Annotated in this window: 53 protein-coding genes and 1 tRNA gene (2 of these 54 cut by a window edge); 21 read left to right on the forward strand and 33 right to left on the reverse strand. The window is 66.9% G+C overall.

Annotation, left to right across the window (positions count from 1 at the left end; all coding sequences use genetic code 11):
- The 6 genes from addB to D5084_RS14730 form a co-directional block, all read left to right on the forward strand.
- Positions 1–2,537, forward strand: partial view of a double-strand break repair protein AddB gene (gene addB / locus D5084_RS14705; RefSeq protein WP_128516258.1) — the 3' portion only. Its footprint begins 361 nt before the window's first position; only the last 2,537 of its 2,898 coding nucleotides appear in the window; the start codon falls outside the window, past its left edge; its stop codon occupies positions 2,535–2,537.
- A complete protein-coding gene (gene addA, locus D5084_RS14710; RefSeq protein WP_128516259.1) occupies positions 2,534–5,863 on the forward strand; it encodes a double-strand break repair helicase AddA in 3,330 nt (1,109 codons plus the stop codon). Before addB ends, addA begins: the two co-directional genes overlap by 4 nt.
- 57 nt (positions 5,864–5,920) lie before the next feature.
- Positions 5,921–6,247, forward strand: a complete 327-nt coding sequence (gene trxA, locus D5084_RS14715) for a thioredoxin (RefSeq protein ID WP_128516260.1) — start codon at positions 5,921–5,923, stop codon at positions 6,245–6,247.
- 67 nt (positions 6,248–6,314) lie between these two features.
- Positions 6,315–7,265 (forward strand): NAD(P)H-binding protein, encoded by a 951-nt coding sequence (locus tag D5084_RS14720; protein WP_128516261.1) that lies wholly within the window; start codon positions 6,315–6,317, stop codon positions 7,263–7,265.
- 173 nt (positions 7,266–7,438) lie between these two features.
- Entirely contained in the window at positions 7,439–9,580 is a 2,142-nt protein-coding gene (gene pnp, locus D5084_RS14725) for a polyribonucleotide nucleotidyltransferase (RefSeq protein ID WP_128516262.1), read from the forward strand.
- A 113-nt stretch (positions 9,581–9,693) separates the two neighbouring features.
- Positions 9,694–10,281 (forward strand): L,D-transpeptidase, encoded by a 588-nt coding sequence (locus D5084_RS14730; RefSeq protein WP_128516263.1) that lies wholly within the window; start codon positions 9,694–9,696, stop codon positions 10,279–10,281.
- Here the strand turns inward: D5084_RS14730 and ureG are convergent.
- From ureG to greA, 12 genes are all read right to left on the reverse strand, one after another.
- Positions 10,251–10,913 carry an urease accessory protein UreG gene (gene ureG / locus D5084_RS14735; protein WP_128516264.1) on the reverse strand — a complete coding sequence of 221 codons (663 nt, stop codon included), beginning with the start codon at positions 10,911–10,913 and terminating at the stop codon, positions 10,251–10,253. The genes D5084_RS14730 and ureG overlap by 31 nt on opposite strands.
- The gene (locus D5084_RS14740; RefSeq protein ID WP_162302447.1) at positions 10,910–11,536 is read right to left on the reverse strand and encodes an urease accessory protein UreF; all 627 of its coding nucleotides are present in this window, start codon (positions 11,534–11,536) and stop codon (positions 10,910–10,912) included. The genes ureG and D5084_RS14740 overlap by 4 nt, the downstream gene beginning before the upstream one ends.
- A complete protein-coding gene (locus tag D5084_RS14745; RefSeq protein WP_128516266.1) occupies positions 11,529–12,017 on the reverse strand; it encodes an urease accessory protein UreE in 489 nt (162 codons plus the stop codon). Before D5084_RS14745 ends, D5084_RS14740 begins: the two co-directional genes overlap by 8 nt.
- A 1-nt stretch (position 12,018) precedes the next feature.
- Entirely contained in the window at positions 12,019–13,728 is a 1,710-nt protein-coding gene (ureC, locus tag D5084_RS14750; RefSeq protein ID WP_128516267.1) for an urease subunit alpha, read from the reverse strand.
- 9 nt (positions 13,729–13,737) lie between these two features.
- Complete coding sequence (locus tag D5084_RS14755; protein WP_128516268.1) at positions 13,738–14,046, reverse strand: antifreeze protein; 309 nt, start codon at positions 14,044–14,046, stop codon at positions 13,738–13,740.
- 32 nt (positions 14,047–14,078) lie between these two features.
- The gene (locus D5084_RS14760) at positions 14,079–14,384 is read right to left on the reverse strand and encodes an urease subunit beta (RefSeq protein ID WP_128516269.1); all 306 of its coding nucleotides are present in this window, start codon (positions 14,382–14,384) and stop codon (positions 14,079–14,081) included.
- Positions 14,385–14,387: 3 nt separating this feature from the next.
- Positions 14,388–14,933 carry a HupE/UreJ family protein gene (locus D5084_RS14765; protein ID WP_128516270.1) on the reverse strand — a complete coding sequence of 182 codons (546 nt, stop codon included), beginning with the start codon at positions 14,931–14,933 and terminating at the stop codon, positions 14,388–14,390.
- Between the two features lie 12 nt (positions 14,934–14,945).
- Positions 14,946–15,248, reverse strand: a complete 303-nt coding sequence (locus tag D5084_RS14770; protein WP_128516271.1) for an urease subunit gamma — start codon at positions 15,246–15,248, stop codon at positions 14,946–14,948.
- Entirely contained in the window at positions 15,245–16,090 is an 846-nt protein-coding gene (locus D5084_RS14775) for an urease accessory protein UreD (protein ID WP_128516272.1), read from the reverse strand. The genes D5084_RS14770 and D5084_RS14775 overlap by 4 nt, the downstream gene beginning before the upstream one ends.
- Before the next feature lie 141 nt (positions 16,091–16,231).
- Positions 16,232–16,882 carry a peroxiredoxin gene (locus D5084_RS14780; RefSeq protein ID WP_128516273.1) on the reverse strand — a complete coding sequence of 217 codons (651 nt, stop codon included), beginning with the start codon at positions 16,880–16,882 and terminating at the stop codon, positions 16,232–16,234.
- A 149-nt stretch (positions 16,883–17,031) separates the two neighbouring features.
- Positions 17,032–18,045, reverse strand: coding sequence for a hypothetical protein (locus D5084_RS14785; RefSeq protein ID WP_435532680.1), 1,014 nt, complete (start codon positions 18,043–18,045; stop codon positions 17,032–17,034).
- Between the two features lie 30 nt (positions 18,046–18,075).
- Complete coding sequence (gene greA, locus D5084_RS14790) at positions 18,076–18,546, reverse strand: transcription elongation factor GreA (protein ID WP_128516370.1); 471 nt, start codon at positions 18,544–18,546, stop codon at positions 18,076–18,078.
- Positions 18,547–18,826: 280 nt separating this feature from the next.
- Between greA and D5084_RS14795 the strand changes: the two genes are divergently transcribed.
- The 3 genes from D5084_RS14795 to D5084_RS14805 all read left to right on the forward strand — a co-directional run bounded on the left by D5084_RS14795 (position 18,827) and on the right by D5084_RS14805 (position 23,170).
- On the forward strand, positions 18,827–20,473 hold the full coding sequence (locus D5084_RS14795; protein WP_128516275.1) for an electron transfer flavoprotein-ubiquinone oxidoreductase: 1,647 nt from the start codon (positions 18,827–18,829) through the stop codon (positions 20,471–20,473).
- Between the two features lie 128 nt (positions 20,474–20,601).
- Entirely contained in the window at positions 20,602–22,329 is a 1,728-nt protein-coding gene (locus D5084_RS14800; RefSeq protein ID WP_128516276.1) for a tetratricopeptide repeat protein, read from the forward strand.
- Positions 22,319–23,170 (forward strand): 4-(cytidine 5'-diphospho)-2-C-methyl-D-erythritol kinase, encoded by an 852-nt coding sequence (locus D5084_RS14805; protein WP_128516277.1) that lies wholly within the window; start codon positions 22,319–22,321, stop codon positions 23,168–23,170. Before D5084_RS14800 ends, D5084_RS14805 begins: the two co-directional genes overlap by 11 nt.
- Before the next feature lie 160 nt (positions 23,171–23,330).
- Here D5084_RS14805 and D5084_RS14810 read toward each other — a convergent pair whose 3' ends face one another.
- The 6 genes from D5084_RS14810 to D5084_RS14835 all read right to left on the reverse strand — a co-directional run bounded on the left by D5084_RS14810 (position 23,331) and on the right by D5084_RS14835 (position 30,146).
- Positions 23,331–23,558: a formate dehydrogenase subunit delta gene (locus D5084_RS14810; RefSeq protein WP_128516278.1), complete on the reverse strand. Its 228-nt coding sequence runs from the start codon at positions 23,556–23,558 to the stop codon at positions 23,331–23,333.
- A complete protein-coding gene (gene fdhD / locus D5084_RS14815; protein WP_128516279.1) occupies positions 23,548–24,345 on the reverse strand; it encodes a formate dehydrogenase accessory sulfurtransferase FdhD in 798 nt (265 codons plus the stop codon). The genes D5084_RS14810 and fdhD overlap by 11 nt, the downstream gene beginning before the upstream one ends.
- Positions 24,342–27,218 (reverse strand): formate dehydrogenase subunit alpha, encoded by a 2,877-nt coding sequence (gene fdhF, locus D5084_RS14820; protein ID WP_128516280.1) that lies wholly within the window; start codon positions 27,216–27,218, stop codon positions 24,342–24,344. Before fdhF ends, fdhD begins: the two co-directional genes overlap by 4 nt.
- Positions 27,215–28,720 (reverse strand): formate dehydrogenase beta subunit, encoded by a 1,506-nt coding sequence (locus tag D5084_RS14825; RefSeq protein ID WP_128516281.1) that lies wholly within the window; start codon positions 28,718–28,720, stop codon positions 27,215–27,217. The genes fdhF and D5084_RS14825 overlap by 4 nt, the downstream gene beginning before the upstream one ends.
- A complete protein-coding gene (locus tag D5084_RS14830; protein ID WP_128516282.1) occupies positions 28,717–29,175 on the reverse strand; it encodes a formate dehydrogenase subunit gamma in 459 nt (152 codons plus the stop codon). Before D5084_RS14830 ends, D5084_RS14825 begins: the two co-directional genes overlap by 4 nt.
- 89 nt (positions 29,176–29,264) lie before the next feature.
- Entirely contained in the window at positions 29,265–30,146 is an 882-nt protein-coding gene (locus D5084_RS14835) for a LysR family transcriptional regulator (protein ID WP_128516283.1), read from the reverse strand.
- A gap of 60 nt (positions 30,147–30,206) precedes the next feature.
- Between D5084_RS14835 and D5084_RS14840 the strand changes: the two genes are divergently transcribed.
- The 4 genes from D5084_RS14840 to uvrC all read left to right on the forward strand — a co-directional run bounded on the left by D5084_RS14840 (position 30,207) and on the right by uvrC (position 34,112).
- A complete protein-coding gene (locus tag D5084_RS14840) occupies positions 30,207–30,998 on the forward strand; it encodes a S49 family peptidase (RefSeq protein ID WP_128516284.1) in 792 nt (263 codons plus the stop codon).
- Entirely contained in the window at positions 30,999–31,184 is a 186-nt protein-coding gene (locus tag D5084_RS14845) for a hypothetical protein (RefSeq protein WP_128516285.1), read from the forward strand. It begins immediately after the preceding gene.
- Complete coding sequence (locus D5084_RS14850; RefSeq protein ID WP_128516286.1) at positions 31,181–31,954, forward strand: SDR family oxidoreductase; 774 nt, start codon at positions 31,181–31,183, stop codon at positions 31,952–31,954. Before D5084_RS14845 ends, D5084_RS14850 begins: the two co-directional genes overlap by 4 nt.
- A 301-nt stretch (positions 31,955–32,255) precedes the next feature.
- Positions 32,256–34,112, forward strand: coding sequence for an excinuclease ABC subunit UvrC (gene uvrC / locus D5084_RS14855; protein ID WP_128516287.1), 1,857 nt, complete (start codon positions 32,256–32,258; stop codon positions 34,110–34,112).
- 298 nt (positions 34,113–34,410) lie between these two features.
- Here the strand turns inward: uvrC and D5084_RS14860 are convergent, their stop codons facing one another.
- The 8 genes from D5084_RS14860 to tsaD form a co-directional block, all read right to left on the reverse strand.
- The gene (locus D5084_RS14860; RefSeq protein WP_128516288.1) at positions 34,411–35,412 is read right to left on the reverse strand and encodes a 4-hydroxyproline epimerase; all 1,002 of its coding nucleotides are present in this window, start codon (positions 35,410–35,412) and stop codon (positions 34,411–34,413) included.
- Between the two features lie 30 nt (positions 35,413–35,442).
- A complete protein-coding gene (locus D5084_RS14865; protein WP_128516289.1) occupies positions 35,443–36,675 on the reverse strand; it encodes an NAD(P)/FAD-dependent oxidoreductase in 1,233 nt (410 codons plus the stop codon).
- Position 36,676: 1 nt separating this feature from the next.
- On the reverse strand, positions 36,677–37,636 hold the full coding sequence (locus D5084_RS14870; RefSeq protein ID WP_128516290.1) for a dihydrodipicolinate synthase family protein: 960 nt from the start codon (positions 37,634–37,636) through the stop codon (positions 36,677–36,679).
- Between the two features lie 89 nt (positions 37,637–37,725).
- A complete protein-coding gene (locus D5084_RS14875) occupies positions 37,726–38,418 on the reverse strand; it encodes a GntR family transcriptional regulator (RefSeq protein ID WP_238382668.1) in 693 nt (230 codons plus the stop codon).
- 119 nt (positions 38,419–38,537) lie between these two features.
- Positions 38,538–38,957: an EVE domain-containing protein gene (locus D5084_RS14880; protein ID WP_128516292.1), complete on the reverse strand. Its 420-nt coding sequence runs from the start codon at positions 38,955–38,957 to the stop codon at positions 38,538–38,540.
- A complete protein-coding gene (locus tag D5084_RS14885; protein WP_128516371.1) occupies positions 38,954–39,226 on the reverse strand; it encodes a YciI family protein in 273 nt (90 codons plus the stop codon). Before D5084_RS14885 ends, D5084_RS14880 begins: the two co-directional genes overlap by 4 nt.
- Before the next feature lie 2 nt (positions 39,227–39,228).
- The gene (locus tag D5084_RS14890; RefSeq protein WP_128516293.1) at positions 39,229–40,185 is read right to left on the reverse strand and encodes an NAD(P)H-dependent glycerol-3-phosphate dehydrogenase; all 957 of its coding nucleotides are present in this window, start codon (positions 40,183–40,185) and stop codon (positions 39,229–39,231) included.
- Entirely contained in the window at positions 40,182–41,273 is a 1,092-nt protein-coding gene (gene tsaD / locus D5084_RS14895) for a tRNA (adenosine(37)-N6)-threonylcarbamoyltransferase complex transferase subunit TsaD (RefSeq protein ID WP_128516294.1), read from the reverse strand. Before tsaD ends, D5084_RS14890 begins: the two co-directional genes overlap by 4 nt.
- Positions 41,274–41,318: 45 nt before the next feature.
- Between tsaD and D5084_RS14900 the strand changes: the two genes are divergently transcribed.
- From D5084_RS14900 to D5084_RS14915, 4 genes are all read left to right on the forward strand, one after another.
- The gene (locus D5084_RS14900) at positions 41,319–42,071 is read left to right on the forward strand and encodes a uroporphyrinogen-III synthase (RefSeq protein WP_162302448.1); all 753 of its coding nucleotides are present in this window, start codon (positions 41,319–41,321) and stop codon (positions 42,069–42,071) included.
- 54 nt (positions 42,072–42,125) lie between these two features.
- On the forward strand, positions 42,126–43,280 hold the full coding sequence (locus tag D5084_RS14905) for a hypothetical protein (protein WP_128516296.1): 1,155 nt from the start codon (positions 42,126–42,128) through the stop codon (positions 43,278–43,280).
- Positions 43,280–44,728, forward strand: a complete 1,449-nt coding sequence (locus D5084_RS14910) for a heme biosynthesis protein HemY (protein WP_128516372.1) — start codon at positions 43,280–43,282, stop codon at positions 44,726–44,728. Before D5084_RS14905 ends, D5084_RS14910 begins: the two co-directional genes overlap by 1 nt.
- Before the next feature lie 49 nt (positions 44,729–44,777).
- Positions 44,778–44,853 (forward strand) — tRNA-Thr (locus D5084_RS14915).
- A 75-nt stretch (positions 44,854–44,928) separates the two neighbouring features.
- On the opposite strand, the gene D5084_RS14920 is transcribed toward D5084_RS14915, so the two are convergent.
- The 4 genes from D5084_RS14920 to D5084_RS14935 form a co-directional block, all read right to left on the reverse strand.
- The gene (locus tag D5084_RS14920) at positions 44,929–47,298 is read right to left on the reverse strand and encodes a DEAD/DEAH box helicase (RefSeq protein WP_128516297.1); all 2,370 of its coding nucleotides are present in this window, start codon (positions 47,296–47,298) and stop codon (positions 44,929–44,931) included.
- A 144-nt stretch (positions 47,299–47,442) separates the two neighbouring features.
- Complete coding sequence (locus tag D5084_RS14925; protein WP_128516298.1) at positions 47,443–48,222, reverse strand: inositol monophosphatase family protein; 780 nt, start codon at positions 48,220–48,222, stop codon at positions 47,443–47,445.
- Positions 48,209–49,552 carry a TldD/PmbA family protein gene (locus tag D5084_RS14930; RefSeq protein ID WP_128516299.1) on the reverse strand — a complete coding sequence of 448 codons (1,344 nt, stop codon included), beginning with the start codon at positions 49,550–49,552 and terminating at the stop codon, positions 48,209–48,211. The genes D5084_RS14925 and D5084_RS14930 overlap by 14 nt, the downstream gene beginning before the upstream one ends.
- 78 nt (positions 49,553–49,630) lie before the next feature.
- Positions 49,631–51,142, reverse strand: coding sequence for a DUF2125 domain-containing protein (locus D5084_RS14935; RefSeq protein WP_128516300.1), 1,512 nt, complete (start codon positions 51,140–51,142; stop codon positions 49,631–49,633).
- A 105-nt stretch (positions 51,143–51,247) separates the two neighbouring features.
- On the opposite strand from D5084_RS14935, the gene D5084_RS14940 reads away from it, so the two are divergent.
- The 4 genes from D5084_RS14940 to D5084_RS14955 are packed head-to-tail and all read left to right on the forward strand — an operon-like array spanning position 51,248 to position 55,261.
- On the forward strand, positions 51,248–51,865 hold the full coding sequence (locus D5084_RS14940; RefSeq protein WP_128516301.1) for an enoyl-CoA hydratase/isomerase family protein: 618 nt from the start codon (positions 51,248–51,250) through the stop codon (positions 51,863–51,865).
- On the forward strand, positions 51,862–52,806 hold the full coding sequence (gene speB, locus D5084_RS14945) for an agmatinase (protein ID WP_128516302.1): 945 nt from the start codon (positions 51,862–51,864) through the stop codon (positions 52,804–52,806). Before D5084_RS14940 ends, speB begins: the two co-directional genes overlap by 4 nt.
- 3 nt (positions 52,807–52,809) lie before the next feature.
- Entirely contained in the window at positions 52,810–54,102 is a 1,293-nt protein-coding gene (locus D5084_RS14950) for a mechanosensitive ion channel family protein (protein WP_238382669.1), read from the forward strand.
- A complete protein-coding gene (locus D5084_RS14955) occupies positions 54,086–55,261 on the forward strand; it encodes a BaiN/RdsA family NAD(P)/FAD-dependent oxidoreductase (RefSeq protein ID WP_128516303.1) in 1,176 nt (391 codons plus the stop codon). The genes D5084_RS14950 and D5084_RS14955 overlap by 17 nt, the downstream gene beginning before the upstream one ends.
- 33 nt (positions 55,262–55,294) lie before the next feature.
- On the opposite strand, the gene D5084_RS14960 is transcribed toward D5084_RS14955, so the two are convergent.
- The 3 genes from D5084_RS14960 to D5084_RS14970 form a co-directional block, all read right to left on the reverse strand.
- Positions 55,295–55,750, reverse strand: a complete 456-nt coding sequence (locus tag D5084_RS14960; protein ID WP_128516304.1) for a hypothetical protein — start codon at positions 55,748–55,750, stop codon at positions 55,295–55,297.
- Positions 55,751–56,824, reverse strand: coding sequence for a phenylalanine--tRNA ligase subunit alpha (gene pheS / locus D5084_RS14965; RefSeq protein WP_494337069.1), 1,074 nt, complete (start codon positions 56,822–56,824; stop codon positions 55,751–55,753).
- A 66-nt stretch (positions 56,825–56,890) separates the two neighbouring features.
- Positions 56,891–57,050: the final stretch of a class I SAM-dependent methyltransferase gene (locus D5084_RS14970; protein ID WP_128516306.1), read on the reverse strand. Its footprint extends 551 nt past the window's final position; the window shows 160 of its 711 coding nt (coding positions 552–711); its start codon lies beyond the right edge, outside the window; it ends in the stop codon at positions 56,891–56,893.

Raw genomic sequence — 57,050 nt, forward strand, 5'->3', positions numbered from 1 at the left:
TTGCCGGCCTGATCGAAGAGATGCAGGGCGAAGGCGTCACGCCCGACCGCATCGCCGCGCTGGACGTGGCCAACCACTCCGCGCATTGGGCCCGGACCCAGGCCTTTCTCGGCATCGTGACCGAGGCCCTGTCCGATGACGCCCCGGATGCCGAAACGATCCTGCGCCGCGCCGTCGCGGGCCTTGCCGAAAGCTGGGCCGCCACGCCTCCACCGGGGCCGGTGGTCCTTGCAGGCTCCACCGGGTCGCGGGGAACCACTGCCCTTCTGATGCAGGCTGTCGCTCAGTTGCCGCAGGGGCGCATCGTCCTGCCCGGCTACGACTTCGACCTGCCGCCCGAGGTCTGGGCGGGGATGGACGACGTCCTGCTTGCCGAAGACCACCCCCAGTTCCGCTTTCGCCGCCTGATGGACCTTCTGGGCTGCGGCCCGCAGGACGTGCGGCGCTGGACCCATACCCCTGCCCCCGACCCCCAGCGGAACAAGCTCGTGTCGCTCTCGCTGCGTCCCGCGCCGACCACGCATCAATGGCTGGCCGAGGGGCCGAACCTTCCCGATCTTCTTGCCGCGACCCAGGGCCTCAGCCTTCTGGAGGCTCCCAGCCCCCGGGCCGAGGCCCTGGCCATCGCACTGATCCTGCGCAGGGCGGCCGAGGATGGCACCCGCGCCGCGCTGATCTCGCCCGACCGCAACCTGACCCGCCGCGTCACCGCCGCGCTTGACCGCTGGGGCATCCGCCCCGACGATTCCGCCGGGCGACCGCTTGCCCTCTCCGCGCCCGGCCGGCTCATGCGGCAGATCGCGGCGCTTTTCGGCCAGAAGCTGACCGCCGACGCGCTGCTGGCGCTGCTCAAACACCCGCTCGCCTTCACCGGCGCCGGGCGAGGCCCCCACCTGATCCTCACGCGCGAGCTGGAGCTGCACATCCGCCGCAACGGTCCCGCCTTCCCGACGGCGCAAAGCCTGAAGGACTGGGCCGAGCGTTCCGACATCCCGCAGGCCGCAGATTGGGCCGCCATCGTCGCCGACACCCTCTGTGGCCACGAAACGCTGGGGCGGCAATCGCTGTCGGACTTCGTAGCCCTGCACCTGCGGCTGTCGGAACGGCTGGCCGCAGGCTTCGACACGGCAGGCAGCGGCGCGCTGTGGCTGAAGGCGGCGGGAGAAGAGGCCGCGAAGGCGCTGGCTGAATTGCAGCAGGAGGCCTCGGCGGCGGGCGACATGACGCCGATGGACTATGCCGGCATCTTCCTTGGCGTCTTGCAGCGTCACGAGGTGCGAGAAACCGAAAGCGTGCATCCCGGCATCATGATCTGGGGCACGCTGGAAAGCCGCGTCCAGGGCGCCGACCTCGTGATCCTTGGCGGGTTGAACGATGGCACCTGGCCCGCGCAGCCGCCAGCCGACCCCTGGCTGAACCGGGCCATGCGGAAAGAGGCGGGCCTTCTTCTGCCTGAACGCCGGATCGGCCTGTCGGCGCATGACTACCAGCAGGCCGTCGCCGCACCGCGTGTCGTGCTCAGCCGGTCCAGACGCGGGGCCGAGGCGGAGACCGTGCCCTCGCGCTGGCTGAACCGGCTGGTGAACCTGATGGGCGGCCTGCCCGACCGGAACGGACCCGAGGCCCTGGCCGCGATGCGGGCCCGGGGCGAGGCCTGGCTGCACCTGGCCCAGGCCTTCGATGCCACGGAAAAGGCCGATGGTGCCCCGCGCCCCTCTCCCCGTCCGCCGGTCGCCGCGCGTCCGCGCAAGCTGTCTGTGACCGAGATCAAGACCCTGATCCGCGACCCCTATGCGATCTACGCCAAGCATGTTCTCAAGCTGAGACCTCTCGACCCCCTGCGCCGCGAGGCCGACCCCCGGCTGCGCGGTGTGGTGCTGCACGAGATCCTGGAAGTCTTCCTGCGCCGTGGCGGCGGCACGCGGGAAACGCTCTTGTCCATCGCCGACGCCGTCCTGGCCGAACAGGTCGCCTGGCCTCTGGCCCGGACGATCTGGCGCAGCCGCATCGCCAAGGCGGCGGACGCGTTCCTTGACTTCTCTGCCAACACCGGCGGCACGCCCGTCCTGCTGGAGGAGAAAGGCGCCGTGCAACTGCCGGGTCTCGACTTCACCCTGACGGGCAAGCCCGACCGGATCGACCGGCTGGACGACGGGAGATTGCTGCTGATCGACTACAAGACCGGCTCACCGCCATCAAAAGACGAACAGGAACACTTCGACAAGCAGCTGTTGCTGCTGGCTGCGATGGCCGAGAGCGGCGGCTTCAAGGGGTTGACCGCCGAAGAGGTCGCGCGGGTGATCTATTACGGGGTGAAAGCGGATGTGAAACCCGCGGTGATCGACCTTGAACCCGGAAAGGTCGCCGCCGTCTGGGATGAGTTTGCCAGGTTGATACGCAACTTTACGCGACCGACCCAAGGCTACACCGCCAGACGCGCGATGCAGAAGACCAACGACCCCAGCGACTACGATCACCTTTCGCGGTTCGGCGAATGGGAGATGACCGACACCCCCAGGCCCGAGACGCTGGCATGACCGAGGCCTTCACCCGCCAGATCGCCGCCGCCCACCCCGCCAGCAACACCTGGCTGTCGGCCAACGCCGGTTCGGGCAAGACCCGCGTCCTCACCGACCGGGTGGCCCGGCTCCTCCTGTCAGGTGTCGAGCCGCAGCTGATCCTCTGCCTCACCTACACCAAGGCCGCCGCGACCGAGATGCAGAACCGGCTTTTCGACCGGCTTGGCGAATGGGCGATGATGCCCGAGGCCAGACTGCGCAAGGCACTTACCGACCTGGGCGAAACCGACAACCCGCCTGACCGTCTGGCCCGCGCCCGCCAGCTCTTCGCCCGCGCGATCGAAACCCCCGGCGGCCTGCGCATCCAGACCATCCACAGCTTCTGCGCCAGCCTCCTGCGCCGCTTCCCGCTGGAGGCCGGCGTCTCCCCCGGCTTCGTCGAGATGGACGACCGTTCGGGCCGCCTGATGCGCGCCGAGATCGTCGAGGAAATGGCCGACGGCCCGAACGCCGCCGTCGTCCGCCGCCTGACCGAAGTGCAGAACGGCGAGGACTTCGGCAAGCTGATCGAGGAGATCGCCCACCACCGCGCCAGTTTCGACCCGCCGCTGGACAGGGAAAGGGTCTGGCGGCTGTTCGGCCTGGAACCGGAAACGACGGCAGGCGACATCCTTGCAGACGTGTTCTTCGGTGACGAAGCCATGTGGATGGCCGAAGTCGTCTCGATCCTGTCCACCGGGACTGCGACGGATGTCAAGGCGGCCAGGGCGCTCGGTGCTCTGAACCTCACGACGCCAACCTCCCGGACGCTGGAAGTGCTGGAAGACTGGCTCCTGAACAAGGCGGGCAGCAAGGACCCGTCCAAGCACTATACTGCGAAGATCGACGCCTTCCCGACCAAAGAGACCCGGCCAAAGCTTGGCAACCTCATCGATCCGCTGAACAACCTCATGGCCAGGGTCGAAGCCGCCCGGCAGAAACGCATCGCCCTCGCCGCCGCCGAAAAGACCCTTGCCCTGCATGATTTCGCCGCTGTCTTCCTGCCCGAATACGAACGCCGCAAGGCCGCGCGCGGGCTTCTCGACTTCGACGACCTGATCCGCCGCGCCAAGACCCTGCTGACCGATCCGTCGCTGGCCGCCTGGGTGCTTTACCGGCTGGACGGCGGGATCGACCACATCCTTGTCGACGAAGCCCAGGACACCAGCCCCGAGCAATGGGACCTGATCGAAGCCCTCGCCGCCGAGATTGTCGCCGGGGAAGGCGCGGCCACGCGGAACCGGACCCTCTTCGTGGTCGGCGACAAGAAGCAGTCGATCTATTCCTTCCAGGGCGCCGATGTCGCGGCCTTCGACCGGATGCGCGCCCATTTCAGCGACCGTCTCGCCGGGGGCCGCGGGCTGAACGACAGCGTTCTGGAACATTCCTTCCGCTCGTCTCGCGCCATCCTCGATGTGGTGGATGCAACCTTCACGCCAGCGGAACAAGCCGCGCTGGGCGGCAAGTCGCATCACATCGCGATCCACGAAACCCTGCCCGGTCGCGTGGATGTCTGGCCCGTCCTGGAAAAGGAAGACAAGCCGGAACCCGGCCCCTGGTATGAACCGCTCGACACCACGCATCCCGAAGACCCTCAGATCCGGCTTTCCCAGCACATCGCCGAATGGATCAAGGCGCGCGTGGACGGCGGCGAGCAGATCCCGCTGGCACCCAGGAAAGGCGAGCCTACCGAACGCCCGATCCGCTATGGCGACTTCCTGATCCTCGTCCAGCGCCGCTCGGGTGTGTTCCACCACATCATCCGCGCCTGCAAGAAGCTGGAGCTTCCCATCGCGGGGGCCGACCGGCTCAAACTTGGCGGCGACCTTGCCGTCAAGGACCTGTCGGCGCTTCTGGCCTTCCTTGACACGCCCGAAGACGACCTCTCGCTGGCCGCCGTCCTGCGCTCGCCGCTGTGCGGCTGGTCCGAAGCCGACCTGTTCCGCCTTGCCCATCCCCGCAAGGGCTACCTGTGGGAGGCGCTGCGCGATCATCCCGGTCACGAGGCCACCCGGGCCTTTCTTGACGACATGCGCAGCCAGGCCGATTTCCTGCGCCCCTACGACCTGATCGAACGCGTGCTCCACCGTCACGACGGCCGCCGCAAGCTGATAAGCCGCCTGGGGCCAGAGGCCGAGGACGGCATCGACGAACTGCTCAGCCAGGCGCTTGCCTACGAGACGGTCGAGGTCCCCAGCCTCACCGGCTTTCTGACCTGGATGGAAACCGACGACATCGAGGTCAAACGCCAGATGGACGGCGAGGGCAACCTGATCCGGGTGATGACCGTTCACGGCGCCAAGGGCCTTGAAGCCAATATCGTCATCCTCGCCGAATGCGCCGACACCACCACACCCGAACGCGGCCAGATCGTCACTCTCGGGGACGGGAAGGCGGTGTGGAAGGTCGGCAAGGACGAAAGCCCCGCCCCGATTGCCGCCGAGCGCGCCCTGCGGGCCGAACGCGATGCGGCCGAACGGCTGCGGCTTCTTTATGTGGCGATGACCCGGGCGCGCTGCTGGCTTGTGGCGGCGGGGTCGGGAAAGGTCAGCAAGGACACGACCTGGCACCGGCTGATCAGCGCTGCCGTTGCCGCGAAAGACGCGACCACCCTCGAGGGCGGCATCCTGCGGCACAGCTACGGCGATTGGCCACCTCCGCTGCGCAGGGAGAAGATCGAGATCCCCCTTCCCACCCTGCCCGACTGGGCGAACCGGCCCGCGCCGCCCGACCCGCGGCCCCCTGCGGTCCTGTCCCCGTCCGACCTTGGCGGCCCCAAGGCGCTGCCCGGCGAACCGACCCTGCCCGAAGCCGAGGCCCGCGCCCGCGGCACCGCGCTGCACCTCCTTCTCGAACGCCTGCCCGGCCTTGATCCGGCCGCCTGGAGCAGCCATGCCGAGGCCCTTGTTCCCGACGCCGCCTACCGCGCTGCGGTTCTGGCCGAGGCAGAACGTGTCCTGCGCCACCCCGACCTTGCGGCCCTCTTTGCCGCAGACAGCCTGACCGAAGTCGCCGTCACCGCCCCCTGGCAGGGCCGCATCCTTGCTGGGTCGATCGACCGGCTGATCCTGGGCCCCGACCGCATCCTCATCATCGACTACAAGTCGAACGCACTGGTCCCCGACCGGCCCAAGGACATCCCCGAAGGCATCCTTCGCCAGCTTGGCGCCTATGCCTACATGCTGGCGGCAATCTACCCCGACCGCCGGATCGAGACGGCGATCCTCTGGACCAAGACGCCGCGCCTGATGCCCGTCGATCCCGAGATCGTGAGGGCGGCCCTCGCCTGCACCACGATCCCTTGACCTTCCCGTCCCGGCTTCTTACCCTTTCCGTCAGACAAATCCCGCAGGAGAACGATCATGGGCGCTGCCACCGTCGCAGTCACCGACGCCACCTTCGATGCCGAAGTCCGCAAGTCGCCAATTCCGGTCGTGGTGGACTTCTGGGCCGAATGGTGCGGCCCCTGCCGCCAGATCGGCCCGGCGCTGGAAGAACTTGCCACCGAATACGCAGGCAAGGTGAAGATCGTGAAGGTCAACGTGGACGAAAATCCGGACAGCCCCGCCACTCTTGGTGTGCGCGGCATCCCGGCCCTGTTCATGTTCAAGGACGGCCAGGTCGTGTCGAACAAGGTCGGCGCCGCGCCGAAGGCCGCGCTGGAAAACTGGATCAAGTCGGCGATCTGATCGTCCTTGCGTTCCATTGCCCGACGCCCGGCCTTGCCAGAGGTCGGGCGTTCTGCATTCTGGCACCATGGCCAGTCTGAACGTCCTTCTTCTCGGCGGCACCGGCACGATCGGCCGGGCGACGGCGCGGGCCTTGCGGGCCGATGGGCACCGCGTCACCGCGCTGATCCGACCCGAGGCTGATGCCGACCTGCTGCCCGGCTGCACCATCCTGAGGGGGCAGGTTCAGCCCGACCCCCTCGCCGCCGCCCTGTCCGGCATCGACGCCGTCGTCTCCTGCCTCGCCAGCCGCACCGGGGCACCGAAGGACGCCTGGGCCGTGGACCACGCCGCCAATTCCACCGCGCTGAAGGCCGCGGTCGCAGCCAGAGTGCGCCACTTCACGCTCCTCTCCGCGATCTGCGTTCAGAAACCGCTGCTGGAGTTTCAGCGCGCCAAGCTGGCCTTCGAGGCCGAATTGCAAGCCGCCCCTCTTGACTGGACCATCGTCCGCCCGACGGCCTATTTCAAATCGCTCTCCGGTCAGGTTGCCCGCGTCCGCGACAACCGCCCGTTCCTCGTCTTCGGCGACGGCAGACTGACCGCCTGCAAGCCGATCTCGGACGCCGATCTTGGACGCTACCTGAGCCTCACCCTCTCCGACCCCGCCCTGCGCAACCGCATCCTGCCCATCGGTGGCCCCGGCCCGGCGATCACTCCGCTGGACCAGGCCGCAATGCTGGAACGCCTCACCGGCCAGCCCGTCCGCATCAGGCATGTCCCCGTCGCGCTGATGACCACGATCGTCGCGGTGCTGACGGCCCTCGGCACCCTGTCGCCGCGCCTGAAGGCCAAGGCACAGCTGGCCCGCATCGGGCGCTACTATGCCACGCAATCGATGCTGGTCTGGAACCCCGCCACGCAATCCTACGACTCGGACGCCACGCCCGAGTTCGGCACCGACCGGCTGGAGGACCACTACGCCGCCATGCTGCGGGGCGAGGTGGCGGATGACCGCGGGGCGCACGCGATCTTCTGACCGCGCCCCTGCATCCGTTCTTTCATTCGCAACGGTTTTCCTGTATGGCCCCGCCATCTGAGACGTGAGGCCCGCCCCCGGGGCACATGCAAAGGATGCGGGGGAGGGGCGGCAATGGGGCCGCCAGATAGCGGGGATGACGGCAGGGGCCGCATCTCCAGAGGAAACGATACATGTTCAATGTGACCAAGAAATCGATCCAGTGGGGCAGCGAGACGCTCACTCTGGAAACGGGGAAAGTTGCGCGCCAGGCCGATGGGTCGGTGATCGCGACGCTGGGCGAGACCCAGGTGATGGCCAACGTGACCTTTGCCAAGACGGCGAAGGAAGGTCAGGACTTCTTCCCCCTGACCGTTCACTACCAGGAAAAATACTACGCAGCCGGCAAGATCCCCGGCGGCTTCTTCAAGCGCGAGGCGCGGCCCTCGGAAAAGGAAACGCTGGTTTCCCGCCTGATCGACCGCCCGATCCGCCCGCTGTTCGTGGAAGGCTTCCGCAACGAAGTGCTGGTGATGTGCACCGTGCTGTCCTGCGACCTCGTGAATGATCCCGACATCGTGTCGATGATCGCAGCCTCGGCGGCGCTGACCGTCTCGGGCGTGCCGTTCATGGGTCCGATCGGTGCGGCCCGCGTCGGTTTCGTCGACGGAAAGTATGTGCTGAACCCGTCGATGGACGACATGACGCAGCTGCGCATGAAGCCCGAACAGCGCCTTGACCTGGTCGTCGCCGGGACCAAGGACGCCGTGATGATGGTGGAATCCGAGGCTTACGAGCTGACCGAAGAGGAAATGCTGGGCGCCGTGGTCTTCGGCCACGAACAGATGCAGCCGGTGATCGACCTCATCATCGACTTCGCCGAACATTCGGCCAGGGACCCCTTCGACTTCACCCCGCCGGACTATTCGGCGCTGTACGCCAAGGTAAAGCAGGCCGGTGAGGCTCAGATGCGCGCCGCCTTCGCGATCCGCGACAAGCAGGAACGCACCACTGCCATCGAGGCCGCGGTCGAGGCGATCAAGGCCGCGATGACCGAGGAAGACCGGGCCGACCCGAACCTTTATCCGGCGATCAAGAAGCTGGAATCTGCGGTTCTGCGCGGCGACGTGGTGAAACATGGTCGCCGGATCGACGGCCGCGATACGAAAACCGTCCGCCCGATCGTCTGCGAAACCGGCGTGTTGCCGCGCGCGCATGGCTCGGCCCTGTTCACCCGGGGTGAAACGCAAGCCCTGGTCGTCACCACGCTGGGCACCGGCGAGGACGAGCAGATCATCGACGCGCTGAACGGCAACTACCGGTCGAACTTCCTTCTGCACTACAACTTCCCGCCCTATTCGGTCGGCGAAGTGGGTCGTGTGGGCTCGCCCGGCCGGCGCGAAATCGGCCATGGCAAGCTTGCCTGGCGCGCCCTGCAGGCGGTTCTCCCGGCCCCGACCGACTTCCCCTACACCATCCGCGTGGTCTCCGAGATCACCGAATCGAACGGCTCCTCCTCCATGGCCTCGGTCTGCGGTGGCTCTCTGTCGATGATGGACGCGGGTGTGCCGCTGAAGGCGCCGGTGGCGGGTGTGGCCATGGGTCTGGTGCTGGAAGAGGACGGCGACTGGGCGGTCCTGACCGACATCCTGGGCGACGAGGATCACCTCGGCGACATGGATTTCAAGGTCGCGGGCACCGCGAACGGCATCACCAGCCTTCAGATGGACATCAAGGTCGCGGGCATCACGCCCGAGATCATGAAGCAGGCCCTGGCCCAGGCCAAGGACGGCCGTATGCACATCCTGGGCGAGATGGCCAAAGCCATCAGCGCGCCGCAGGGCTTCAGCGAATACGCGCCGAAGATCGAGACGATGCAGATCCCGACCGACAAGATCCGCGAAGTGATCGGCTCGGGCGGCAAGGTCATCCGCGAGATCGTGGAGCAGTCGGGCGCCAAGGTCGACATCAACGACGACGGCCAGATCAAGATCGCCTCGAACGACGCGGGCGCCATCAAGAAGGCCTACGACATGATCTGGTCGATCGTGGCCGAACCCGAAGAAGGCCAAGTCTACACCGGCAAGGTGGTGAAACTGGTCGACTTCGGCGCCTTCGTGAACTTCTTCGGCAAGCGCGACGGTCTGGTGCACGTGTCCCAGATCGCCAACAAGCGCCTGAACCACCCGAACGAGCTTCTGAAGGAAGGCCAGGAGGTCAAGGTCAAGCTTCTGGGCTTCGACGACCGCGGCAAGGTCCGTCTTGGCATGAAGATGGTCGACCAGGAGACCGGTGAGGAAATCACCGAGAAGAAGGAAGAAGCCGCCGAGGGCTGAGGCTTTCTGCTGGCGTGAATGTGAAGGCCCCGGGGGTAACTCCCGGGGCCTTTTCCATCCTATGTTTCACCTGTGCCATGCCGATCCGATGGCCAGGAAAACGGAGTGGGATGATGCAAGCCGTGCTCAACCGTCGGCTGGTTCTCGGCGCAACCCTTGCCGCCGTGCTGCCCCTGCGCGCCCGTGCCCGCAGCGCCGAAGACTGGGTCGTCCCCGAGGAATACCTGCCCCGCCCCGTCCGATTTGCCGAACCGCAGGACGTGGGCTCTATCATCGTCGATCCCGACTATTTCGTGCTGTATCTTGTCCGCTCTCCGACGCGCGGCATCCAGTATTCCGTCGGGATCGGACGCGGCAACCTGTATGAATCCGGCGCCTTCACGCTGGGCGCGAAACGGGAATGGCCCAGCTGGACACCCACCCGCGCGATGATCGACCGTGACCCCAAGCGCTATGCGAAATATGCCGACGGAATGCCGGGCGGACCCGACAACCCGCTGGGGGCACGGGCGCTCTATCTCTTCGACGAGGCGGGCAACGACACCTTCCTGCGCATCCACGGCACGCCCGAGCCCTGGACCATCGGCTCGGCGGTCTCGAACGGCTGCGTGCGGCTGGTGAACGAGGACATCATCGCGCTTTACGACGAGGTCGAGCTGGGCGCGCCGGTCTATCTGTTACCGAAATCCGACGCGTCCTGACCACCCGGACCGGCCCTCACCTCCAGGCCCCCCAGCTCGGCCAGAAGGCCAACGATCCGGTCCAGACCCTTGCCGCTCTTCAGGTCCGACAGCACGAAGGGCCGCCCCGCCCGGGCCTTCGCCGCATCGGCTTCCAGCATCCCCAGATCGACCCCCACATAGGGCGCAAGGTCGGTCTTGTTCACCACCAGAATATCCGACCGCATCAGCCCCGGCCCCTTCTTGCGCGGAATGTCCTGCCCTGCCGCCGTGTCGATCACATAGATCGTCAGGTCCGCCAGTTCCGGCGAAAAGGTCGCCGCCAGATTGTCGCCGCCGCTTTCGATCAGGATCAGGTCCAGATCTGCATGCACCGCCCGCAGGTCCGCCACCGCCGCAAGATTGATGCTGGCATCCTCACGGATCGCGGTATGCGGGCAGCCCCCGGTTTCCACCCCACGGATCCGGTCCAGCGGCAGGACCTGGGCGCGCATCAGGAACTCTGCATCCTCGCGGGTGTAGATGTCGTTGGTGATGACCGCCATGGACAGTTGCGGCGCCAGCACCCGCGCCAGAGCCGCCGTCAGCGTGGTCTTGCCCGCACCGACCGGGCCGCCTATCCCGACGCGCAGGGGTCCGTTGGGGGATGTCATGACCGGAAGATCCTCGTTTCCATGTGTTCCTGCGCCATCGCCGCGATGTCCGCGCCCGGGGTGAAGGTGCAAAGCGCCTCCTCCCCCGCGCCCGAGGCCCGCACTGCCGCATCCGCGATCACCGGGGCGATAGCCGCCAGCACCCGTTGCGCCTCACCCTGCCCCAGCGGCATGAACCGCACCGCGACCGACAGAAGCTGCACCGCCAGCGCCTGTAGATACAGGCCAAGGACTTCGGCTTCCGGGACATCCAAAGCAGCGGTCTCGCGGGCAACGGCGAGTATATACGGCAGGTCCACCGGTCCCGCCTTTGTCATCGCCCCGAATCCGCGCCCGAGTTCCATCGCCTCCAACCGCCGCCCGACCGAGGGCAGATAGGCCTCGTAAAGGTCCGCCAGGGCGTCAAGATCGGCGCCGGGTCGGCGGCCCATCGACAGGAACACCGCATCCGCAAAGCCCGAGCCGCGGCTGATGACCGACCCAACCCAGTCCTCCATCCCCGCTCCATCCCGCACGGCACCCGAAGCAATCGCCCATTCCAGGCCCTGCGAATGCGCGAAGGACCCGATGGGAAAGGCGGGCGACAGGATCTGCGTCAGGCGCAGGCGGTCAAGCTCAGCCATGATGCGCAAGGGGAAAGCCATGCGGCCCGTGGTCATGCCCCAGCGTCCGACCATGCCCATAGGCCCCGCCTTCCGGCCGGAACGGGGCGATCACCCGCGTCAGGCTGGCCCCCAGGCCGACCAGCATCGCCTCCAGCACATGATCCTGCCGGATCACCAGATGGTCCGCCTGCACCTCGCACGGCGTATGCCGGTTGCCGATATGCCAGGCCAGCCGCACAAGGTTCGGCCCGGTCACCCGCACCACAGGCTCATCCGCCGCCCGCACTTCGACCAGCCGCCCGTCATCGGTCTGCAAGGCATCTCCCGGTTCAAGGTTCGTCGTCTGCGCCAGATCGACCATCACGGCCTCCCCGGCATCCGTCACCAGCCGCTTTCGCCGCAGAAACCGTTCGTCATAGGACAGCGTGACCACGGCGGCAGCCGGGCCATGCCATTGGCCTTTCGGCAGATGCGTGCGGGCGGGCAGGGGAAAGGCCATGTCAGTACAGGAAATAGCGTTGCGCGAGGGGGAGTTCGGCCGCCGGGGCACAGGTCAGCAACTCCCCATCCGCCCGCACTTCGTAGGTCTCGGGATGCACCTCGATCATCGGCATCGCGCTGTTCAGCTTCAGATCGGCCTTTGTCACCGTCCGAGTGCCTGACACCGCCACAAGGTCCTTGCGCAGCCCGAGCTGCCCGTCAATCCCCGCCGCCTCCGCCGCCGCACTGACAAACAGCACCGACCCCCGCTCCAGCGACCGGCCGAAGGCCCCGAACATGGGCCGCGAAAACACCGGCTGCGGCGTCGGGATGCTGGCGTTGGTGTCCCCCATCTGCGCCATCGCAATCGTCCCGCCGACCAGCACCATCTCGGGCTTGGCACCGAAGAACGCCGGAGACCACAGCACCAGATCGGCCCGCTTGCCCACCTCGACACTTCCCACATGCCGCGAAAGCCCCTGCGCCAAAGCCGGGTTGATCGTGTATTTCGCGATGTATCTACGGACGCGGACATTGTCGTTGTCCCCCGTCTCCTCGGCCAGCCGCCCGCGCTGCTGCTTCATCTTGTGGGCGGTCTGCCAGGTGCGGGTGATGACCTCGCCCACCCGGCCCATCGCCTGACTGTCCGACGAGATGATCGAAAACGCCCCCATGTCGTGCAGGATATCCTCGGCCGCGATCGTCTCGCGCCGGATGCGGCTTTCCGCAAAGGCCACGTCCTCGGGGATCGACCGATCCAGATGGTGGCAGACCATCAGCATGTCCAGATGCTCTTCGATGGTGTTCACCGTGTAGGGCATCGTCGGGTTGGTGGACGAGGGCAGCACGTTCGGCTGGCTGACCACCTTGATGATGTCGGGCGCATGGCCCCCACCCGCACCTTCGGTGTGGAAGGCATGGATCGTGCGGCCCTTGATCGCGGCCAGAGTATTCTCCACGAACCCGCTCTCGTTCAATGTGTCGGTATGGATCATGACTTGCACGTCCATATCGTCCGCGACCGAAAGGCAGCAGTCGATGGCGGCAGGGGTCGTTCCCCAATCCTCGTGCAATTTCAACGCACAAGCACCCGCATTGACCATCTCGACCAGCGCCTCGGGGCGGCTGGCATTGCCCTTGCCTGCCAGACCGAAGTTGATCGGGAAAGCGTCCAGCGCCTGCAACATCCGCCCGATATGCCAGGGTCCCGGCGTGCAGGTCGTGGCCAAAGTCCCATGCGCCGGGCCGGTGCCACCGCCGAGCATCGTGGTGATCCCCGAATGCAGCGCATCGTCGATCTGACCCGGCGCGATGAAGTGGATATGCGCGTCGATCCCACCCGCGGTCAGGATGCGCCCCTCGCCCGCGATGACCTCGGTGCCGGGGCCGATGATGATCGTCACACCGGGCTGGGTATCGGGGTTCCCGGCCTTGCCGATGGCGTGGATGAACCCGTCGCGCAGGCCGACATCGGCCTTGTATATACCCGTCCAGTCCACGATCAGCGCGTTGGTGATCACTGTATCCACAGCCCCGCCCAGGCGTGGCACCTGGGACTGCCCCATCCCGTCGCGGTTCACCTTGCCGCCGCCGAACTTCACCTCCTCGCCGTAGGTCGTGAGGTCCCGTTCGACCTCGATAATCAGATCGGTGTCACCCAGGCGAACCCGGTCGCCCGTGGTCGGGCCATACATCGCGGCATAGTCTTGGCGGGCAATCCGGTGGGCCATGGCGTTCCTTCACGGGGTTCCGGGGCCGCGACGGGCAAGGCGCTTTGCGTTCGCGCTGGTGCGGCGGCTGATGGGCTTCAGGGCAACGTCGGCGATGGCAGCGGGTGATTTGCCCTGCATGACGGCACGAGTGGCCGAAAAGGCTGACTGCTGCACGGCGTCCATCTTCTCGCTGACCATGCGGGCATTCTCGGACGGCGAGACGCGCCACATCCCGGCCATGCCCAGCAGGCGCATGGCGATCACCATCTGCGCCTCTGCCAGCATGGTCGCGGTGCGGATCGACAGGGTCATCATCTGCAAGGGGGTCGGGAACATCGGGTTTCCTTTCGGCGCTGTGTCAGGACAGCCTACAGCGGTCCCATGACAGCTGCGTTGAACCCATAGACATGGCGACGGCCAAGGATCGGAACAAGGCGCACCTCGCGCGATTGACCGGGTTCAAACCGCACCGCCGTGCCTGCCGGAATGTCCAGCCGCTGCCCCCGCGCGGCCTCGCGGTCGAAACTCAGGCCCGGGTTGGTCTCGGCAAAGTGGTAATGGCTGCCCACCTGCACCGGGCGGTCTCCGGTATTGGCCACCATCAGCACGGTGACGGGCGCTCCCGCGTTCAGCTCGATCTCGCCCTCGGCGGCGAAGATTTCCCCCGGGATCATCGCCTAGCCCGCCACGGCCAGAGCAAGGCCCGCCACAGCCACTCCGGCGCCAAGCGCGCGCGGCAGCATGGGGATGCGCCCGATGGCCAGCCCGCACAGGTGCAGGCCCAGCGAGGACAGCACGAACCCTGCCGCAAAGGGCGCGAAGTCCCCCGTCGCCTCGGCCCCATGCGCCAGCCCATGCGCCAGCCCGAAGACCGCCGTTCCCGCCACCGCAGCCCCCAGCGGCAGCCGCAGGGCAATGGCCGACGCCACCCCGAACACGACCAGCGAGGCCAGAATCGCCGGCTCCACCAGCGGCATCTGCACACCCATCACCCCGGCACTCCCGCCCACCGCCAGGGCGGCGACAAAGGCCAGCGGCAGCGCCCACAGCGCCCGCCCGCCAAGGCTCGCCGCCCATAGACCCACGGCGAACATCGCCAGCAGATGGTCGCTCCCGGTCAGGGGATGCAGGATGCCTGAAGCAAACCCGCCCGCGTGATCCCCGGTATGGGCCAGGGCAGGCAGGGGCAGCAGGATCAGGGCGGCAAGCAGGATACGCGACATGGGATGCCTCTCTCAGCGGATCGGATGGTGGACGGTCACCAGCTTGGTGCCATCGGGAAAGGTCGCTTCGACCTGAACGGAGTGGATCATCTCGGGCACGCCTTCCATGCATTGATCGCGGGTGATGACATGGGCGCCCGCCTGCATCAGGTCCGAGACACTGCGCCCGTCACGCGCGCCCTCGACGACGAAATCGGTAATCAGTGCAACGGCTTCGGGGTGGTTCAGCTTGACGCCCCGCGCAAGGCGGCCACGGGCGACCATCGCGGCCAGCGAGACCAGCAGCTTGTCCTTCTCGCGCGGGGTCAGGTTCATGGGTTCACTCCCTGCATCTGCCAGACGCGCGGCAAGGGGCGGCCCGTCAGCCGCGCCAGCACCGCGCCGAGGTAAATCTTCAGCGGCCAGGGCTCCGCCCCCACGGCGCGCATCAGGCAGCGCCCGTTCCAGCCCGAGACCCCTGCCGTCACCCCTTCGGGCACCGGAACCGACCGGACCGCATCCACCGCCGCCTCGCGCCCCTGCCCACACAGCGCCAGCGTCGCAAAAGCCGATCCGCCGCGCATCACCGCCGCCCCATCGGCCAGCGCCAGCGCGCCCTCGTCCAGCCGCAACTGCTCCACCCACAGTGGCCGCCCGCGCAAGCTGACCCGCCGACGGTCGGTCAGCCGCGAGGCCCGCGGACGTTCCCCCATCGCCCGACGACCCAGCACCACCATCTCGCACATCAGGCAGGACGCACCGTCGCCAAGCTCGATCTCCGTCCGCCGCTCCAACTCTGCCCCTTCGAACAGGATCGTCTCCTGCGGCGCCCAGACCAGCTCCGCCCCCGCCCCCGCCGTCATCGCCACGGTCAGCGAGGCCGGACCTTCCAGCGCGAGGTAAGCCCGCTCCGCCGTTTGCGTCGTCGCCTGCACCCGCGCGCCGCCGCCCAGGGCCAGCGAGAACCCGATCCGGTCGCCCGAGGTCAGCCCGCCCGAAGTGTTCAGGAACACCACCTCCGGCCAGTCCGGCGCCGAGCGGGGCAGCATCGCCCGGGCCGAGCCCTCCTGCCGAAGGTCCTGCAGACAGGTCACCGCCCCCCGCAGCCCAAGCCCGACCGAGGCCTGACCAAAGGCCCGCTGGCGGATCGTGCGAAGGGCAAGGCTGTCTCGCGGCATGATGCCCCAGTTCTAGGGACAGCACAGGCGCACCCGCAAACCGGAACGCGCGGTCAGCAAAAGGGGCCGAGCCCACACATCGGACTCGACCCCATTTTTGCATATTTTTCAGGCGATCCGCCCGGAAATCGGGCGGCTTGTTCAGGCCTTGGCGAACCGCAGATAGGGCAGCTTGATGTCCAGCTCGCCGAACCGCTCCTTGGCCTGCTCGTTGTTCAGCGCCAGAGCCACGATCACATCCTGCCCCGGCACCCAGTTGGCGGGCGTCGCCAGCGGCACGCCGTCGGTCTTCTGCACCGCATCCAGCGCCCGCAGGATTTCCGCGAAGTTGCGCCCGATCGACATGGGGTAGGTCATCGACAGGCGGATCTTCTTGTCCGGCCCCACGATATAGACCGTCCGCACCGTGGCCGAATTCGCGGGCGTCCGCCCCTCGGTCGGCAGATAGTAATCGGCGGGCAGCATGTCATAGGCCTTGGCCACCGTCAGGCTGGTGTCGTCGATGATCGGGAAATCGGCGGGGGCACCGCCGAAGGCCTCGATGTCGCGCTTCCACTTCTCGTGGTCCTGCACGCTGTCCACCGAGACGCCGATCACCTTGGTGTTGCGCTTCTTCCACTCTGCCGCCAATTGCGCAACGGCGGCGAATTCCGTGGTGCAGACCGGGGTGAAGTCGCGCGGGTGGCTGAAGATGATGCCATAGCTGTCGCCCAGCCACTCGTGGAACCGGATCGTCCCGGCGGTGGACTCGGCGGTGAAGTCGGGGGCGATGTCGTTGATGCGGACAGCCATCTGGAAACCCTTTCGGTTGAACTTCTGTCTGGCGCCGAACATAGGCACATCGGAACAGGGTTTCATCCCCCCGCGTGACGTCTGCGACATTTAGGAAACCCGTTCTGCAAGATGCCCGCTTTCCCGTGCCGACTTCCCGGACGACGCAGCTAGTCGAAGGTGCCCGTCACCCGCCCGAACAGCATGAAGGCCCGCGCCGTGCGGGTATCGGCCAGTTCGGCCAGCTCGGCATCCGTCGCATTCGGCTCGAAAGCGGCCACGGTCTTGTCGAAGGCGCGCAGGAAATGGTGCGCCGCATCGCGAAAGACCGGGTCCGACTTCATCCGAGCGGCTGTCAAGGCCAGCGCCGACCGGTCGCGGATGCCCCCCAGCGCGGCGATGGACCTGCCCCGCTCGCCTGCGGCAAAGCGCCGCCAAAGCTCGGGATGGCACATGTCCGGTTTCAGGTCATCCATGTAGATGCCGTCCTGGCTGAGAAGCGTCAGAACATCCTGCGCCGCCCGGATCAGCTTGGCCGAGGTCCGGTCCTCCAGCGCCAGCCGCAGCGCGCGAAAGCCCTCCTTGTCCTCGGGCGTTTCCGGGAATTGCAGCGCCCGGATGAAATGCGCCACCGACAGCGGTGGTCGGAAATCCTCGGCCGGGGTGCCCAGCGCCAGCGTCGGCTGCTCGACCGCGGGCTCGGGCCGGGGCTGCACCAGCGCCGCCTTGCGGTCGGCCGAGGGCACCACATGCGCCGCGTCCCGGCGCGAGGTGAAGCTGGCCGACGCCGCTTCCGCCTGCCTGGTCGGGGCGGCGATCTCGTCGATCTTCCGCTCCGCCGACGGCCTCAGGCCCGGGGTCTGCGCCTGCACCTGGCTGGACCGCATGGCTTCGATCGTGGCCTGCAACCGCTTGGCCTCGGCCCGCAGCTCGCGCACCGACCGCAGCGTGATGACCACCGCCCAGATCAAGGCGATGGGCAGGACGACCATCAAGAGGGTCATGAGAACGCCCAGCGCCCGCGTCTCGCTTCCCGGCGGGGTGATCAGCACATAGACCAGGATCAAGACGACCCAGACGACGCTCAGCGCGATGCCGCCGATCTCCAGCCCGCGGTTCGGGCGATCGTTCAGCTGCGCCAGGGGGCCAGAGCCAAGTCCGTTGTCACCTCTGCGCGGTTCGATCACCGGTTTCACCTCGGTGCCTTCCCCGGATCAGATATAGCGGATCGACAGGATTTCGTAGGACCGGGTTCCGCCCGGGGTCTTGACCTCGACCGTATCCCCTTCTTCCTTGCCGATCAGCGCCCGCGCCAGCGGCGAGCGCATGTTCAGAAGCCCGTTCTCGATATCGGCCTCGACCTCGCCGACGATCTGGTAGGTCTTTTCCTCGTCCGTCTCTTCATCCACCAGCGTGACGGTCGCGCCGAACTTGATCGGCCCCGACATCTTTGACGGGTCGATCACGTCGGCAAGCGACAGGATACCTTCCAGCTCCTTGATCCGGCCCTCGATGAAACCCTGCTTTTCGCGGGCGGCGTGGTATTCGGCATTTTCCGACAGGTCGCCATGTTCGCGCGCTTCGGCGATGTCCCGGATGATGGCCGGACGATCCACCGTCTTCAGCTGCTTGAGTTCCGCATCCAGCGCGTCGAAACCGCGCCGGGTCATCGAGATCTTTTCCATCGACATTCCACAGTAAAAGAAGAAGTCACGGATCGAGGCACGATCCATGACTTCGGTCCAGGCTGGCTTCACCTCACCCGATGAAGCCCTGAATTGCAAGGGGGGATGCCGCGGACAGGCAGCGTCCGGTCGGGGCCGGGACAGAAAGTTTCGCGTGGCGATGTGCCTCTGGCGTGATGTTGCGTCACGGTTGACCTTGGGTCGCCGCTACGGCAACAGGGAAGCCGCGAAATGCCAGCGTTTCAGGGCAGGGTGGGACAGCCCCGGGGAAGGACAAGCGATGACCGCAATTCAGCGCGAGAAGATGGACTATGACGTGGTGATCGTCGGCGCGGGGCCTGCGGGCCTGTCGGCGGCGATCCGGCTGAAGCAGCTGGACCCGGAGCGGTCGGTCGTCGTGCTGGAAAAGGGCTCGGAGGTCGGCGCGCATATCCTGTCGGGCGCGGTGCTGGACCCCTCGGGCCTGGATGCCCTGCTGCCCGACTGGCGCAACATGGACGCGCCGATCAAGGTGCCGGTCAGGGAGGACAACTTCTATCTCCTCGGCCCCGCTGGTCAGGTGCGCATCCCGAACTGGCCGATGCCGCCGCTGATGTCGAACCACGGCAATTACATCGTCTCGATGGCGAACGTCTGCCGCTGGATGGCCGGCGTGGCCGAGGGTCTGGGCGTGGAAATCTTCCCCGGCATGGCCTGTTCGGAACTGGTGTTCGAGGATGACAAGGTCGTCGGCGTCGTCGCCGGCGAATTCGGCCGCGACCCCGAAACCCGCGAACCGGGCCCCTCCTACGAACCCGGAATGGAACTGCGCGGCAAGTATGTCTTCCTCTCCGAAGGCGTCCGCGGCAGCCTCGCCAAGCAGGTGATCGAGAAATACCAGCTGTCGAAAGGCCATTGCCCGCAGAAATTCGGCCTCGGCATGAAGGAAATCTGGGAGATCGACCCTGCCAAGCACCGCGAGGGCACCGTCACCCACACGATGGGCTGGCCCCTGGGCAAGAACGCGGGCGGCGGGTCCTTCATCTATCACCTGGACAACAATCAGGTCTATGTCGGCTTTGTCGTCCACCTGAACTACGAGAACCCCCATCTCTACCCCTACATGGAGTTCCAGCGCTTCAAGCACCACCCGATGGTGGCGGACCTCCTCAAGGGCGGCAAACGCATCGCCTACGGTGCCCGCGCGATCTCCGAGGGCGGCTGGCAGTCGATCCCGAAGATGGTCGCCCCCGGCGTGGCGCTGCTGGGCTGCTCGGCGGGGCTCGTGAACGTCCCCCGCATCAAGGGCAACCACAACGCCATGCTGTCGGGCAAAGCCGCCGCCGAGGCCGCGCACGCCGCCATCACCGCGGGCCGCGCGCAGGACGAACTGACCGCCTACGAGACCGAGGTCCGCACCGGCGCCATCGGGAAAGACCTGAAAAAGGTCCGCAACGTCAAACCCTTGTGGTCGCGCTATGGCCTGACCGCCAGCCTGTTGGGCGGCGGCCTCGACATGTGGCTCAACACCTTCGGCCTCACTGCCTTCGGAACGCTGCGCCACGGCAAGACCGACGCCGCCGCCACCGGCCTTGCCAAGGACCACAAGCCCATCGACTACCCCAAACCCGACGGAAAGCTCTCGTTCGACCGGCTCACGAACGTCGCCTTCTCCTTCACCAACCATGACGAGAACCAGCCCGCCCACCTTGTCCTGAAGGACCCGAGCATTCCGATCCAGGTCAACCTGCCGAAATACGCCGAACCCGCCCAGCGCTACTGCCCGGCGGGCGTCTACGAAGTGCTCGGCGAAGGCAGCGACGCCACCTTCCGCATCAACTTCCAGAACTGCGTCCACTGCAAGACCTGCGACATCAAGGACCCCTCGCAGAACATCACCTGGACCACGCCGATGGGCGGCGGCGGGCCGAACTACCCCAACATGTGACGCCGCCCGGGGCGCGTCTCACGAAAGCTTGTCCAGATCCCCGGGGCCCGGCCGCAAGGTCGGGCCTCGCCACATTGCACGACGAGGCCAGCCGGGCTACCTTCGCCCCGACCGTGAAGGAGAGGCCCATGCGTTCCCTGTTTTCCCGCACTCTGACCGCCCTCGTGTTTGCGGCGGTCCTGGGCAGCCCCTTGCAGGCAGAGGACGCGGCGGACAGCGGCGCCTATCTTGCCGCCCGCATCGCCGAGGCGGAAAACGACTTCCGCGCCGCAGCCAGCTGGTATGGCCGGGCAATGCTCGCCGATCCCGGCAATCCCGCGCTTCTGGACGGCGCGCTGCTGGCCGAAATCGGCGCAGGCAACCTTCTCTCGGCCATCGAAGTTGCCACAAAGCGCAAGGAGATCGGCTCCAGACTTGGCCTCGACCCCAGCCAGCTTGCCGAACTCGCCCTTCTCGCCGACGAAGCCAACCGCGAGGATTACGCCGCCATCCAGGCCGCTGCGACAGCCGGACGCGACCTGGGCGATCTGGCAAACCAGCTGGTCCTCGCCTGGGCCAAGGTCGGCGACGGCAAGATGTCCGAGGCGATCGAGGCCTTCGACGCCCTGACGCAGAAAAAGGGTTACGAGGCGTTCGGCTACTACCACAAGGCGCTCGCCCTGGCCTCGGTCGGCGATTTCGAAGGCGCCGACGAAATCCTGTCCGGCAAGGCCGCAGGTCCCATCACCGTGATGCGGCGCGGGGTCTTTGCCCATGCCCAGATCCTCAGCCAGCTGGAACGCAACGCCGACGCGCTGGCGCTTCTCGACCGCAGCTTCGGCCCCGGCCCCGACCCGATCGTCGATGCCGTCCGCCGCCGGTTGCAGGCGGGCGAGCCGCTGCCCTTCGACACCGTCCGCACCGCAAAGGACGGGATTGCCGAGGTCTTCTACACGATCTCGACCGCGCTCAACGGCGAGGCGGACCCGGTCTACACGCTTGTCCATCTTCGCGTGGCCGGCTATCTGCGCCCGGACCATGCCGATGCGCTTCTGCTCACGGCCGATGTGCTGGAAAACCTCGGCCAGCACGATCTGGCCACGCAGACCTACACCAGCTTCAAGCCCGACGACCCCGCCTTCGTCGCCGCCGAGATCGGTCGCGCCGGGGCGCTGCGCGCGCAAGGCAAGGTTGATGCCGCCATCGAGGCCTTGCAGACACTTGCCCGCAGCCACGGCGATCTGGTCCAGGTGCAGTTCGCCCTGGCCGATGCCCTGCGCAGCGCGGAACGTTTCGACGAGGCCAAGGTCGCCTATTCCGCCGCCATCGACCTGACCAGCGCAGCGGGACGGGAAGACTGGGTGCTCTACTTCTATCGCGGCATCTGCCACGAACAGTCCAAGGACTGGGCCCCGGCCGAGGCCGATTTCCGCAAGGCGCTGGAACTGAACCCGAACCAGCCGCAGGTGCTCAACTACCTCGGCTATGGTCTGGTGGACCGGGGCGAAAAGCTGGACGAAGCCCTTGGCATGATCGAAAAGGCCGTCGCTGGCGACCCCGAACAGGGCTACATCATCGACAGCCTCGCCTGGGCCTATTTCAAGCTCGGCCGCTACAAGGAGGCGCTGGAGCCGATGGAGCGCGCCTCGCTGCTCGAGCCCGTCGATCCCATCGTCACCGACCATCTGGGCGACGTCTACTGGATGAACGACCGCAAGCTCGAGGCCCGCTTCCAGTGGCGCCGCGCCCTGTCGTTCGGACCGACCGACAAGGACAAGACCCGCATCCTGCGCAAGCTGGAGGTCGGGCTCGATGCCGTCATGGCCGAAGAGGGCTCCGCAGGGGCTTCGGTCAAGGCTGCCGAGAATGGCAACTGAGCCGGTCCGCGAGCTTGCACCGGCAAAGCTGAACCTCTGCCTTCATGTCACCGGACGCCGGGCCGATGGCTATCATCTGCTCGACAGTCTGGTGGTCTTCGCCGACATCGCCGACGAAGTGCAGGTTGCGCCCGGCACCGGGTTGACGCTGCGCCTGACCGGGCCGGAATCCGGCGGTTTGCAGGCCGAGCCGGACAATCTGGTGCTCCGCGCCGCGCGCCTGATGGGTGTTGCGGATGCACAGCTTCTTCTGGACAAGCGTCTGCCTGTCGCTTCGGGCATCGGCGGTGGTTCGGCAGATGCGGCTGCGGCCCTGCGCGCGCTGGCGCGGTTCGGCGGCCAGCCGCTCCCCGCTTCGGACAGGGTGCTGCGGCTAGGGGCCGATGTGCCGGTCTGCCTGTCAGGCCGCCCGGCGCGGATGTCCGGGATCGGCGAGGAACTGGCGCCCCTGCCGCCCCTGCCGCCGCTCTGGGTGGTTCTGGCGAACCCGCGGGTTCCGGTTCCGACCCCGCAGGTCTTCGCCGCGCTGACCGCCCGCGACAGTCCGGCGCTGCCAGACCTGCCCGGCGAAGCGCTGGCAACCGCGCGCGGCTTCGCCGACTGGCTGGCCGGGCAGACCCGCAACGATCTTGTCGCTCCCGCCTTGCGCGTCGCCCCGATCCTTGAAGCGGTGCAAGATGCCCTCGCCGCGACGCCGGAGTGCCTTCTGGCCCGGATGTCCGGCTCGGGCGGCACGCATTTCGGCCTGTTCCCCACCGCCGCCAGCGCCCGATCCGCCGCCAGCGCGCTGTCGTTGCGGCATCCCGACTGGTGGGTCGCCTGCGGGGCCATCCTGCCCTGACGACGCGGGATCTGTCTGAACGAAAGGTGGGCAAACTGCCCACCCTACGGGCCGGACGCTCTTGCCAGACCACGAGCCTGAAGCGTTAAGAAATTCTGAACGCCCGCAGCCAACTTGTTGAAATCATGTAGATCTTCTTTCTGTCCGCGCGTGGGCAGGCTCAGGCCGCCTCTGCCTGGGGTCGCCGGATCGCCCCCGCCGCCTCGCGCACCAGAGGCCGCAGCCCCGCCCCGCCGGCATCCAGGATCTCGAACAGCTGCCGCCGCATCCGGGGGTCCCAGAAATCGTTGATATGGGCGGCCAGCAGCGCGACCCCCTCATCATGGGGCTTCGATTCCATGAACTTGGCGATGTCGTTCGCCATCCGGGTGATCTTTTCAACCGACATGGGCTGCCTCCGTAATCCGATCCGTATGCGAGAAGACCTCGAACGTCTCTCCCTTCGCCAGGGCGATCAGCGTGATCCCCGCCTGTTCCGCCAGCTCCACAGCCGCGACCGTGGGTGCCGAGACCGCGATGACCACAGGTGCCCCCAGCATGGCGACCTTCTGCACCATGTCCGTGGACACGCGGCTGGTCAGCACCACCGCACCCTGCGGGGCGATCCCCTCCCGCAGCATCCCGCCCACCAGCTTGTCCAGCGCGTTGTGCCGCCCGACATCCTCGCGCGCCAGCACAACCCGACCGTTCCAGAACGCCGCCCCATGCACTGCGCGCGTCGCGTCATGCAGCCGCTGCTCCCCCGGCAGGGCCGCCACAGCCGCCAGCACCTGCGCGGGCGTCATCCGGAACGGCGACGGCGGCACCACCGGCACCTCGCGCAGCGCCTGGTCGATGCTGTCGATCCCGCACAGCCCGCAGCCCACCGGACCAGCCATGACCCGCCGCCGCGCCGCCAGCCGCGCCTCGGCCTGCGGAGCCAGCCAAAGCTGCACGTCAATGCCCCGCGCCAGCGCCTGAACCTCGACCGTCAGGATTTCCTGCGGCGCCGCGATGCCTTCGGTCAGGGCAAACCCCCGGCCGAAGTCCTCCAGGTCCGCGGGCGTCGCCATCATCACCGCCTGCGTCGTCCCGTTGAACGACAGCGCCACGGCCACTTCCTCGGGCAAGATCCGTTCGCCCGGCGTCACCGAGGCGCCGAACATCAGCCGAGGTGTCGCCCGCGCGCCCTTCATTCCGCAGCCAGGATCCGGCGCGACCGGGCGGCCTGGGCCTCGTATTCCTTCTGCCACTCCGTCGGCCCGTTCGACGGGCTGACCTGCACCGCCGTCACCTTGTATTCCGGGCAGTTCGTCGCCCAGTCGCTGAAGTCCGTCGTGACGACGTTCGCCTGCGTGCCGGGGAAGTGGAAGGTCGTGTAGACCACGCCCGGAGGCACCTTGTCGGTGAGCGTCGCCCGCAGCGTCGTCTCGCCCGAACGGCTGGCCAGCCGCACATAGTCGCCCTCGCGGATGCCCCGGTTCTCGGCGTCGTGCGGGTGGATCTCCAGCACATCCTCGTCATGCCAGACCACATTCGCCGTCCGCCGCGTCTGGGCGCCGACGTTGTACTGGCTCAGAATCCGCCCCGTGGTCAGCAAAAGCGGGAAGCGCGGCCCGGTCTTTTCGTCCGTCGCCACATATTCGGTGCGGATGAACTTGCCCTTGCCGCGCACGAACCCGTCGATATGCATCAGCGGCGTACCCTCGGGCGCCTTTTCGTTGCAGGGCCACTGGACGCTGCCGAGCGTCTCCAGCTTCTCGTAGGTCACGCCCGCGAAGGACGGCGTGGTCATGGCGATTTCTTCCATGATCTGGCTGGGATGCGTGTAACCCCAGTTCGCCCCCATCGCGTTGGCAAACATCTGGGTGACTTCCCAGTCGGCATAGCCCTGCTTCGGCGCCATCACCTTGCGGACCATGTTGATCCGCCGCTCGGCATTGGTGAACGTCCCGTCCTTTTCGAGGAAGGTGGAGCCGGGGAAGAATACATGCGCGTAATTCGCCGTCTCGTTCAGGAACAGGTCGTGGACGATCACGCATTCCATCGCCGCCAGCCCCGCCGCGACATGTTTCGTGTCGGGGTCGGATTGCAGGATGTCCTCGCCTTGGCAGTACAGGCCCTTGAACGACCCTTCCACGGCAGCGTCCAGCATGTTCGGGATGCGCAGGCCCGGCTCGGGGTCCAGCGTCACGCCCCAGGCCTTCTCATAGATCGCGCGGACTTCCGGGTTCTTCACATGGCGGTAGCCCGGCAGTTCATGCGGGAAGGACCCCATGTCGCAGGACCCCTGCACGTTGTTCTGCCCCCGCAGCGGGTTCACCCCCACACCGCGCCGCCCGATATTGCCGGTCAGCATGGCGAGGTTGGCGATGCCGATGACGGTGGTGGAGCCCTGACTGTGCTCTGTCACCCCAAGCCCGTAGTAGATCGCCGCATTGCCTCCGGTCGCATACAGCCGCGCGGCCGCGCGCAGCTCTGCCGCCGGGACGCCCGTGACAAGCTCCACCGCCTCGGGGCTGTGGCGCGGGTCGCTGATGAACTCGGCATAATCCTGGAACTCGTCCCAGTCGCAACGGCTGCGGATGAACGCTTCGTTGTAAAGCCCTTCGGTCACGATCACATGCGCCATGGCAGAGACCACGGCCACGTTCGTCCCCGGCGTCAGCGCCAGATGATGCGCCGCCTTGTAATGCGGGCCTTCCACCGTTTCCGTCCGCCGCGGATCGACGACGATCAGCTTCGCGCCCTTGCGCAGCCGCTTCTTCATCCGGCTGGCGAACACCGGGTGCCCCGCATGGGGGTTCGCGCCGATGACCATGATGACATCGGCTTCTTCAATCGAATCAAAGTCCTGCGTCCCGGCGCTGGTCCCGAAGGTCTGCCCCAGCCCATAGCCTGTGGGCGAATGGCACACCCGCGCGCAGGTGTCGGTGTTGTTGTTGCGGAACACCGCCCGGGCCAGTTTCTGCACCAGATAGGCTTCCTCATTGGTGCAGCGGCTGGAGGTGATGACCCCCACCGAATTCCGCCCGTATTTCGCCTGGATGCCCTTCATCTTGGCGGCGGCGAATTCCATCGCCTCGGCCCAGGAAACCTCGCGCCAGGGCTCCTCGATGGTCTCGCGGATCATCGGCTTCAGGATGCGGTCCTTGTGGGTGGCATAGCCATAGGCGAAGCGGCCCTTCACGCAGGAATGTCCCCGGTTGGCCTTGCCGTGCTTGTAGGGCGTCATGCGCACCAACTCGTCGCCGCGCATCTCGGCCTTGAACGAACAGCCCACCCCGCAATAGGCGCAGGTGGTGATTATCGACCGGTCGGGCGTCCCGATCTCGATCACCGACTTCTCCTGCAAGGTCGCCGTCGGGCAGGCCTGCACGCAGGCGCCACAGGACACGCAGTCGCTGGCCAGGGCATTGTCCGACTTCGCCCCGAAGGACACGCGGCTGTCGAAGCCCCGTCCCTCGATGGTCAGCGCGAAGGTGCCCTGCACCTCCTCACACGCCCGCACGCAGCGCGAGCACACGATGCATTTCTGCGGGTCATAGCTGAAATAGGGGTTGGAATCGTCCCGCGGTATATACAGCGGGTTCGCCTCGCCACTGGTATTGCGCGGCTTGAAGTGCGTATCTACAGCCTCATACCGCACATCGCGCAGGCCCACGGCCCCGGCCATGTCCTGCAACTCGCAGTCGCCGTTGGCGCTGCACGTCAGGCAGTCCAGCGGGTGGTCCGAGATATACAGCTCCATCACCCCGCGCCGGAGCTGTTTCAGCTTGCCGGTCTGGGTGTGGACCTTCAGCCCCGGCGCAACCGGCGTGGTGCAGGAGGCCGGCGTCCCGGCCCGACCCTCGATCTCCACCAGGCACAGCCGGCAGGAGCCGAAGGCGTCAAGGCTGTCCGTCGCACACAGCTTCGGGACGGAAATCCCGATCTCGGCCGCCGCGCGCATGATCGAGGTCCCTTCCGGCACCGTCACGTCGAACCCGTCGATCGTCAGCGTGACCATCTGCTTCGATTTCACGGCAGGGGTGCCGAAATCGCGGTCGGGGATGATGAAGTCTTTCATTCTGCGGCCTCCCGCTGCCGGGCGAAGTCATCGGGGAAATGGGTGATCGCGCTCAGCACCGGATAGGGCGTGAAGCCCCCAAGCGCGCAGAGCGAGCCGAATTTCATCGTGTTGCACAGATCGGTCAGGATCGGCATCGCCGAGGCATCGCCCCGGGCCAGCCGGTCAATGGTCTCCACCCCGCGGGTCGAGCCGATCCGGCAGGGCGTGCACTTGCCGCAGGACTCGATCGCGCAGAACTCCATGGCAAAGCGCGCCATCTGCAACATGTCAACCGTGTCGTCGGCGACGGTCAGGCCGGCATGGCCGATGAGGCCGTCCTTCGCGCCGAACTCCTCATACCCGAAGGGCGTGTCGAAGAGCGACGGCGGGAACCAGGCGCCCAGCGGCCCGCCCACCTGCACCGCCTTGACCGGCCGGCCACTGGCGGTGCCGCCCCCGATCCCGTTGACGATCTCGCCCAGGGTCAGCCCGAAGGCCACCTCATACAACCCGCCGTATTTCACGTTCCCGGCGATCTGCAACGGGATCGTCCCGCGCGACCGGCCCAGCCCGAAGTCCTTGTAGAAGGCCGCGCCCTTCGCCAGGATCACCGGCACCGAGGCCAGCGAGATCACGTTGTTCACCATGGTCGGCCGCCCCAGGAACCCCTGTAGCGCCGGCAGCGGCGGCTTGGCGCGGACCACGCCTCGCTTGCCCTCGAGGCTGTTCAGGAGGCTGGTCTCCTCGCCGCAGACATAGGCCCCTGCACCGACGCGGATTTCCATGTCGAAGGCCGCGCCCAGCACCCCGGCCTCGCGCGCGATCCGAACGGCGGCCTCCATCACCCGGATCGCCACCGGATATTCGCTGCGTATATACACATAGCCCTTGGTCGCCCCGCAGGCGAGGCCCGCAATCGCCATGCCCTCGATCAGGCAGAAGGGATCGCCCTCCATCAGCATCCGGTCGGCGAAGGTGGCGCTGTCGCCCTCATCCGCGTTGCAGACGATGTATTTCCGCTCGCCAGGCGCTTCCGAAACGGTCTTCCACTTGATCCCGGTCGGGAAGCCCGCACCACCCCGGCCCCGCAGCCCGGACTCCGTCACCTCGGCCACGATCTCGGGCCTGGTCATCCCCTTCGCGCGGTCCAGCCCCACCAGCCCGCCATGCGCGCGGTAGTCGTCCAGCGACAAGGGGTCGATCACGCCCACCCGGGCAAAGGTCAGCCGCGTCTGCCCCTTCATCCAGGGCAACTCCTCGACCAGCCCGACCGCCTTGGGATGCGCGGCCAGATCCCCGAACAACCCCGGCACATCGGCCAGCGTCATCGGCCCGAAGCCCAGCCGACCCCCGGCGGAAACCACCTCGACCAGCGGCTCCAGCCAGACCATCCCGCGCGAGCCATTCCGCACGACCTCGATGGAAACCCCGCGCGCCGCGCCCTGGGCCACAATCGCCTCGGCGATCCGGTCAGCCCCCAGCGCCACCGCCGCCGAATCCAGAGGAACGAAAACCTTCATTTCGCCACCTCCGCCAGCACGCCCTCATCCACCCGGCCCACCAGCCGCCCGTCCACCATCGCCGCCGGTCCGCAGGCGCAGAGGCCCAGGCAGAATACCGGCTCCAGCGTGACGCGGCCGTCCGGCGTCGTCTCGTGCCAACCGATCCCAAGCGCCTTCTTGATCCGGTCGGCCACCGCATCCGCGCCCATGGTCTGGCAGGCCTCGGCCCGGCACAGCTTCAGCACATGCCGGCCCGCCGGGGCCGAGCGGAAATCGTGGTAGAAACTGACCACCCCATGTACTTCCGCCTTCGACAGCATCAGCGCCTTGGCGATCTGCGGCACCGCAGCCTCGGGGATGTATCCAAACGCTTCCTGCACCGCATGGAGGATCGGCAGCAGCGGGCCCTCCAGCCCCTGATGGGCCTCAAGGATCTCGGCGATCCGGTCGGAATGGTCGTGGGAATCGAGCATGCGGGCAGACCTCTGGCTGGCATCCCAAGGTATACGCCCGGCTTGATACGATTTTCAATGTCGATATACCGTCAAACGATAGATTGAACCTATCGAAACAGCCGCACTGCCTCGTCCACCAGCGCCTGCAAGACCGGGGTCTGCGGGTCCCGCCGCGCCGCGATCAGGCCCACGGTATGCTCGGCCTCCGGCTCGACGATGGGGATCGACACCAGCCGCCCATCGGCCACGAACATGTCGGCCAGCTTCTTCGGCACCACGCTCGCCCAGCGCCCGGTCAGCACATGGGCGACCAGCGCCATGGTGGAGTTCGACTCGATCATCGGCTGGGCATCCACCCCCGCCTCGCCCAGATGCTGGTTCACGATCCGCCGGTTCTGCATGTCGGATGTCAGCAGGCACAACGGCACGCTGGCCAGATCAGCCCAGCTGACCTGCCGCCGATGCGCGATCTCCGACCCCGGCGCGATGAGCAGCCGGTAGAATTCGGTATAAAGCGGCACCTGAGACACCCGGCCCAATGGCTCATTGTCCAGATAGGTGATCCCCGCCTCCAGATCCAGCGCCTCGATCCCGGTCAGGATTTCCACGCTGGTCCGCGACAGGATCGACACCCGGACGTTGGGGTGCTTCTGCGTGAAGGGCCCTGTCAGATCGGCCACCATCGGCAGCGCCGTCGGGATCACCCCGATCCGAAGGTTGCCCGACAGGCCCGACCGCACCACCCGCATCTCGTCCTTCAGGGCCCGCACGTCGCCGACAATGCCCAGCGCCCGGTCCAGCACGCGCTGGCCTTCCGGTGTCAGGCCCTGGAACCGGCTGCCCCGGAACACCAGCTGCACACCCAGCTGATCCTCCAGCTGCCGGATCGCGCTGGACAGCGAGGGCTGCGTGACCCCGCAGACCTCGGCGGCGCGACCGAAGTGCCGTTCCTTTGCCAGAGCGATGAACATTTCCAGCTTGTCGATCATTCCCGAACCCTGCCGCGCCGCGCCCTTGCCCGCAAGCCCTGCACGGCTTACCTCTGGCCCATGCGCCGCTTCATCCCCTTCCTGCCGAAACCCGCCATCGTCCCTGTGATCCGCCTGTCCGGCACCATCGGCACCGGCACCCGGTCCCTGAACGACGAGGCGCTGGCGCCCCTGATCGACAAGGCCTTCAGGCTGAAACCCGCCGCCGTGGCGCTTCAGATCAACTCTCCCGGCGGATCGGCGGTGCAGTCCAGCCTGATCGCCGCCCGCATCCGCAGGCTGGCGGACGAGAAGAAGATCCCCGTCCACGCCTTTGTCGAGGATGTCGCAGCCTCGGGCGGCTACTGGCTGGCCTGCGCGGCGGATGACATCTGGGTGGATCACAGCAGCATCGTCGGGTCGATCGGCGTGATCTTCGCGTCCTTCGGCTTTCCCGAGCTGATGGCGCGGCAAGGGGTCGAACGGCGGGTTGTCACCGCTGGCCGCTCGAAAAGTTTCGCCGACCCCTTCCTGCCGCAGAAGCCCGAGGATGTGGAACGGCTCAGGGCTCTGCAAACCCCGATCCATCAGGCCTTCATCGACCATGTGAAACGCTCGCGCGGGGCGCGGCTGGATCAGACGGCGGATCTCTTCAACGCCGACATCTGGGTGGGCCAGCAGTCGGTGGACCTTGGCCTTGCCGATGGCATCGCCCACATGATCCCCAAGCTGAAGGAGCTGTATGGCGACAAGGTGAAGCCGGTCCCCTTCGGCCGCAAGCGCAGCCTGTTCCAGCGGCTGGGCCTGTCGCTCATCGACGAAACCCTCGGCGCGGTCGAGGATCGGGCGCTCTGGGCGCGCTACGGCCTCTAGATGCTGTTCAAGATCATCCTCGTCTTCCTGCTGGCCATGGTCCTGATCGCCCTGATCGGCCGTGCCCTGTTCCCCGGCGCCCTGCCCCGCGTGATGCAGAAACGACGTGATCCCCCTCGCTGCGGCAAATGCGGGCGCTACCTCATCGGCACGACGACGTGCGACTGCGGAGGGAAGGCGAAATGACGGCACTGGTGACGGGGGCGGGCAAGCGGTTGGGCCGGGCGATGGCGCTGTATCTGGCGCAGCGCGGGCATGATGTCGCCGTCCACTACGCCTCCTCCGCAGACGAGGCCGAAACCGTGGCTGCCGAGATCCGCGCCATGGGCCGCCGCGCGCAGACCTTCCGCGCCGACCTGCTGATCGAGGCCGAGATGCAGGCCCTGATCCCCGCCGCCACCGCCGCGCTCGGGCCGCTGACCGTTCTGGTCAACAACGCCTCGATCTTCGAATACGACCGCATCGACACCGCGACCCGCGAAAGCTGGGACCGGCACATCGAATCGAACCTGCGCGCGCCCTATGTCCTGACGCAAGGCTTCGCCCGCCAGTGCCCCCCGGCCACCACCGACGAGAACGGAGAGCCCCTCGCCCGGGGCCTGATCGTCAACATGATCGACCAGCGCATCCTGAAGCTGACGCCCGAGTTCAGCACCTACACCATCGCCAAGATGGGCCTCTGGGCGCTGACCCGCACCGCCGCCCAGGGCCTTGCGCCCCATATCCGCGTCAACGCCATCGGCCCCGGCCCCACGCTTCAAGGCGCGCGCCAGTCGGCCGAACACTTCGCCCGCCAGCGCGCCGCGACTGTCCTGGAACGCGGCGCGAACCTGCAGGACATCACCGCAGCCCTGGGGTTCTTCCTCGACAGCCCCGCCGTCACCGGGCAGTTCATCGCGGTCGACGGCGGCCAGCATCTCGGCTGGAAGACACCCGACGTTCTGGGCGTGGAATAGCCCATCCCTGCGTCAACTGCGGCAACTTGTCCACTTCTGATGCCCATGTCACAGGACAGTCATGATTCATTTGGAATTTCAGGGATTTGCGTCGGATGGAAAAAATTTATCAAGTCAAATCAATGTCTTGCCAAAGTGCCTAAAAAATAGGCAACCCCATGAACCGGGCCGAAAACAAGGAAAATTCCGCTCTCCCGAAATCTTCTCCGCAGAGTTATCCCCAGATTCCGTGGACAGCTTTGCTATTGCCTCGCGCTTCGGTTGGTGGCAGCCCCAGGGTAGAATCGACAGACTGTAAACCATGGACGACAAACCCCGCAGCGGACATGAGGTGATCCAGGATTACCTCCGCACTCTCGACGGCTCGCCCGGCGTCTACCGGATGCTGAACGCGGCGTCCGAGGTGCTGTATGTCGGCAAGGCGCGCAACCTGAAGGCGCGGGTGGCGAACTATGCCCGGCCCTCGGGCCATTCGGCGCGGATCGCCCGGATGATCCATGAAACCGCCTCGATGATGTTCCTGACCACCCGGACGGAACTCGAGGCGCTGCTGCTGGAACAGAACCTCATCAAGCAGCTGAAGCCGCGCTACAACGTGCTTCTGCGCGACGACAAGAGCTTTCCGAACATCCTGATCTCCTCCGAACACCCCTTTCCGCAGATCAAGAAGCACCGCGGCAAGAAATCCGAGAAAGGCGCCTACTTCGGCCCCTTCGCCTCTGCGGGCGCCGTCAACCGGACGCTCAACCAGTTGCAGAAGGTCTTCCTCCTCCGCAACTGCTCGGATTCCATGTTCGAAAGCCGCACCCGCCCCTGTCTGCAATACCAGATCAAGCGGTGCAGCGCGCCCTGCGTCGGCAAGATCAGCGCCGAGGGCTATGCGGGGCTGGTCGAGGACGCCAAGCGCTTCCTCGAAGGCAAGACCACCAGCGTGCAGGCCGACCTCGCCCGCGACATGGCCGCCGCTTCCGAGGCGATGGAATTCGAACGCGCCGCCGCCCTGCGCGACCGGATCAAGGCGCTGACCCAGGTCCAGCAAAGCCAGGTCATCAACCCGCAGGGCGTCTCCGAAGCCGACGTCGTCGCCCTCCACCTTGAACACGGCCAGGCCTGCGTCCAGGTCTTCTTCATCCGCGCCAACCAATCCTGGGGCAACCGCGACTTCTACCCGAAAACCGGCGCCGGGGCCGAGGCGCCCGAGATCATGGAGGCCTTCCTCACCCAATTCTACGACGACAAGGACCCGCCGCGCCTGATCCTCCTCTCCCACGCGCTCGACAACCCCGACCTCGTGGCCGAGGCCCTGACCGCCCGCGCCGGGCGCAAGGTGGAACTCGCCGTTCCCCAGCGCGGCGAAAAGGCGGAACTGGTGGAAAATGCGGTCAGGAACGCCCGCGAAAGCCTCGCCCGCCGGATGGCCGAGTCCACCACACAGAACAGGCTCCTCCAGGGTCTCGCCGAGGCCTTCGACCTCGATGCCCCGCCGCGCCGGATCGAGGTTTACGACAACTCCCACATTCAGGGCACCAATGCCGTGGGCGGCATGATCGTCGCGGGGCCCGAGGGCTTTCTGAAATCGCAGTACCGCAAGTTCAACATCAGGTCCGAGGCCGGGGCGAACTCGGACGATTTCGGCATGATGAAGGAAGTGCTGACCCGCCGCTTCGAGCGTCTGTTGAAGGAAGACCCCGACCGCAAGACCGACATGTGGCCCGACCTCCTGCTGATCGACGGCGGGGCAGGGCAGGTCTCCGCCGTGGCCGAGATCATGGCCGAGCTTGGCGTAGAGGACATCCCCGTGGTCGGCGTCGCCAAGGGCATCGACCGCGACGCGGGGAAAGAGGAATTCCACCGCCCCGGCGAACGCCCCTTCGCCCTGCAACGGAACGACCCCGTCCTCTACTTCATCCAGCGCCTGCGGGACGAGGCGCACCGCTGGGCCATCGGCGCCCACCGCGCCAAGCGGGCGAAGGCGGTCAGCCTGACCCCCCTCGACGACATCCCCGGCATCGGAGCCGCCCGCAAACGCGCCCTCCTGCAACACTTCGGCAGCGCCAAAGCCGTCGCGCGGGCGGCGGTGGAAGACCTGCAAGCCGTGGACGGGATTTCGCAGGCGATGGCCAGGACAATCGCGGATTACTTCTCGGCGAAAGGCTAGGGGACCGTCCCTTCGCCCTTTCCCTTCCGCAGACATCCCAGTCGGCGGCCTTCGACGCGTCGGCCGGGCGCGTCCCCACCCACAGCGACCGACCGACTTGCCAGGCGCCTCCCCTCCCCCTCCGTGGGGAGGGGATGGGGGTGGGGGGCATCCGCCCGAACCCGATTCGCGACGGGTGGTTAACGCGACAGAGGCCATCCGCGCGTCTGGACGGAAGCCAGACGCCTGCCAGACAGATGCCAGACGCCGTATCTACAGCCAACCTCTTGATCTAACACAGCAAACGCCAGATCAGCCGCTACTTCACCACGAAACCATGCGCAAACGGATCGCGGTCGTCGATGAAGATCGTGTTGATCCCCGTCTGCCGCGCCCACCCGGCAATGGAGGGCACGATCGCCTCCCGTCCCGCCACCGTCACCGCCGCCTCGACCCTTCCCTTGAAGATCGACCCGATGATGCTCTCATGATGGAACTCGTCCCCCACGCGCAACTTCCCCTTTGCCGCCAGTTGCGCCATCCGGGCCGAGGTTCCCGTCCCGCAGGGGCTGCGATCAATCGCTTTTTCCCCATAAAACACGGCGTTACGGGCATGCGCCCCCGGCACCGTCGGCTTGCCCGTCCACAGGATATGGCTCAGCCCCCGGATCGCCGGATGCTCGGGATGCACGAACTCATACTTCGCATTCAGCGCCGCCCGTAGTTTCGGCGACCAGCCGATCAATTCCCCCGCCGTATGGTCCGCCATGTCGCGGAAGGCCTTCTGCGGCTCGACAATCGCATAGAAGTTGCCGCCATAGGCCACGTCCACCACGACCTCGCCCAGGCCTTCAACTTCCGCCGTAAGTCCTTCTGCATAAAGGAATCCCGGCACATTCGTCAGCCGCACTTCCTCGACAAACCGCCCATCCTGTATATACGAAACCTCCACCTTCCCCGCCGGAGCATCCACCGCCAACCGCCCCGGCTCACGCGGCGCAATCAGCCCGTTCTCGATGCCCATCGTCACCGTCCCGATCAACCCGTGCCCGCACATCGGCAGACAGCCGGAGGTCTCGATGAACAGCACCCCAACGTCGCAATCGGGCCGCGTCGGCGGATAGAGGATCGACCCCGACATCATGTCATGCCCCCGCGGCTCAAACATAAGTCCGGTCCGTATCCAGTCGTAATCCCTCAGAAAATGCGCCCGGCGTTCCAGCATCGTCGCACCTTCCAACCGGGGTCCGCCACCAGACACCAGCCGGACCGGATTGCCGCAGGTATGCCCGTCGAGGCAAGAAAACGTATATACGGCCATGTCGGAACCTCCGCGGGCGTAGGCCCGCATCTAGAAGCGTTGCGGCGAGAACGGGGTCAGGGTGATCGCAGGCGGCGCGTCGGTCAACAGGTCCGCCACCAGTCGCGCGGTCCCGGCGCTTTGGGTCAGGCCCAGGTGGCCGTGACCGAAGGCATGGACAATGTGCGGCGAAGCCTTGGACCGGCCGATGGCCGGCAGGCTGTCCGGCAGCGAGGGACGGAACCCCATCCACGGCCTTCCGCCTTCGGTGTTCAGCGCAGGAAGAAACGCCTTTGCCTTCCGCAGCATGGCCTCGGACCGCCTGTAGTCGGGCGGCAGCGACAATCCGCCCAGTTCCACCGCCCCGCCGACCCGGATGCCAGTCGAAAGGCGCGAGATGACAAAGCCATGGCCGCCGAAGGTGATCTGGCAGCGCAGGTCCAGCGCGTCGGGGGGCAGCGTGGTGTTGTAGCCGCGTTCGGTCTCCAGCGGGATGCGCTCGCCCAAGGTGGCGGCAATGCGGTGCGAAAACGCGCCGGCGGCGAGGACGACCCTGTCGGTCGTCAGCGTCCCGACCTTCGTTCGTATATACACGCGGCCGTCCCGAGGGCTGAGGCCGGTGACTTCGGCGGTGTCGATACGGCCGCCCGCAGCGCGGAAGCGGTCGGCGAGGGCCTGTACATACAGCAAGGGGTCGGCGATGGACCACCAGCCGGGAGTGAAGGTGCCACGGATGAACCGGGAAGAGAGACCCGGTTGCAGCGCGGCCATCTCTTCCGGCCCCATGTGACGGAAATCGATTCCGTGGGCGGTTCGCGCCTCCCAGCCGGGAAGGGAGGCGCGGAACTCGGCTTCGGTCTCATAGACCTGCAGGTTCCCGTCCTTTCTCAGCATTCCCAGGGTGCCGGTTGTCGCCAGAAACGGTTCCAGCTCAGCCCGGGACAGGTCCATCAGCGCGGTCTGGGCGGCGGTCGAGGCAGCGACGGCACGGGGCGAACAGGCGCGCCAGAAACGGTAGAGCCATGGCGTGATCTGCACGGCATAGGCCGGCGGGATGGTCAGCGGGCCAAGCGGATCGAGCAGCCATTTCGGGGCCTTGCGCAGGAGTCCGGGTGAGGCCAGAGGCAGGATGTCCGTGAAGGCAAAGGCCCCCGCGTTCCCGGCCGAGGCGCCCGCAGCGGGGCCTTCGCGGTCAACAACCGTGACCGATAGCCCCCGCGCCTGTGCCATCAGCGCGGCAGAGAGGCCGATGACCCCGGCCCCGATGACGACAACCTCGGTCATCTCAGGCGGCGTACTTGCGCGCCTCCGGCTGCCTGGCCCAATCGGCATACCAGGCGTCGAACATCTTCAGTTGCGCCTCGATGAAGCCCTTCTGGCTGGCCGTCAGCTCGTCGCCTTCGTTGAAATGGTGTAGATACGCGGTCTCGCCGCGCAGGACCATCATGTGCTTGAAGAACAGCACCAGATCCGGCCCGGCATCGACTTCCGACAGGACCTGCATCGCCTGGTCCAGCTCCCAGGCCAGCCGCCGCGCCTCGGCGTCGCCCTTCCGGGCGGCTTTGCAGAGCGAGACCAGATGCAGCACCTCGCGGGGCAACACGTTACCGATCCCGGTGATCGCGCCATCGGCATTGCAGTTGACGTAGCCGTGGTAGACTGCCGTATCTACGCCGATCATCAGTCGAAGGTCCGGCGAGGCACCGGTGATCGCTTCGGCTGCATAGGACAGGTCGGCATAGCCGCCGAACTCCTTGAAACCGACCAGGTTCGGATGCTCGGCCCGGATCTGGAAGAAGAGGTCAGCTTTGGTGGAATAGCCATAGTAGGGGCTGTTGTAGATCACGGCGGGAAGGTCGGGCGCAGCCGACAGCACGGTCTTGAAATGCAGCCGCTGGGCCGCGACGACCGTGCCCCGCGACAGAAGGCGCGGGATGACCATGAGCCCATGCGCTCCGACGTTCTGGGCATGGGCCGCAATGGCGGCGGATGTGGCTGTATTTACAGCGCCCGTCCCGACGACCACCCTGATCCCGGCCTTCACCAGACGCTCAACCCCTTCCATCCGCTGCTCGGTGGTCAGAAGTGGCCAGTCGCCCATCGACCCGCAGTAGACCACCGCCGACATGCCAAGGCCGACAAGCTCTTTCGCCTTGGCCACCAGCGTATCGAAATCAGGCGAGCGATCCGCCTTGCAGGGGGTCATGAGGGCCGGAATCGTCCCCGAGAAGATGTCCGATGTCATGTGCCGGTCCTTTCGCTGCGCTGCGGGTTTCAAGGCTTGAACTACCGGCACCTTACACCTTGCATTTTGTCTGTCGACAAGAATCTCCGTCAGATCGTCACCCGACGCCGGAGGTCGCGGGACATCATGGTCTGAATCTGCTTTACGATCTTGTCGGCATGGTCCTTTGCAAGCCGGTCGCAGGTTTCGACATCCCGCGCGGCGATGGCGGCGATGATCGCCTCATGCTCCTGTATATACGGATGCGGCAGGCGGGGCTCGAAGGTGGGATAGTAGTACAGCCGCAGGATCCGGCGGCCTTCGTCCAGCAGGCGCGAGAAGAGTTGCAGGTAATAGGGATTGCGCCCCGCCTCGGCGATGGCGACGTGGAAATCCCGGTTCAGCAGGATCATGTCGGCGGTATTCCCGGCCTCGACGGCGCGGGCGAAGGTCTCCTGATGCTTGCGGATATTGGCGAGGTCGTCCTCGTCATGGAACTGCGCGGCCAGCCGCGTCGTCATGCGGTACATCAGCGTCAGCGCGTCAAAGAAGTGGTGCAGGTTCGGAAAATCGATCTGCGAGACGATGGTCGAGCGGTTCGGCAGCAAGGTCACCAGCCCGTCGGCCGCCAGGCGGACCAGCGCCTCGCGGATCGGCGTGCGCGACATCGCCAGACGCTCGGCCAGACCGGCTTCGTCGATCGGCGCGCCGGGCGGCAGCACGAGGTCCAGAATCTCGTCCCGCAACGTGTCGTAGACGAACCGCGCACCGGTGCCGCGCTTGCGTTCCTGATGTTCATCCATGCCCATCATTCCCGTCCCTTGCCGAAGGGATGACTACAGCACCGACTGGCCGCAGCAACCGGATTGTCGGCGCCAGTCTCGCACAACTGGCAGCCGGTTGTCGCAGAGGCAGCGGGGCGCTATGGCTCGACCCCGCCCAGTCGGCAGATGATTTCCCATTCCGCGTCCGAGACGGGCTGGACCGAAAGCCGGGTGTTGTTGACCAGCACCATCTTCTCCAGCCCCGGCGTGACCTTGCATTCCTCCAGGCTGATCGGGCGTTTCAACGGTTTCACCGCCTTGATCCAGACGCAGTCCCAGCGCGGGTCGTCCGTCGTGCTGTCCGGGCCGCTTTCCCGACAAACCTCAACGATTCCAACTATTTCCTTGCCGATATTCGAATGGTAGAAGAACCCGCGGTCGCCGATCTTCATCGCGCGCATGTTGTTGCGGGCCTGGTAGTTGCGCACGCCGTGCCATTCCTCGCCCACCTCGCCCTTCGCAGCCTGATGATCCCAGCCCCAGACATCGGGTTCGGACTTGAACAGCCAGTAGCTCATCCGATCACCCGCTTCCATTCCTGAACCATGACCGACTGGAACAGCCCCGCCTTGGCATAGGGATCCGCCGCCGCCCAGGCATCGGCCTCTGCCTTAGAGGCGACGTCCAGAATCACCAGGCTGCCGCACATCTGCCCGGCGGCGTCGATGAACGGCCCGGCCTGCTCCACCACGCCGGTCTCCTGTATATACGCCAGATGTGCGGCCCGGTTGTCGGTCCGGGTCTGCAGGGCGTTCGGCTTGTCGATACAGATCAGGGCATAGCGCATGGTCATTCCTGTTTCAGTGGCCGGCTCATCAGCTGGCCGATGGCATCATTCAGTGCGATCCGGCCCGAGGCAAGGGCATCGACCATCGCGGTGATCGGCATGTCCACGCCCCTGGCTTCCGCCAGACGCAGCACTGCACTGGCGGTCGCAACGCCCTCGACGGTGATCGACGGATCAAAGCCGGTGCCCTGGCCCAGCGAGAGGCCGAACCGGAAGTTCCGCGATTGCGTCGAGGTGCAGGTCAACACCAGATCGCCCAAGCCGGAGAGGCCTGCCAGCGTCTCGGGCCGCGCACCCAGGGCCATCGCAAGCCGGACCATCTCGGCATAGCCGCGCGTCATCAAGGCCGCGCGTGCGCTGTCGCCCAGACCTGCGCCGATCACCGCGCCTGCGGCGATGGCGACGACGTTCTTCAGAGCGCCGCCAAGCTCGGCCCCGGTGATGTCATCGGTGCGATAGAGGCGAAGGGTCGGGGTGGACAGCAGGTCCTGCAACTCGGCACCACGATCCGTCGCCGCAAGGGTCAGCGCAGTCGGCAGGCCGCGGGCGATGTCCACGGCAAAACTTGGCCCGGTCAGGATCGCTGCGACCGACTCTGGCCGCCGGTCCCGGATCAACGCCACCGGGCCGCGCAGACTGGTCAGGTCCACGCCCTTGCAACAGGCGACCAGAGGGGTGCCCTGGCCGATCTCGGGATAAAGGTCCAGCGCGCCCGCCAAGGTCTGCATCGGTATGGCAAGCAACACCGCCTCCCCGCCGCCGATTTCTGCGATTTCGGCATGAACAGAGACTGTTTTCGGCAGATCCACACCCGGCAGCACCTTGTCGTTGCGCCGCGTTTCCTGCATCTGCGCAACCGTCCGGGCATCCCGCGCCCAAAGCCGCACCTGTCGCCCTGCCTGGCCCAGGGCGACGGCCAAGGCGGTGCCAAACGCTCCGGCCCCGAGAATGCCGATCATGCCTTGGCCCCCTTCTTGCCCGAGCCGAGCAGCGCTGGCGCCGCCTGATCGAGCGGCCAGCGCGGACGGGCGATGAAGTCTGGCGCGTCGGTCAGCCCGGCCCGCACCCGCTCGATTCCCGCCCAGGCGATCATCGCGGCATTGTCGGTGCATAGTCGCAGCGGCGGGGCCAGGAAGGGGAGCCCGGCTTTTGCCGAAACAGTCTCTAGACAGGCCCGAATGGCCCTGTTTGCGGCCACCCCCCCGGCCACGGCAAGGGTCGTCGGGCGCAGGTCCGCAACCGTCGCAATCGCCCGCGCGGTCTTGATCGCCAGCACTTCGGCCACCGCCTGCTGGAACCCGGCGCAAAGGTCGCGTCGGTCCTGAACCGCTATCCCACCCTTTTCCGCCACCAGCGCATCCCGCGCCCGCAAGAGCGCGGTCTTGAGGCCCGAGAAGGACATGTCGCACCCCTCGCGGTCCAGAAGTGGCCTTGGAAAGCGGAATCGCTGCGGGTCGCCGAGGGCCGCCTCGGCCTCGACCGACGGCCCGCCCGGCTGCGGCAAGCCCAACAGTTTTGCCGTCTTGTCAAAGGCTTCGCCCGGTGCATCGTCGATCGTGCCGCCCAGCCGTTGAAAGCTGTCGGCGCCCTTGACCATCAGGAACTGGCAATGCCCGCCAGAGACCAGCAGCATGAGATAGGGAAACTCCACCTTGTCCGTCAGCCGCGGCGTCAGCGCATGACCCGCAAGGTGGTTCACCGGCACCAACGGCAGGCCGCGCGCAGCCGCCAGTCCCCGCGCCAGCATCACGCCGGATAGAACGCCCCCGATCAGGCCCGGCCCCGCTGTCACCGCGATGGCGTCGATCCGGTCCAGACCGATCCCCGATGCGCTCAACGCCGCCTCGACCACCCCATCCAGGCGTTCGGCATGGGCGCGGGCGGCGATTTCCGGCACGACGCCGCCAAACGCCTCGTGCAGGGCCGTCTGGCCCAGAACCTCCGAGGACAGGATCTCAGGCCTGGCCGCACCAGACGCGCGCACGACTGCCGCCGCCGTATCGTCGCAGCTGGTTTCGATCCCCAGAAAGGTAAGCGTCCGGTCCATGGCCCGCCGTTGCGTGGTGGCTCTTCGGCAGGTAACACCATGGACATGGCGAGACAATCCGAACCGCTTCCCGATGCGGACCATGCTGTCCCGGTGCTGCTGACCCGGCCCCGGGAGCAGGGCGAGAGCTTTGCCCGCAAGCTCACCCGGCGCCTTGGCAGTCGGGTCCGTCCGGTGATTGCGCCGCTGATGTCACCGGAGTATCTGTCGCCGCCCGCGCCAGAGGGACCCTTTGCCGCAGTCATCTTCACCTCGGCGCATGGCGTCGAAGGCGCCGTCCGGCTGGGGGTGGAACTGCCCCGGCTCGCCTATTGCGTGGGCCGCTCGACGGCGGCTGCGGCGACCAGGGCTGGCTTCGAGGCTCGGTCCGCCAATGGCAATGCCGAAGACCTGGTCGCAGCGGTCCGCAAGCAGGCTCCAAATGGCAGATTATTATATATACGGGGCGTAGATACGTCAGGAGACGTCGCCAATACACTGATTAATCAAGGTTTTCAGACAGTATCTTTACAGGTGTATCTACAGAAGCCCATACCATTTCTACGCGAGTCGACCGATCTTCTTTGCCAGACGGTGCCAGTCGTCCTTCCCCTGTTCTCACCGCGCAGCGCCCTGCTGTTCCGCGATGCGTTGCCGTCCGACGCCCGCGCCGACCTGCACATCGTCGCGATGAGCGAGGCGGTCGCGCAGGCTGCCGCCGATATTCCGCACTCTGCGCTGATGGTCGCGCGGAACCCGGACGCCCCTGGAATGCTTGACGCTGTCGAAAGCCTGCTTGCCGCACTCCCATCGCCTTGAACCGACCGGCAGCGAGTGCTTAGGTTGGGGCACGGGATGACAGAGGGCTACCGCATGACCAGACGCAAGGAACCCCAGTCAGACACCGCGGCCGAGACCGTCGTGCCAGAGCCGACCGCGCCAGGTTCGACCGAAGCGCCACCCCTCGGTCCGGTCGTCGCGGACGACGCTGTTTCGGACGCCCCCGCCGTCGATGATCCCGGCCCGACGCCACCGCCACCGGCACAACCTCTGCCGCCGCGCCGTGCAGGCTTTTTCGCCCCGCTTCTGGGCGGTGCTCTTGCCGGTGTTGCCGGATTCGCCCTCTCTCATTTCAACGTGCTCGGCCTTGCCGCCCCGGGCGCCTCTGCCGATATCGCCCAGCTTAGCGCCCGGATCGAAGAGCTCGCGTCCCGCCAATCCGCCGCGCTGGACCAGATCGCTGGCAGCATTTCGGCCGCCGAAAGCCGGATTGCCGCCCTGGAGGCGAGGCCCGAGCCCGCGGCACCCGACCTGTCGCGGTTGGACGGGCTGGAAAGGCGCCTTGCCGCCCTCGAAGCCGTGCCCCCCGATGGGACCGGGTCCAATGCCGCGCTCACCGCCAGGATTGCCGATCTTGAACGGCGCCTGACCGCGATGCCTTCGACTGAACCGTCGGCCGATCTGCAAAAGCAGCTCGAGGCGGCGCTGGCCCGGTTGGACGCCGCCGAAGCCGCTGCAAAGGCCCGCGCTGCCGAGGCGGAAGCAGCCGCTGCAGCCGCCAGCCGCGCGAGGGGGCTGGACGCCCTGGCAACAGCCATCGCCGAAGGTCGCCCCTTCGCTGCGGAACTTCAGGCCCTTTCCGACCCGACGCTTGACGCAACCCTTGCGCCCCTCGCCACCGATGGGGTGCCGACCCTGGCCAGCCTGCAGGCCTCCTTCCCCGATGCCGCCCGCGACACCCTGCGTCTTGCGCGCGAGACCAGCGGGGATAGTGGCTGGACCGACAGGCTGATGGATTTTCTCGCCTCGCAGACCGGAGCGCGCCCCGTGACCCCGATGGACGGCGACACCCCCGAGGCCATCCTCTCCCGCGCCGAATTCGCTTTGTCCGAGGGCCGCGTCGCCGATGCCCTGGCCGAGCTTGATCCGCTGGACCCCGCCGTGAAGACGCCGCTGGAGGCCTGGATCGCACAGGCGAAAGCCCATGCCGCAGCAACCGCAGCCCTGCAAGCCGCTCGGGGGGAATGATGCTCTGGTCGCTGACAAAGGTCGTTCTCTTCGTCGTCCTGATTGCCGCGCTTGCACTGGCTGCCGGGATGCTGTCGGAAACCGGCGAGACCATGCGCATCATCGTCGCCGGGTGGGAATTCACCATCGGCCCGGTTCAGGCGGTCATCATCGCACTTCTGACGGTCGTCGCGGTCTGGCTGTTGCTGAAAGTGCTGGGCCTGCTGGGCGCCACTTTCCGCTTTCTCAACGGCGACGAAACCGCGATCTCGCGCTATTTCGACCGCAACCGCGAACGCAAAGGCTACAAGGCGCTGTCCGAAGGCCTGATGGCGCTGGCCTCGGGCGAACCCCGCCTGGCCCTGATCCGCGCCCAGAATGCCGAGCGTTTGCTCGGAAAGCCCGAGTTGACCACGCTGCTCGTCGCCCAGGCCGCCGAAGCCGCAGGCGACCGCAAACGCGCGACCGAGGCTTACAAGACCCTGTTGCAGGACGAGACCACCCGTTTTGTCGGCTTGCGCGGCCTTCTGCACCAGAAGCTGGCCGAAGGCGACCGCGAGGTGGCGCTGAAGCTGGCCGAAAAGGCCTTCGAACTGCGCCCCAGACATGCCGAGACACAGGATATCCTGCTCAGACTGCAAGCGGATGCGGGGGACTGGTCCGGGGCGCGCGCCACGCTGGGGGCCAAGCTGAAGTCGGGCGCGCTGCCCAAGGACGTCTACCGCCGCCGCGATGCCGTCCTGGCCTTGCAACAGGCCCGCACCGTGATGGACGATGACGCCAGCATCGAGGCGCGTGAGGCAGCGATCGAGGCCAACAGGCTCTCTCCCGACCTGATTCCCGCCGCCGCCATGGCCGCGCGCAGCTATATCGCCAAGGGCGACCGCAAGAACGCCACCCGGGTCCTGAAAAAGGCCTGGGAAGTGATGCCCCACCCCGACCTCGCCGCCGCCTTCGCCGAGATCGAGCCGGATGAGACCCCGCAGGAACGGCTGAAACGTTTCCGCACCCTGACAAACGCCCGACCCGACAACGACGAAACCCGGATGCTTCTGGCCGAGCTTCTGGTTGCCGCCGAAGATTTCCCCGGCGCCCGCCGCGCCCTGGGTGACGTGGCAACCCGGGCGCCGACTCAGCGTTCACTGGCGATTCTGGCTGCCATCGCACGCGGTGAAGGGGCTGACGATCTGGTCGTGCGCGATATTGTCGCCCGCGCTATCGCCGCACCGCGCGGCCCGCAATGGGTTTGCGACAAGTGCCAGGCGATCCACGATGGCTGGCAGCCCGTCTGCGAAAACTGTGGCAGCTTCGATTCCCTGTCCTGGAGGACGCCGCCCGTCAGCACCACCTCACCCGCACTGGCCGAGTTGCTGCCCCTGATGGACGCCCGCCCCGACCCCGGGTCAGAGCCCACCCCGCCCGAGGAAGAGCAGCTCCCCCTGGACGAGATCGCCCGGCGCGCAAATTAGGGCTACACAGTCCGGATGGGCGGTGCTAATAGCCCGCGCAGGGAAGAATGCCGGTGTAGCTCAGCTGGTAGAGCACGTCATTCGTAATGATGGGGTCGGGGGTTCGAGTCCCTTCACCGGCACCATTCTTCCCTGAAACCAGCCGCCACAAGCAAAAGCCGCCGGGCCTTTCGGACCGGCGGCTTTGCGGTTTTCGGGCCCTAGCGCTTTGGACCTTTCGGCGGCACGAACCGCTTTGACGTGTCCTTGGCATCCGGGCGCGGTTTGGCTGGTCGGGCCGTCGCACCGGCCCGGTCGAAGGGTTTCTTCGCCCCAAAGCCCTTGCCGCCGCCCGGCTTGCCCGCATCCTCACGCTTCGCATAGGGCCGGGCACCGTCACCCTTGGGGGCATAGGTCGCCCTCGGACGCTCGCCATCCTCCCGAGGCCGGAAACCTTCGCCTTTCGGCGCGTAGGGCTTGCGCGCCGGGCGGTCCCCTTCGGCGCGCGGAGCATACTCACCCCGCGGCTTGTAGCCATCGGTCTTGCCTGCGTAAGGCTTGCGGGCCGGACGGTCGCCGTCTGCGGGGGCTGCCGCCTCGGCGCGCGGACGGTAGTTTTCCGGCTTGCCCTTGTAGCCGCCCTCGCTGGCATGGCTCTTGTAGCCGAAGGCCCGACCCGGCTTGTCCGCCGATCCGCCATGGCTCTTGAACCCGGCCGAACGCGGGGCAGACTTCTGGTCCGGCGTCCAGCGCGGCTTCTTCGGTGCGTCCTCGGCTTTCTCAAGGCGCGGCGCACGCTCCTCATTTGCCTTCCGGGCCGGGCGATCGGCCTTCCACTCCGGCCGCGCCTCGGATGGCGTCACGCGCGGGCGGTCATCCTGTTTCGGCTTCGGCTTGTACTCCCGCGGAGCCGCCTCGGCGGTCTCATCCTCGACCACACGCGGCGGCTTGGGCATATAGGCGGGCTTCTCGCGGCGCTCGGGCTTTGCAAAGCGCGGCTTGTCGAAATCCGGTTCGCCCTCGACCCGTTCCATCGTCAGGCCCTTGTCCAGCTCGACCGTGCCACCAAACCGCGAGGCCAGCGCTTCAGAGATCTGCACGAAAGTCTCGTCCTCACGCACGCGGATCGCGCCGATACCGTCCTTGGCAATGCTGCCCGCGTCGCAGATCTTCGGCAGCAGCCAGCGCGCTTCGGCCCGGCCGGACCGGCCCACCGAAACCCGGAACCAGACCGACGGCCCGAAGTCGCCCCGTTCGCGCGGAGCCGACGGCGGCGGGACCGGCAGGTCGGTGGACAGCACCTCGGGCGCAGACCGCCCTTCGCGCCACAGCCGCACGAACGCCGCTGCCAGCGCCTCGGCCCCGAACTTGTCCAGCAGCTCACCCGCGATCCCGGCCTCTTCCCCGATCGGAGCCGTCAAGGCAGGATGCTCCAGCAGCCGCAGGTCATCCTTGGCCTGCACGTCATCCGCGCCGGGGGCCGGGCCCCATTCGGCCACGACCTTCGCCCCGGCCAGCAGCCGCTGCGCCTTCTTGTACTCCGCAGGGGTCACGATCAGCGCCGAAACGCCTTTCTTCCCGGCCCGCCCCGTCCGACCCGACCGGTGCAGCAGGGTCTCCGAGTTCGACGGCAGGTCGGCATGGACCACCAGTTCCAGCCCCGGCAGGTCGATGCCCCGGGCGGCCACATCCGTCGCAATGCAGACCCGCGCGCGGCCGTCGCGCAGCGCCTGCAGCGCATGGGTCCGCTCCTGCTGGCTCAGTTCGCCCGACAAAGCCACGACCTGGAACCCCCGGTTCCCCATCCGCGCAAGAAGGTGGTTCACGTTGACCCGCGTCTTGCAGAACACGATGGCCGTCCGCGCATCGTAATAGCGCAGCACGTTGAAAATCGCATGTTCCCGGTCGCGCACGGCCACGCTCATCGCGTGATATTCGATGTCGACGTGCTGCTTCGCCTCGCCCTGCGCCTGGATGCGCAGCGCGACCTTCTGGAACTCGCCCGCCAGCTTCTCGATTTCCTTCGGCACCGTGGCCGAAAACATCAGCGTCCGGCGTTCCGGGGGTGCGGCGGCCAGGATGAACTCCAGATCCTCGGCGAACCCGAGGTCAAGCATCTCGTCCGCCTCGTCCAGCACCACGGCGCGCAGGCCCGACAGGTCCAGCGACCCGCGCTCGATATGGTCCCGCAAGCGGCCCGGAGTGCCGACAACGATATGGGCCCCACGCTCCAGCGCCCGGCCTTCGGTCCGGTAGTCCATCCCGCCGACGCAGGTCGCCAGCCTGGCCTGCGCACCGGCATACAGCCATTCCAGTTCGCGCGCGACCTGCAAGGCAAGTTCCCGCGTCGGGGCAATCGCCAGCGCGATGGGCTTGTCGGCATAAAGCAGGACGTCCTGCCCACCCAGGATCTCCGGCGCGATGGCCAGGCCGAAGGCCACTGTCTTGCCCGACCCGGTCTGCGCCGAGACCAGCAGGTCGCGCCCGGCAACCCCATCCTCCAGCACGGCGTCCTGCACCGCGGTCAAGGTTTCATAGCCTTTTGCGGCCAAAGCCTGCGCCAGCGGCGCGGCCACGTTTTCGATCGTCATTGATGTCTTTTCCAAAGGGGGACGGCCAGCGCCCGTAAGAAGCCAAACGGCCCCTGTCCCTTTGGTGCGGGCCTCCTCGCCCACAGTCCCGGAATCCTGACCGTGGGGAGCCAGTACCCGAAAGTGGGTCGGCTGTATAGGCCCTTACGCGGCAGTCAGCCTACGGATCGCTTCGGCATGAAGACCGGGCGGGAGGGCCAGCAGACCCTTGGCCTGCGCTTCCGGCGTGTTGAAGCGCAGCGTTGCGCCGGTCTGATCCGTCACCACCGCCCCGGCCCGTTCGGCGATCAGCGACCCCGCCGCGATGTCCCATTCCCAGGCGTCGCGCAGGGTCAGCATCCCGTCAAAACGCCCTTCGGCGGCCAGGCACAACCGATAGGCCAGCGACGCGCGAAAGCTCCGCGTGATTTCGGGCACGCCGCCCGGCCACTTCTCGGGCAGCATGTTCGCCTTTGTCGTCAGGATGTTGGCGCCTTCCAGACGGTCACGCCCGCTGACGGCGATCGGCTCGCCATCCTTCATCGCGGGCGAAGTCAGCGAAGCCGTGTAAATACGATCAATCGCCGGTATGTACACGACGCCCGCTGTCACCTTGCCCTGATGCGCCACCGCCAGCGAATGCGCCCAGGTCTCCTCTCCGGCGATGTAGGCCCGTGTCCCGTCGATCGGGTCCACGATGAAGACCGTATCTGCAGCCAGCCGGTCGGTTGAATCCGGTGTCTCCTCGGACAGCCAGCCGTAGTCCGGCCTCGCGTCCAGCAACTTCGCCTTCAGCATGTCATTGACCGCAAGGTCGGCCTCGGTCACCGGGCCATGCTCGCCGCCCTTGTCCCAGACCTGCGGGTCCTTGCGCCAATAGCGCAGCGCGATCCGCCCCGCCTCGCGCGCGGCGTCGGTCAAGAGGGCCAGGTCACGCGCCGGCAAGGGTCATCCCGTCGATCAGGATCGAGGGCACCCGCGTCGACAGATGCGCCCGCGCGTCGTTGGCGGGCACGATCCGCAACAGCATGTCGCGCAGGTTCCCCGCAATGGTGCATTCATGCACGGGATAGGCCAGCTGGCCGTTTTCGACCCAGAACCCGCTGGCCCCGCGCGAATAGTCCCCCGTCGTCGGGTTGATCGTCGAGCCGATCATCGAGGTGACCAGCAGCCCCGTTCCCATCTGCTTCAACAGATCGTCCCGGCTGACAACCCCTTGCGTCAGGTCGATATTCGTCGTCGACGGCGACGGTGGCGCGGACGTCCCCCGCGAGGCATTGCCCGTCGAGGCCATCCCCAGCTTCCGCCCCGTTGACAGGTCCAGGACCCAGCCCGTCAGCACTCCATCCGCCACGATCTCGCGTCGCCGGGTCGCCAGCCCCTCGCCATCGAAGGGCCGGGACGAGCCGATCCGCGGTCGCAGCGGGTCCTCGATCAGCGACACACCGGCGGGGAGCACCTGTTTCCCAAGCAGATCCCGCGCCCAGCTTGATCCGCGCGCAATCGACGTCCCGTTGATCGCCGACAACAGATGCGACACCAGAGAGGCGGCGACCCTCTCGTCGTAAACCACCGGATAGGTCCCGGTCTTCGGCTTTACCGAACCGACCCGCGCCAGGGTCCGCTCGGCCGCCAGCCGCCCGATCTCCTGCGCGGAGGGCATGTCCGAGGCGTATATGCGCCCCTCGCCCGCATGATCCCGCTGCATCTCGGTGCCCTGGCCGGTGAAGGCCACGGCCGACAGCGAGGTGGAGGTGCGCCCATACCCACCGGAAAATCCGTTCGTCGCCGCAAGGTGGATGGCCCGCTGACTGTAGGCCGCCGAGGCCTCGACCTGCGTGATTCCCGTGACTTCCAGCGCCGCCGCCTCGACCGCCCGGGCCGAGGCTTCCAGCACGGCCGCCTCCGGCTCGCCTGCCGGATCAGCCAGGTCCAGCGCCGACAGATCCCAGCCGGATGCCAGCTGACCAGCCTCTGCCAGCCCCGCTGTCGCATCCTCCGGCGCTTCCCGCGCCATCGCCACCGCCCGTTCGGCCAGGGCCCGGATCGTCGCATCCGATGTATCCGAGGCCGAAACACAGGCCTGCCGCCGCCCGATCAGCACCCGCAGGCCGATCTCCACCCCTTCGGACCGCTCCGCAGTCTCCAGCGCGCCCTTGCGGATTTCGATCGACACCGCCGTGCCTGCGACCGCCAGCGCATCGGCACTGTCGGCCCCGGCCTTGCGGGCGGCGTCCAGAAGGGAATGGCTCAGGTCGGCAAGTCTGGGGGTCATCGCAAGGTCCCGAAAGGTCTGCCGATCAGGTAGCCCCACCCGCGACCCTTCGCAAGGTCGCGGGCCATTTCACTGCCGTCACTGCAACCGCTGGCCGTTGGCGAACAGCCCGCCGTCCTTGAACTCGATCTCCGAGGTCAGCTCATCCGGCCCGGCCCCGGGGCGCGTAAACATCGCCAGCCCCATGCGAAAGCCCATGGCGTCGTCCTCGCTCAGGATGCCCAGCGCGATCAGATTCTCGACCAGCTTGTTCACCCCCTTGATCCCGATGCTGATCTTGCCATCCGGGCGCGGCATCCCGCCGAAGGTCGTCATGTCGGCGTTGTCGAAGGTCAGCCCGCCGGCGGCCGAAACCTCGGCCCCCGCGGCCTTGGCCAGCACTTGCGTGATGTCCAGGCTGTGCAACTCGCCCGGAGGCTCCACGCCATCCATCTGCACCGACGGGTCCATGATGTCCTTCTTCCAGAAGCCGGTCCCCTTAAGATCGACGATCACCGTGGCCGGCTCCCGCGAGAGCGACCCCGCCGGGTCAAACAGGCCCCAGATATCCTCGGACACGGTGAAATCGACCAGCTTGGTCAGGAAGGTGAAATCCTGCGGGCTATCGGATTTCGACACCGGCATCATCACTCTGAACCCGCTTTCGGCAAAGGCCAGATCGACCTGCGGGAACGGGATCTCGGCCCCCGAGACGGTGAACTTCGCTCCGGTCAGCGAGGTTCCATAGTCCAGCCGTGTCTTGTCCATCGCCACGTTGAACCCGCCGCCCGCCGCCGTGGCCGTGATCCTGGTCGGCCCCTTCGCCTCGGTGACGTCCAGATCGGCCTGCATCGCGCCGAAGCTCATGGTCGAATCCAGCGTGAAGCCGGAATTCAGCGCCGCGGCCATGTTCGCCATCATGTCGGCGCCCAGGAAGTTGCCCTTGGTCGTGCCGGCCAGATCGGACAGCGACACGGTGCCCCGGCCCTGCCCGCCGCTCCCGGAGGTGTCGCTGCCCGACAGGTTCAGCACCATGCCCTTCGCGGCATAGCTCATGTCCAGACGGGTGGTCTCGCCGTCCCGCGCAACGACATATTTCGCCGTCGCCCCGGTCATCACCATGTCGGCCTGGGTGTCCAGCACCTTGCCGTCTTCATCGGTGATCTCGTCCAGCTTGATCGTCACGCTGGGCGCGGTGAAGTCATAGCTTGTCTCGGTCGCGCTGCCGCCTGCGATGATGGTCATCCCCGGCTGATTGACCGTCAGCGTCATCGACCCCGGACCCTCGCCCGTCGCCGGGAAATCCAGCGCGAGCGGATAGCTTTCCGGCATCGCCACAGTGACCGTGCCGTCACCGTTGTCCGTGAAGCTCAGCTTGTCGAAACGGATCGACGCGCTGCCCCCCAACTGGTCCTTCTGCGTCACCGACACATCCGTCACCTCGACCACAGAGCCGCTGTCGGTGGTGTTTCCAACCGTCAGCTCCTGCCCGGCCGAGGTCAGCATCGCCTGCCAGCTTTCCCACACCTCCCGCGGGGTGACGTCGGCTGTCGCCGCCGTAGCAAGGAATATCAGGGCAATCGCCGAGGAACAGGTAAGGGCACGGGTCATAGCTTATGCCTTTCGGGTTGAAATCGCTCGCCGCAACCTTTCAATCTCGCCCCGACAGCGTCAAGGGTTTCCGAGGCGCGGGTCAGGAAACCGGACGGGGGATGCATGATAAGAGTCGAACATGTCGGCGAATGCTGCACGATCACGCTGGCGCGCCCGGAAAAGGCCAATGCGCTGACGGAAACCATGCTGGAAGGTCTGGCCTCTGCCGTCACCCGGACCACCGCCAAGGTCCTGATCCTGACTGGCGAGGGGAAAGTCTTTTCCGCCGGGGCCGACCTTGACGGCATGAAGCAGGGCCTTGGTCTGTCTCCGGCATGGGAGGCCGCCTCGGGCGCCGTCGCCGCCTTCCCGGGTCTGTCCATCGCCGCCCTGAACGGCACTCTCGCGGGCGGGGCGATGGGCGTGGCGCTGGCCTGCGACCTGCGGGTCAGTGTGCCCTCGGCCAGTTTCTTCTACCCCGTCATGCGCCTTGGCTACCGGCCGCAACCCTCGGACCCCGGCCGCCTTGCCGCGCTGGTCGGCCCCTCGCGCGCCAGGATGATCCTCCTTGCCGCACAGCGGATCGACGCCGAAACCGCCCTCGCCTGGGGCCTGATCGACCGCATCTGCCCGCCCGAGGCACTGATCGACACCGCGATGTCGCTGGCAGAGGCGGCATTGGCCGCCGATCCGGGGCATGTTGCCGCCCTGAAGCGCATGACCAACGGAGACGCGCCATGACGAACGCCTACGACACGGGCCGCCTGAACCTGCCCTTTGTCGGCATCGCGACCTTCGGCAAGAACCCCTACCAACCCGACTGGTCCGCCATCGACGCCGACTTCGCGGTGCTCGGCGCGCCCTTCGACTTCGGCACCCAGTTCCGCGCCGGAGCCCGCTTCGGTCCGCGCGGCATCCGCGAGGCCTCCACCCTCTTCTCCTTCGGCCATGCCGGGGCCTATGACCACGAAGACGACGTGACCTATCTCGAAGGCGTCCGCATCCTTGACATCGGCGATGCCGACATCGTCCACACCGACACCGAAACCTCGCACGCCAACATCGAAAAGGGCGTCCGCGCCATCCTTGCCTCCGGGGCCGTCCCCGTGGTGCTGGGCGGAGACCATTCCATCAACATCCCCTGCATCCGTGCCTTCGCGGGCCGCCCCCTCCACATCGTCCAGATCGACGCCCACCTCGATTTCGTCGACGTACGCCACGGCGTCCGCCACGGCCACGGAAACCCCATGCGCCGCGCCGCCGAACAGGATCACGTCAAGGGCATCACCGCGCTGGGCATCCGCAACGTCAGTTCCACCGCCAAGGACGGCTATGACGCCGCCCGCGCGATGGGCGACGACATCCTGTCGGTCCGGCAGGTCCGCAAACTGGGGATCGAGGCCACCCTCGCCCGCATCCCGCGCGGCATCGACTATTATCTGACCATCGACATCGACGGCTTCGACCCCTCCATCGCGCCGGGCACCGGCACCCCGTCGCACGGCGGGTTCCTCTACTATGAAGTGCTGGAGCTGATCGACGGCCTGACCAGGCAGGGCAACATCATCGGCATCGACCTCGTGGAAGTCGCCCCGGATTACGACCACTCCGGCACTACCGCGATCCTCGCGGCGCAGATCCTGCTGAACACCATCGGGCGCATCGCCCATAACCGGAGGTAAGCCGTGGAAAGCGTCCAGGACTGGCTGCAACATGCGACCGATACCGCTTTGCGCTGGCTCTCCTCGCCCGCCGCCCTGATGCAATTCGGCCTGTTGATCGCTGCGTACATACTCGCCCGCCTGCTCGCGGGCCGCCTGATCCCGGCCATCGAGAAGGCCCTGACGCCAAAGGCCGACTCCACTCACATCCTCGCGCGCCTCCGCCGCTTTGCGCTGCAATTCCTGCCGATCCTCCTTCCCCTCCTCGCCTACACGCTGACCGCCTTGGGCGAGGGGCTCACCCGCGCCGCCTTCGGCAGCGGCGAAGTCATCGCCTTCGGCAAGCGCGTCTTCCTGTTCCTCGCCGCGCTGGAGCTTGTCCGCCGCATCCTGCCCCCCGGCCTTTTGAAGCTGATGGGCCGCTACATCCTCCTCCCCGTCATGGCGCTGAACGCGCTGGGCGTCCTGGATGACGTCACCGCTTACCTCGATGCAGCCCAGGTCAACCTCGGCGAGATCCGTTTCACCGCGCTTGGCCTGATCCGGGGCGTGATCGCCGGGGCGCTCCTGTTCTGGCTCGGCTCATGGTCCAACCGCCAGTCTGCGGGCTACATCAAGGCACAGCCGGACCTTCGCCCCGCCACGCGGGAACTGGCGATCAAGGCCTCCGAGATCGCCATCTTCGGCGCGGCCTTCCTGCTGCTGATGTCGATCATGGGCATCGACCTGACCGCCGTCGCCGTCCTTGGCGGTGCGCTGGGCGTGGGGATCGGCCTCGGCCTGCAACAGATCGCCGCCAACTTCGTCTCTGGCATCATCCTGCTGCTCGAAGGCCAGACCACCGTCGGCGATTATGTCGAACTCGACGGCGGCGAGAAGGGGACCATCGTCAAGATGACCGCCCGCGCCTGTGTGCTGGAAACCTTCGACGGAAAATGGATCGTCGTTCCGAACGAACATTTCATCACGTCCCGCGTGGTCAACTACTCCGACCAGGGCAGCGCCAATCGCTATGAGGCCGCGTTTTCAGTATCTTACGACACGGACATAAACATCGTGCCCGATTTGATCGAGCGCGCGGTCGCGAAACTCCCCTTCGTCCTGCAATCCCCCGACGGCCCGGACTGCGAATTGCGCGGGTTTGGAGAGTCCAGCATCGACTTTGCCGTGGAATACTGGGTCTCGGGCATCGACGACGGCAAGAACAAGTATGGCTCTGCGGTCCTCTTCGCGATCTGGAACGCGCTGAAAGAGGCCGGGATCCAGATGCCCTACCCCCACCGCGTCGTCGAACTGCGCCATGCCCCCGGCACCTGACGCTCTCGTCATCGGCGCGGGCCCCGCTGGCCTGATGGCGGCCGAAGAGCTTGCGAAGACCGGCGCGCAAGTGCTTGTCGTCGAAGCCAAACCTACCGTCGCCCGCAAGTTCCTGATGGCCGGGAAATCCGGCCTGAACGTCACCAGGGACGAGCCGTGGGAAACCTTCGTCACCCGCTACGACTGCCCCCACCTGCGCCCGATCCTGGCCGATTTCGGCCCCGAACAGGTGCAGGACTGGTGCCGCGCTCTGGGGCAGGACGTATATACAGGCTCCTCCGGCCGGGTCTTTCCCGTGGCGATGAAGGCCTCGCCCCTCCTCCGTGCCTGGCTCCAGCGTCTCGCAGCCCAGGGCGTCGAAATCCGCACCCGTTGGCGCTGGACCGGCTTTGACGGCAGCGCCTTCCGCTTTGATGCGCCCGATGGCCCCCGGACCCTGATGCCGAAAGTGACCGTCCTCGCCCTCGGCGGCGCCAGCTGGCAACGGCTCGGCTCTGACGGCGCCTGGGTCCCCTGGCTGGAGGCAAAGGGCGTCCGGATCACCCCCTGGCGGCCCGCCAACATGGGGTTCCGCGTCGACTGGTCGCACCATATGACCCCGTTTTTCGGCTGCCCCGTCAAAGGCATAGCATTGATCGCCGGGCCAAGGCGCGAACGTGGCGAGTTCATCGTTTCGGCACGGGGCGTCGAGGGCGGTGGTATATACAGTATCTACAAGTATCTGCGCGATGCAGCTACACTTCACCTCGATCTGTTGCCTGACCTGACGCAGGATGACATTGCCCGAAGGCTGGCGAAGATGAAGCCCGGCGACAGCGCGACCAATCGACTGCGCAAGCTCGGCCTCGACCGCACCCAGATCGCGCTGGTGATGGAGTTCGCGCGCACCGACCCCTTCGCGCACATCAAGCACCTGCCCATCCCCCTGCAAGGCCCCCGCCCCCTGGACGAGGCAATCAGCGTGGCCGGCGGCATCGCCTGGGATGCGCTCACCCCCGATCTGGAACTGGAAGCCCTGCCGAACACCTTCGCCGCCGGGGAAATGCTGGACTGGGAGGCCCCGACGGGCGGCTACCTCCTGACCGCCTGCTGGGCCACAGGCCGCTGGGCGGGACAGGCCGCGGCACGTCGTTTGCAGGAAACCCCGCCCCGGACCTGATCCGGGGCCTCCTGCAACCCGCGAGGTCCCGAATCAGGTCCGGGGCGGGTGGTCCCGATGCAGCGCCTCGAACCAGGGCAAGACCTGATCGCGCAGTGTCACCACGGCCACGTCCAGACACTCCGGCCGCTCCAGCACGTCGATGAAGGCCAGCGTCCCCGGATCGCCCACTGCCTGCTCGAAGAAATCGGCCAATGTCACGTCCTCGCCGCCCGGCCAGTCGGGATGATCCGTCACCTCGCCGTCCGGAGTCACGAACCGCAGCACGATCCGCACGTCCCAGCCATATCGATCCCGTTGAAGGTGCACCGCCGACTTGCCCGCCGACGTCACCCGGCTCCAGGTCGATTTGGTCAGCGCATAGCCCGCAGGCGCCAGCACCCCGTCCAGCGCCGCCACGATCCGGCCCCAGGCTTCCTCCCGCCGCGCCGGAAAGGCCGGGTCATTGGCGGCCAGATGCTGGCGGGCGGAAAGGTCCGGGTCGTCCATTCAGGCCGACAAGCCCCCGGCCAGGTCCGGCACGTCCAGCGCCGAAAACCCGTAATGCCGCAGCCAGCGCAGGTCGGCCTCGAAGAAGGCCCGCAGGTCCGGGATGCCGTATTTCAGCATCGCGATCCGGTCGATCCCCATGCCGAAGGCAAAACCCTGCCATTGCGTCGGGTCCACCCCCGCCGCCTGCAACACCTTGGGATGCACCATGCCAGAGCCGAGGATCTCCATCCACTTGTCGCCCTCGCCGATCTTCAGCTGGCCGCCGACGTTGGAATAGCGGATGTCCACCTCGGCCGAGGGTTCCGTGAACGGAAAATGCGACGCGCGGAACCGCAGTTCCACCTTGTCCACCTCGAAGAAGGCGCGGCAGAACTCCTCCAGGCACCATTTCAGGTTCGCCATGCTGATGTCGCGGTCGATCGCCAGCCCCTCGACCTGGTGGAACATCGGCGTATGGGTCTGGTCCATGTCCATCCGATAGACCCGGCCCGGCGCGATCACCCGGATCGGCGCACCGCGTTCCTTCATCGCCCTGATCTGCACCGGAGACGTATGGGTCCGCAGAACATGCGGCGGGCGGTTGTCGCCCGGGGCGCGATGCATGAAGAAGGTGTCGTGCTCCTGCCGCGCGGGGTGTTCCGGCGGGATGTTCAGCGCGTCGAAGTTGTACCAGTCGCTTTCGACCTGCGGCCCCTCGGCCACGGAAAAGCCCATGTCGGCAAAGATCGCCGTCAGCTCTTCCATCACCTGGCTGACCGGATGCACCGTCCCCCGCGGCCTGGGCCGCCCCGGCAGGGTCACGTCCAGCCATTCGGTCTTCAGCCGCTCATCCAGCGCCGCATCGGCCAGCGCCACCTTCCGCGCGCGCAGGGCGGCGTCGATCTCGTCCTTCAACGCGTTCAGACTGGCCCCGGCGGCCTTCCGCGCCTCGGGGTCCATCTTGCCCAGACCCGCCATCAGGGCCGAGATCTCGCCCTTCTTGCCCAGCGCCGCGACGCGGACCTCTTCCAGCCCGGCCTCATCCGCCGCACCGGCCACCGCCGCCAGATACCTGGCCTTGAGCGTGTCGATCCCGTCCATCACCCGTCTCCCGCAAACCGCCCCTCTGCTAGCGGCGAAGGCCCCGCAATGCAAGGTTCAGAAGATCGACCGCCGCCCCCGGACCTCCAGCATCCGCCGCGACCGGCCGATCTGCCCGTTCTGCGCGGTCAGGGCCACCGGAGGCTCTTTCAACCGTTTCTCGATCACCACAAGGCTGTCGTAGAACCGGATTCCCCCGATCTCCCGCGCCAGCGGG

It is taken from the genome of Tabrizicola thermarum, from assembly GCF_003574395.1.
In the GTDB taxonomy this organism is placed as follows: Bacteria; Pseudomonadota; Alphaproteobacteria; order Rhodobacterales; family Rhodobacteraceae; genus Tabrizicola; species Tabrizicola thermarum.

Coding starts and splice junctions, on each gene's coding strand:
- addA (WP_128516259.1), top strand. CDS start 2,534: ATGACCGAGGCCTTCACCCGCCAGATCGCCGCCGCCCACCCCGCCAGC.
- trxA (WP_128516260.1), top strand. CDS start 5,921: ATGGGCGCTGCCACCGTCGCAGTCACCGACGCCACCTTCGATGCCGAA.
- D5084_RS14720 (WP_128516261.1), top strand. CDS start 6,315: ATGGCCAGTCTGAACGTCCTTCTTCTCGGCGGCACCGGCACGATCGGC.
- pnp (WP_128516262.1), top strand. CDS start 7,439: ATGTTCAATGTGACCAAGAAATCGATCCAGTGGGGCAGCGAGACGCTC.
- D5084_RS14730 (WP_128516263.1), top strand. CDS start 9,694: ATGCAAGCCGTGCTCAACCGTCGGCTGGTTCTCGGCGCAACCCTTGCC.
- ureG (WP_128516264.1), bottom strand. CDS start 10,913: ATGACATCCCCCAACGGACCCCTGCGCGTCGGGATAGGCGGCCCGGTC.
- D5084_RS14740 (WP_162302447.1), bottom strand. CDS start 11,536: ATGGCTGAGCTTGACCGCCTGCGCCTGACGCAGATCCTGTCGCCCGCC.
- D5084_RS14745 (WP_128516266.1), bottom strand. CDS start 12,017: ATGGCCTTTCCCCTGCCCGCCCGCACGCATCTGCCGAAAGGCCAATGG.
- ureC (WP_128516267.1), bottom strand. CDS start 13,728: ATGGCCCACCGGATTGCCCGCCAAGACTATGCCGCGATGTATGGCCCG.
- D5084_RS14755 (WP_128516268.1), bottom strand. CDS start 14,046: ATGTTCCCGACCCCCTTGCAGATGATGACCCTGTCGATCCGCACCGCG.
- D5084_RS14760 (WP_128516269.1), bottom strand. CDS start 14,384: ATGATCCCGGGGGAAATCTTCGCCGCCGAGGGCGAGATCGAGCTGAAC.
- D5084_RS14765 (WP_128516270.1), bottom strand. CDS start 14,933: ATGTCGCGTATCCTGCTTGCCGCCCTGATCCTGCTGCCCCTGCCTGCC.
- D5084_RS14770 (WP_128516271.1), bottom strand. CDS start 15,248: ATGAACCTGACCCCGCGCGAGAAGGACAAGCTGCTGGTCTCGCTGGCC.
- D5084_RS14775 (WP_128516272.1), bottom strand. CDS start 16,090: ATGCCGCGAGACAGCCTTGCCCTTCGCACGATCCGCCAGCGGGCCTTT.
- D5084_RS14780 (WP_128516273.1), bottom strand. CDS start 16,882: ATGGCTGTCCGCATCAACGACATCGCCCCCGACTTCACCGCCGAGTCC.
- greA (WP_128516370.1), bottom strand. CDS start 18,546: ATGGAAAAGATCTCGATGACCCGGCGCGGTTTCGACGCGCTGGATGCG.
- D5084_RS14795 (WP_128516275.1), top strand. CDS start 18,827: ATGACCGCAATTCAGCGCGAGAAGATGGACTATGACGTGGTGATCGTC.
- D5084_RS14800 (WP_128516276.1), top strand. CDS start 20,602: ATGCGTTCCCTGTTTTCCCGCACTCTGACCGCCCTCGTGTTTGCGGCG.
- D5084_RS14805 (WP_128516277.1), top strand. CDS start 22,319: ATGGCAACTGAGCCGGTCCGCGAGCTTGCACCGGCAAAGCTGAACCTC.
- D5084_RS14810 (WP_128516278.1), bottom strand. CDS start 23,558: ATGTCGGTTGAAAAGATCACCCGGATGGCGAACGACATCGCCAAGTTC.
- fdhD (WP_128516279.1), bottom strand. CDS start 24,345: ATGAAGGGCGCGCGGGCGACACCTCGGCTGATGTTCGGCGCCTCGGTG.
- fdhF (WP_128516280.1), bottom strand. CDS start 27,218: ATGAAAGACTTCATCATCCCCGACCGCGATTTCGGCACCCCTGCCGTG.
- D5084_RS14825 (WP_128516281.1), bottom strand. CDS start 28,720: ATGAAGGTTTTCGTTCCTCTGGATTCGGCGGCGGTGGCGCTGGGGGCT.
- D5084_RS14830 (WP_128516282.1), bottom strand. CDS start 29,175: ATGCTCGATTCCCACGACCATTCCGACCGGATCGCCGAGATCCTTGAG.
- D5084_RS14835 (WP_128516283.1), bottom strand. CDS start 30,146: ATGATCGACAAGCTGGAAATGTTCATCGCTCTGGCAAAGGAACGGCAC.
- D5084_RS14840 (WP_128516284.1), top strand. CDS start 30,207: ATGCGCCGCTTCATCCCCTTCCTGCCGAAACCCGCCATCGTCCCTGTG.
- D5084_RS14845 (WP_128516285.1), top strand. CDS start 30,999: ATGCTGTTCAAGATCATCCTCGTCTTCCTGCTGGCCATGGTCCTGATC.
- D5084_RS14850 (WP_128516286.1), top strand. CDS start 31,181: ATGACGGCACTGGTGACGGGGGCGGGCAAGCGGTTGGGCCGGGCGATG.
- uvrC (WP_128516287.1), top strand. CDS start 32,256: ATGGACGACAAACCCCGCAGCGGACATGAGGTGATCCAGGATTACCTC.
- D5084_RS14860 (WP_128516288.1), bottom strand. CDS start 35,412: ATGGCCGTATATACGTTTTCTTGCCTCGACGGGCATACCTGCGGCAAT.
- D5084_RS14865 (WP_128516289.1), bottom strand. CDS start 36,675: ATGACCGAGGTTGTCGTCATCGGGGCCGGGGTCATCGGCCTCTCTGCC.
- D5084_RS14870 (WP_128516290.1), bottom strand. CDS start 37,636: ATGACATCGGACATCTTCTCGGGGACGATTCCGGCCCTCATGACCCCC.
- D5084_RS14875 (WP_238382668.1), bottom strand. CDS start 38,418: ATGGATGAACATCAGGAACGCAAGCGCGGCACCGGTGCGCGGTTCGTC.
- D5084_RS14880 (WP_128516292.1), bottom strand. CDS start 38,957: ATGAGCTACTGGCTGTTCAAGTCCGAACCCGATGTCTGGGGCTGGGAT.
- D5084_RS14885 (WP_128516371.1), bottom strand. CDS start 39,226: ATGCGCTATGCCCTGATCTGTATCGACAAGCCGAACGCCCTGCAGACC.
- D5084_RS14890 (WP_128516293.1), bottom strand. CDS start 40,185: ATGATCGGCATTCTCGGGGCCGGAGCGTTTGGCACCGCCTTGGCCGTC.
- tsaD (WP_128516294.1), bottom strand. CDS start 41,273: ATGGACCGGACGCTTACCTTTCTGGGGATCGAAACCAGCTGCGACGAT.
- D5084_RS14900 (WP_162302448.1), top strand. CDS start 41,319: ATGGCGAGACAATCCGAACCGCTTCCCGATGCGGACCATGCTGTCCCG.
- D5084_RS14905 (WP_128516296.1), top strand. CDS start 42,126: ATGACCAGACGCAAGGAACCCCAGTCAGACACCGCGGCCGAGACCGTC.
- D5084_RS14910 (WP_128516372.1), top strand. CDS start 43,280: ATGCTCTGGTCGCTGACAAAGGTCGTTCTCTTCGTCGTCCTGATTGCC.
- D5084_RS14920 (WP_128516297.1), bottom strand. CDS start 47,298: ATGACGATCGAAAACGTGGCCGCGCCGCTGGCGCAGGCTTTGGCCGCA.
- D5084_RS14930 (WP_128516299.1), bottom strand. CDS start 49,552: ATGACCCCCAGACTTGCCGACCTGAGCCATTCCCTTCTGGACGCCGCC.
- D5084_RS14935 (WP_128516300.1), bottom strand. CDS start 51,142: ATGACCCGTGCCCTTACCTGTTCCTCGGCGATTGCCCTGATATTCCTT.
- D5084_RS14940 (WP_128516301.1), top strand. CDS start 51,248: ATGATAAGAGTCGAACATGTCGGCGAATGCTGCACGATCACGCTGGCG.
- speB (WP_128516302.1), top strand. CDS start 51,862: ATGACGAACGCCTACGACACGGGCCGCCTGAACCTGCCCTTTGTCGGC.
- D5084_RS14955 (WP_128516303.1), top strand. CDS start 54,086: ATGCCCCCGGCACCTGACGCTCTCGTCATCGGCGCGGGCCCCGCTGGC.
- D5084_RS14960 (WP_128516304.1), bottom strand. CDS start 55,750: ATGGACGACCCGGACCTTTCCGCCCGCCAGCATCTGGCCGCCAATGAC.